This is a genomic window from Roseburia sp. 1XD42-34 (genome assembly GCF_009917385.1).
GTDB lineage: Bacteria > Bacillota > Bacilli > Bacillales > Amphibacillaceae > Virgibacillus.
On sequence record NZ_QWLJ01000043.1, the window covers coordinates 1 to 41,524 of the forward strand.

35 protein-coding genes, 14 tRNA genes and 1 rRNA gene are annotated in these 41,524 nt (G+C 37.0%); 41 read left to right on the forward strand and 9 right to left on the reverse strand.

Features of this window, described 5'->3' with window-relative positions:
• Window positions 1–94: 94 nt before the first annotated feature.
• The 19 genes from rrf (at window position 95) to plsY (ending at window position 5,502) form a co-directional block, all read left to right on the forward strand.
• Window positions 95–210, forward strand: a 5S ribosomal RNA gene (gene rrf / locus D1839_RS17105).
• A gap of 23 nt (window positions 211–233) precedes the next feature.
• Window positions 234–308, forward strand: a tRNA-Asn gene (locus D1839_RS17110).
• 2 nt (window positions 309–310) lie between these two features.
• A tRNA-Ser gene (locus tag D1839_RS17115) sits at window positions 311–402 on the forward strand.
• Between the two features lie 21 nt (window positions 403–423).
• Window positions 424–498 (forward strand) — tRNA-Glu (locus D1839_RS17120).
• 5 nt (window positions 499–503) lie between these two features.
• Window positions 504–579: transfer RNA gene (locus D1839_RS17125), tRNA-Val, on the forward strand.
• A gap of 83 nt (window positions 580–662) precedes the next feature.
• Window positions 663–739: transfer RNA gene (locus D1839_RS17130), tRNA-Met, on the forward strand.
• Window positions 740–763: 24 nt separating this feature from the next.
• Window positions 764–840: transfer RNA gene (locus tag D1839_RS17135), tRNA-Asp, on the forward strand.
• A gap of 37 nt (window positions 841–877) precedes the next feature.
• A tRNA-Phe gene (locus D1839_RS17140) sits at window positions 878–953 on the forward strand.
• Window positions 954–971: 18 nt separating this feature from the next.
• Window positions 972–1,056, forward strand: a tRNA-Tyr gene (locus tag D1839_RS17145).
• A gap of 12 nt (window positions 1,057–1,068) precedes the next feature.
• A tRNA-Trp gene (locus D1839_RS17150) sits at window positions 1,069–1,142 on the forward strand.
• 10 nt (window positions 1,143–1,152) lie between these two features.
• A tRNA-His gene (locus D1839_RS17155) sits at window positions 1,153–1,225 on the forward strand.
• A gap of 12 nt (window positions 1,226–1,237) precedes the next feature.
• Window positions 1,238–1,312 (forward strand) — tRNA-Gln (locus D1839_RS17160).
• Between the two features lie 4 nt (window positions 1,313–1,316).
• Window positions 1,317–1,391: transfer RNA gene (locus D1839_RS17165), tRNA-Gly, on the forward strand.
• 14 nt (window positions 1,392–1,405) lie between these two features.
• Window positions 1,406–1,479: transfer RNA gene (locus tag D1839_RS17170), tRNA-Cys, on the forward strand.
• Between the two features lie 9 nt (window positions 1,480–1,488).
• Window positions 1,489–1,573 (forward strand) — tRNA-Leu (locus tag D1839_RS17175).
• 296 nt (window positions 1,574–1,869) lie between these two features.
• The gene (locus tag D1839_RS21140) at window positions 1,870–2,076 is read left to right on the forward strand and encodes a beta-eliminating lyase-related protein (protein ID WP_199690359.1); all 207 of its coding nucleotides are present in this window, start codon (window positions 1,870–1,872) and stop codon (window positions 2,074–2,076) included.
• The gene (locus D1839_RS20520; RefSeq protein WP_330585578.1) at window positions 2,031–2,522 is read left to right on the forward strand and encodes a beta-eliminating lyase-related protein; all 492 of its coding nucleotides are present in this window, start codon (window positions 2,031–2,033) and stop codon (window positions 2,520–2,522) included. Before D1839_RS21140 ends, D1839_RS20520 begins: the two co-directional genes overlap by 46 nt.
• A 378-nt stretch (window positions 2,523–2,900) precedes the next feature.
• Entirely contained in the window at window positions 2,901–4,184 is a 1,284-nt protein-coding gene (locus tag D1839_RS17185; RefSeq protein WP_120381045.1) for an MFS transporter, read from the forward strand.
• A gap of 691 nt (window positions 4,185–4,875) precedes the next feature.
• Entirely contained in the window at window positions 4,876–5,502 is a 627-nt protein-coding gene (gene plsY / locus D1839_RS17190) for a glycerol-3-phosphate 1-O-acyltransferase PlsY (RefSeq protein WP_120381046.1), read from the forward strand.
• A 103-nt stretch (window positions 5,503–5,605) separates the two neighbouring features.
• Here plsY and D1839_RS17195 read toward each other — a convergent pair whose 3' ends face one another.
• Window positions 5,606–6,373, reverse strand: a complete 768-nt coding sequence (locus tag D1839_RS17195; RefSeq protein WP_199690363.1) for an AraC family transcriptional regulator — start codon at window positions 6,371–6,373, stop codon at window positions 5,606–5,608.
• A gap of 171 nt (window positions 6,374–6,544) precedes the next feature.
• On the opposite strand from D1839_RS17195, the gene D1839_RS17200 reads away from it, so the two are divergent.
• The 9 genes from D1839_RS17200 (at window position 6,545) to D1839_RS17240 (ending at window position 18,521) form a co-directional block, all read left to right on the forward strand.
• Complete coding sequence (locus tag D1839_RS17200) at window positions 6,545–7,573, forward strand: Gfo/Idh/MocA family protein (protein ID WP_120381048.1); 1,029 nt, start codon at window positions 6,545–6,547, stop codon at window positions 7,571–7,573.
• Window positions 7,574–7,603: 30 nt separating this feature from the next.
• Window positions 7,604–8,323 (forward strand): ThuA domain-containing protein, encoded by a 720-nt coding sequence (locus tag D1839_RS17205; protein WP_120381049.1) that lies wholly within the window; start codon window positions 7,604–7,606, stop codon window positions 8,321–8,323.
• A 32-nt stretch (window positions 8,324–8,355) separates the two neighbouring features.
• Window positions 8,356–9,390: a Gfo/Idh/MocA family protein gene (locus D1839_RS17210; protein WP_120381050.1), complete on the forward strand. Its 1,035-nt coding sequence runs from the start codon at window positions 8,356–8,358 to the stop codon at window positions 9,388–9,390.
• A gap of 297 nt (window positions 9,391–9,687) precedes the next feature.
• Window positions 9,688–10,656 (forward strand): sugar phosphate isomerase/epimerase family protein, encoded by a 969-nt coding sequence (locus tag D1839_RS17215; protein ID WP_120381051.1) that lies wholly within the window; start codon window positions 9,688–9,690, stop codon window positions 10,654–10,656.
• A 404-nt stretch (window positions 10,657–11,060) separates the two neighbouring features.
• Window positions 11,061–12,275 (forward strand): YecA family protein, encoded by a 1,215-nt coding sequence (locus D1839_RS17220; protein WP_120381052.1) that lies wholly within the window; start codon window positions 11,061–11,063, stop codon window positions 12,273–12,275.
• Window positions 12,276–12,546: 271 nt separating this feature from the next.
• On the forward strand, window positions 12,547–13,740 hold the full coding sequence (locus D1839_RS17225; RefSeq protein ID WP_120381053.1) for a DUF4317 domain-containing protein: 1,194 nt from the start codon (window positions 12,547–12,549) through the stop codon (window positions 13,738–13,740).
• A 629-nt stretch (window positions 13,741–14,369) separates the two neighbouring features.
• Window positions 14,370–14,918 carry a GNAT family N-acetyltransferase gene (locus D1839_RS17230; protein WP_120381054.1) on the forward strand — a complete coding sequence of 183 codons (549 nt, stop codon included), beginning with the start codon at window positions 14,370–14,372 and terminating at the stop codon, window positions 14,916–14,918.
• Window positions 14,919–16,050: 1,132 nt separating this feature from the next.
• The gene (locus D1839_RS17235) at window positions 16,051–17,466 is read left to right on the forward strand and encodes a polysaccharide deacetylase family protein (protein ID WP_120381055.1); all 1,416 of its coding nucleotides are present in this window, start codon (window positions 16,051–16,053) and stop codon (window positions 17,464–17,466) included.
• Between the two features lie 182 nt (window positions 17,467–17,648).
• Complete coding sequence (locus D1839_RS17240) at window positions 17,649–18,521, forward strand: metallophosphoesterase (protein ID WP_199690364.1); 873 nt, start codon at window positions 17,649–17,651, stop codon at window positions 18,519–18,521.
• A gap of 209 nt (window positions 18,522–18,730) precedes the next feature.
• On the opposite strand, the gene D1839_RS17245 is transcribed toward D1839_RS17240, so the two are convergent.
• The 6 genes from D1839_RS17245 to D1839_RS17270 all read right to left on the reverse strand — a co-directional run bounded on the left by D1839_RS17245 (window position 18,731) and on the right by D1839_RS17270 (window position 26,515).
• A complete protein-coding gene (locus tag D1839_RS17245; RefSeq protein WP_120381056.1) occupies window positions 18,731–19,225 on the reverse strand; it encodes a DUF7878 domain-containing protein in 495 nt (164 codons plus the stop codon).
• 208 nt (window positions 19,226–19,433) lie between these two features.
• Window positions 19,434–19,949: an isochorismatase family protein gene (locus D1839_RS17250; protein WP_199690378.1), complete on the reverse strand. Its 516-nt coding sequence runs from the start codon at window positions 19,947–19,949 to the stop codon at window positions 19,434–19,436.
• Window positions 19,950–20,627: 678 nt separating this feature from the next.
• Entirely contained in the window at window positions 20,628–22,379 is a 1,752-nt protein-coding gene (cydC, locus tag D1839_RS17255; protein ID WP_120381057.1) for a thiol reductant ABC exporter subunit CydC, read from the reverse strand.
• Entirely contained in the window at window positions 22,376–24,112 is a 1,737-nt protein-coding gene (gene cydD / locus D1839_RS17260; protein WP_199690371.1) for a thiol reductant ABC exporter subunit CydD, read from the reverse strand. Before cydD ends, cydC begins: the two co-directional genes overlap by 4 nt.
• Window positions 24,112–25,131, reverse strand: coding sequence for a cytochrome d ubiquinol oxidase subunit II (gene cydB / locus D1839_RS17265; protein ID WP_120381058.1), 1,020 nt, complete (start codon window positions 25,129–25,131; stop codon window positions 24,112–24,114). Before cydB ends, cydD begins: the two co-directional genes overlap by 1 nt.
• Window positions 25,112–26,515, reverse strand: coding sequence for a cytochrome ubiquinol oxidase subunit I (locus tag D1839_RS17270; RefSeq protein WP_120381059.1), 1,404 nt, complete (start codon window positions 26,513–26,515; stop codon window positions 25,112–25,114). The genes cydB and D1839_RS17270 overlap by 20 nt, the downstream gene beginning before the upstream one ends.
• Window positions 26,516–27,898: 1,383 nt before the next feature.
• On the opposite strand from D1839_RS17270, the gene D1839_RS17275 reads away from it, so the two are divergent.
• The 3 genes from D1839_RS17275 (at window position 27,899) to D1839_RS17285 (ending at window position 31,612) form a co-directional block, all read left to right on the forward strand.
• Window positions 27,899–29,962 carry a peptidoglycan D,D-transpeptidase FtsI family protein gene (locus D1839_RS17275; protein WP_120381060.1) on the forward strand — a complete coding sequence of 688 codons (2,064 nt, stop codon included), beginning with the start codon at window positions 27,899–27,901 and terminating at the stop codon, window positions 29,960–29,962.
• A gap of 152 nt (window positions 29,963–30,114) precedes the next feature.
• The gene (locus D1839_RS17280) at window positions 30,115–30,639 is read left to right on the forward strand and encodes a GrpB family protein (protein WP_120381061.1); all 525 of its coding nucleotides are present in this window, start codon (window positions 30,115–30,117) and stop codon (window positions 30,637–30,639) included.
• A gap of 346 nt (window positions 30,640–30,985) precedes the next feature.
• A complete protein-coding gene (locus D1839_RS17285; RefSeq protein WP_120381062.1) occupies window positions 30,986–31,612 on the forward strand; it encodes a YczE/YyaS/YitT family protein in 627 nt (208 codons plus the stop codon).
• Window positions 31,613–31,979: 367 nt separating this feature from the next.
• On the opposite strand, the gene D1839_RS17290 is transcribed toward D1839_RS17285, so the two are convergent.
• Window positions 31,980–32,159 (reverse strand): hypothetical protein, encoded by a 180-nt coding sequence (locus tag D1839_RS17290; RefSeq protein ID WP_120381063.1) that lies wholly within the window; start codon window positions 32,157–32,159, stop codon window positions 31,980–31,982.
• A gap of 376 nt (window positions 32,160–32,535) precedes the next feature.
• Between D1839_RS17290 and D1839_RS21430 the strand changes: the two genes are divergently transcribed.
• Both D1839_RS21430 and D1839_RS21435 read left to right on the forward strand, forming a co-directional pair.
• A complete protein-coding gene (locus D1839_RS21430; RefSeq protein WP_353616264.1) occupies window positions 32,536–32,682 on the forward strand; it encodes a universal stress protein in 147 nt (48 codons plus the stop codon).
• A gap of 53 nt (window positions 32,683–32,735) precedes the next feature.
• Window positions 32,736–32,960, forward strand: a complete 225-nt coding sequence (locus D1839_RS21435; RefSeq protein ID WP_199690380.1) for a universal stress protein — start codon at window positions 32,736–32,738, stop codon at window positions 32,958–32,960.
• 702 nt (window positions 32,961–33,662) lie between these two features.
• Here the strand turns inward: D1839_RS21435 and D1839_RS17300 are convergent.
• Window positions 33,663–34,796: an NAD(P)/FAD-dependent oxidoreductase gene (locus D1839_RS17300; protein ID WP_120381073.1), complete on the reverse strand. Its 1,134-nt coding sequence runs from the start codon at window positions 34,794–34,796 to the stop codon at window positions 33,663–33,665.
• 461 nt (window positions 34,797–35,257) lie between these two features.
• On the opposite strand from D1839_RS17300, the gene D1839_RS17305 reads away from it, so the two are divergent.
• The 8 genes from D1839_RS17305 (at window position 35,258) to D1839_RS17340 (ending at window position 41,404) form a co-directional block, all read left to right on the forward strand.
• The gene (locus D1839_RS17305; RefSeq protein WP_120381064.1) at window positions 35,258–36,187 is read left to right on the forward strand and encodes a manganese-dependent inorganic pyrophosphatase; all 930 of its coding nucleotides are present in this window, start codon (window positions 35,258–35,260) and stop codon (window positions 36,185–36,187) included.
• 612 nt (window positions 36,188–36,799) lie between these two features.
• Entirely contained in the window at window positions 36,800–37,324 is a 525-nt protein-coding gene (locus D1839_RS17310; protein WP_120381065.1) for a GNAT family N-acetyltransferase, read from the forward strand.
• A gap of 632 nt (window positions 37,325–37,956) precedes the next feature.
• Window positions 37,957–38,433, forward strand: a complete 477-nt coding sequence (locus tag D1839_RS17315) for a DinB family protein (protein WP_120381066.1) — start codon at window positions 37,957–37,959, stop codon at window positions 38,431–38,433.
• A gap of 212 nt (window positions 38,434–38,645) precedes the next feature.
• Window positions 38,646–38,798 (forward strand): small acid-soluble spore protein P, encoded by a 153-nt coding sequence (locus tag D1839_RS17320; RefSeq protein WP_120381067.1) that lies wholly within the window; start codon window positions 38,646–38,648, stop codon window positions 38,796–38,798.
• 491 nt (window positions 38,799–39,289) lie between these two features.
• Window positions 39,290–39,688 (forward strand): large conductance mechanosensitive channel protein MscL, encoded by a 399-nt coding sequence (mscL, locus tag D1839_RS17325; RefSeq protein WP_120381068.1) that lies wholly within the window; start codon window positions 39,290–39,292, stop codon window positions 39,686–39,688.
• 93 nt (window positions 39,689–39,781) lie between these two features.
• The gene (locus D1839_RS20535) at window positions 39,782–40,060 is read left to right on the forward strand and encodes a GNAT family N-acetyltransferase (RefSeq protein ID WP_199690376.1); all 279 of its coding nucleotides are present in this window, start codon (window positions 39,782–39,784) and stop codon (window positions 40,058–40,060) included.
• Window positions 40,061–40,289: 229 nt separating this feature from the next.
• Window positions 40,290–40,823 (forward strand): DUF4269 domain-containing protein, encoded by a 534-nt coding sequence (locus D1839_RS17335; RefSeq protein ID WP_120381069.1) that lies wholly within the window; start codon window positions 40,290–40,292, stop codon window positions 40,821–40,823.
• Between the two features lie 194 nt (window positions 40,824–41,017).
• A complete protein-coding gene (locus D1839_RS17340) occupies window positions 41,018–41,404 on the forward strand; it encodes a spore coat protein (protein WP_120381070.1) in 387 nt (128 codons plus the stop codon).
• Window positions 41,405–41,524: the final 120 nt, after the last annotated feature.

A 41,524-nucleotide genomic window follows, 5' to 3' on the forward strand; every position in this document is an offset into this window, starting at 1 on the left:
ATTGATTTTTTTCAACAAAAATCTTGATTTTTTCTCAAAAACGCTTATAATAAGGTTTGTGCCTATTTTTTAGCACACAACGACAGAAACTTTGTCTGGTAGTAATGGCGGAGAGGTCACACCTGTTCCCATGCCGAACACAGAAGTTAAGCTCTCCAGCGCCGATGGTAGTTGGGGCTTTGCCCCTGCAAGAGTAGGACGCCGCCAGGCATTGTAATTCTAATTGGTATCATTCCACAGTAGCTCAGTGGTAGAGCAATCGGCTGTTAACCGATCGGTCGTAGGTTCGAATCCTACCTGTGGAGCCAATGGAGAGCTGTCCGAGTGGCCGAAGGAGCACGATTGGAAATCGTGTAGGCCGTTACCGCGGCCTCGAGGGTTCGAATCCCTCGCTCTCCGCCACTATTATGTAAATTTCATATTGGCCCGTTGGTCAAGCGGTTAAGACACCGCCCTTTCACGGCGGTAACACGGGTTCGAATCCCGTACGGGTCACCATTTCAGGAGGATTAGCTCAGCTGGGAGAGCACTTGCCTTACAAGCAAGGGGTCGCAGGTTCGAGCCCTGCATCCTCCACCAGTAGGGAATAGTCTAAAACGCTTGAAACTTCATTTTGTATCTTATATACTGTCTTATAGGCGGTTTAGTGGATATAATTATATCGCGGGGTGGAGCAGTCTGGTAGCTCGTTGGGCTCATAACCCAAAGGTCGTAGGTTCAAATCCTGCCCCCGCAACCAATCTTATTATAAGATAGATGTTTTGGTCCGGTAGTTCAGTTGGTTAGAATGCCTGCCTGTCACGCAGGAGGTCGCGGGTTCGAGTCCCGTCCGGACCGCCACTTTAAAATGAGTTTGACTTTTATACATAAAACAAATGGCTCGATAGCTCAGTCGGTAGAGCAAGGGACTGAAAATCCCTGTGTCGGCGGTTCGATTCCGTCTCGAGCCACCATTTTTGTTTCAACATAGTGGAGGGGTAGCGAAGTGGCTAAACGCGGCGGACTGTAAATCCGCTCCCTCAGGGTTCGGGAGTTCGAATCTCTCCCCCTCCACCATTTTTTGCATATAGGGGTATAGTTTAATGGTAAAACGAAGGTCTCCAAAACCTTTGATGTGGGTTCGATTCCTACTACCCCTGCCAACTAAATATGGCGGCCGTGGCGAAGTGGTTAACGCACCGGATTGTGGCTCCGGCATACGTGGGTTCGATCCCCACCGGTCGCCCTTTTTGTATATTGGGCCATAGCCAAGCGGTAAGGCATCGGGTTTTGATCCCGTGTACCCTAGGTTCGAATCCTAGTGGCCCAGCCATTAAGCGGAAGTAGTTCAGTGGTAGAACACCACCTTGCCAAGGTGGGGGTCGCGGGTTCGAATCCCGTCTTCCGCTCCAATTCTATATTTAATGGCGGTATAGCCAAGTGGTAAGGCAGAGGTCTGCAAAACCTTTATCACCGGTTCAAATCCGGTTACCGCCTCCAATATACTATGCCGGTGTGGCGGAATTGGCAGACGCGCGGGATTCAAAATCCCGTTCCCTCTTTGGGAGTGTCGGTTCGACCCCGACCACCGGTATTTTTAATGTTGATATGACGATGTTCTAACTGAGTTTATTCGTTAGGATTTCGTTTTTTTTGCGTTGTATATAACATAGTACGTGCAAAATATTCAGTAAATTATTACAATTCCTTGAGTGGCAATCCATTAGTAAAAAGTATTGAGATGTATAATTATAAAACAAGTAACAAGCCTAAAAATGCTTATGATCGATTGGTTTACATAATAACTGCAGATCAAGACAGAAATGCAATTATTAGGTTTTTGGATAATGTGAAAAAGACTAAAATAACTATTAGTGAGGAGGCAGGCCATTGATAGAACTAAGAAGTGATACTTTTACATTACCTTCAAGAGAAATGCTCGAATCTATATTAGAAACAAAGTTGGGTGATAATGTTTACAATGAAGATACAGCGAAGAAAGTGATATTTTCATATATGAAGCTGGCGGGGCGTCTGGAAGTGGTGGTGTTATTTATGAACCAATTACAACAAATGAAAAAGGTGAAATGGATTTAGCAAAAATAGAAGCAAAATTAAACCTTGATTTTTCCGATCCACAATATGCTAAAGAAACCCCTCACAATAGAATGGGAGGGATACACTTTTTTTTAGAATATCTAAAGGAATTGTATAGTATCTCAAGGAGATTTGGTGTACTTATACATATGGATGGGGCTAGAATTTTTAATGCAGCAATTTCTTTAGATATTGAAGCTTCAGAAATAAGTCAGTATGCTGATTCAATACAATTTTGTTTGTCAAAAGGGCTTGGTGCACCTATAGGGTCTCTTGTAGTGGGAAAAAAGAAGTTCATTAATAAAATATATTATCATAGAAAAATGTTGGCAGGGGGAATGAGGCAATCTGGTATTATTGCTGCTCCAGGAATCTATGCATTAAATAATAGAATTGATAGACTGAAAGAAGATCATGAGAATGCATTTTATTTTGCAAAAAAATAAGTAATATAAAAGGCATAAGATGTGATATTAAAAAAGTAAAGACAAATACTGTTATATTTAATCTGAAAAATGAATATATTAATGTTAACGATTTTATCAAAAAAGCATAGGAAAAGGGCTTAAATATCAGTGAGATTGGAAATCATAATCTAAGAGTTGTAACCTATTATAGTATTACTAAAAAGATACTTGAAGATGCGGTTGAAAAAATTAAAGAAGTACTTAAAGAATATGAATAAAATCTTTGGTTGAATTTACAAAAGCCACCTACTGATAATGGTATCTATACATATTTGTAGGTTTTATTTTTTAAATTTTTTTTATCTTATAAATATGGTAGTATTATTATACATTTAATCTTAGGAACGGAGGGGGTTTATGGGTAATTCAAGCATTCTTACGCCACTAAAGGACAAAAGATTTAGACGATTTTATTCAATGCAATTGCTTTCAGACTTGGGAAATTGGTTGGATTTTACTCTTTTGATTCTTCTAATCAGCTATCAATGGGGACTAGGTGAAATTGCGGTTGCATCATATATTATTGTATATGGTCTTCCTTGGATTATTATTGGTCCATTTGCAAGTGTTTTTGTTGATAGATGGTCAAAAAAGAAGGTCTTTATAGTAACATTATCTTTGAGAATATTAGTTGTATTATCATATATAATTGCCCCCAATATTTACATTTTATTAACATTAGTTTTTATTAAGGGTATTTTAGCCTCACTCTTTGATCCAGCTAGACAAGTGACCATAAAAATCCTTATTGAAGCTATACATCTTTCTAAAGCTGTAGCATTAACTCAGCTTTCACTAAATTCAATGAAAGTTATTGGGCCATCTTTAAGTGGGCTTCTTGTTGCCATTATTGGCTTTAAAACTACACTAATAATAGAAGCATTACTATTTTTATTTGCTTTACTTTTTGCCTTGGCAATAAAAATCCCTAGCCAGAATAATGAAAATGAATCTTCACCTATGCAAAAGGCAAAAAAATCTAAATTTATAGATGAACTAAAAGAAGGATTTAGTTACATAATCAAAAATAAAAAGTTATTATTAACTATAATTACAACTGCTTTATCGTTTTTTATTATTTTTCTTTATGATGGACTAATTGTTTTCCTCTCTCAAGATATAGGATTAAGTGAAGCCCATTTTGGTTTTTTAATTTCTTTTGTAGGATTTGGGGCTATAACTGGTTCTTTGTTATTAGGACAGTTTTCTTTCTGGAAACCTAAACCCCTTACAACAGTTTTATTAAGTTTTCTAGGTTCTGGGATTGTAATCTTCCTAATGGGCGTGGGGGCATATTTTCCAAAATATTTTCCCGTCTTTGTTTTCTTTATTTTTGCTATAATAATTGGTGCATTAAATGGAACCCAAAATGTTGGATATGGTTTTATTTTACAAAAGGAAACGCCTAGTTATATGCTTGGTAGAGTAAGTTCTGTTGCACAAGGCTTGCAAAACTTTACGATGCTAAGTGCTCCTTTAATAGGAGCTTTTATTTCTAGATTGTCAAATGTGAATGCAGTCTTTATTTTAGCAGGTACATTAGCAATTGTTATATCCACAATAGTATTATTTATTACAAAAATTAGAGATTATGATTCCAATAGTAAAGAAGAACTTTATCAACATCAAAGCAATATATAGTACCAGGGATTATAACATTTTAACAATTTTAATAATATATAGAATTGTGGTATAATAAAATCTCTAAATAAGTAACCAATAATAAATAAAATTAAATACAAAATGTGAGGACTTGCAATACACAAATTTTGCTTAAAAATGAATATAAGTGTAACAAAAGGTAACAAGAATAAATAATAAAATAAACCACGAGAAATCAATGTTCTTAAAAAGTGAGCTTAACAATTGAAATACGGATTAACCTCCTAAATTTGGACAAAACTACTCTTAACTAACTTACAATTAGAAATTCGCTATTTTCATGAATTACCTACACTTTGTCCTTCTAGGATTATAGCCAATACTACCACTCCACCAAGGGGGAAGGCTTTGCCCTTCACTACGCTTCGCCCTTGATTCCATGCCAACATTGACATGTTTTAAGGCAGTACAGAAGCAAGAAAAATTGAGCGGGGGAATAAACCCGTATTTTATATATATCTTCTTCTCTTTATTTAACTCATAAAATCATTTGGTGCTAAGTCATCAATGCTTGAATGAATGCATGATGATTGTAAATAGTTCATGAAGTTTGTAATCGCTTTATATACTTCTCCATAGGTTGCAAACTCGAATCGGGACATTTTACATCTTGAGTGAATATTTGCATAGGTCATAAACTGAAATTTTAAAAAACAAAAAGGAGAGAGAAATGACTAATATCATACTGCTATTTTCGTCCTTAGCTTCCGGCTATCTTTTAGGTAGCCTTAACTCTGCTGTGATGGTTGGCAAAATATATGGAAAGGACATAAGGAGCTGTGGAAGTAGAAACGCCGGGCTTACCAATACTCTGAGGGTATTAGGTAAAACTGCTGCAGTATTTGTTCTTGTCGGAGATATATTAAAGGGAGTAATAGCCTGCTTTATAGGTCTGATTTTCTTTGAAGTTTACTTTTATACGGGAGAGGCTCAAGATAATGTAAGCCTTTTAATCGCGGGATTAGGAGCAGCTATTGGGCATAACTGGCCTTTATTTTTTAAATTTAAAGGAGGTAAGGGAGCATTAACATCAGTGTCTGTAATGTTTGTGGTTGATTGGGTTATGGCTCTTTTATGTCTTGTTTTTTTTATATTAATAGTAGCTTTCACACGGTATGTATCTTTAGGAACAATTAGTGCTACTGGGTTTATTGCGGTTGTTTCATTTATTCCGGTTTTTGGACATACTTTTTATTTTAATATATTTGTCTGTTTAATGGCTGCCATGATTATTATGAAACACAGGGAAAATATACAAAGGTTACTTTCAGGAAGAGAAAATAAACTCATATTTTGATTTTAATGGTAGTGGAATTATCATTCTTGGTTGTTTAACATTTACCAAAAATTAAAAATATGAGCCTTTGGATTATGTTAAGTGAATTTAATTAACAAGCAATTCAACTCGTCTTCCGATAAACCCCAGGAGATACGCCGTACACTTTTTTAAAAACACGGTGGAAATACGGATATGCTCCGAATCCACAGTTTTCAGCGATATGTTCCAATGTCATGTTCGTGTACTTCATTTGATCAATAGCAGCACCTAGACGAATTTCCTGTGCATATTCGATCATCGTTTTATTAGTGTATTGCTTAAATAAATGCACAGAGCGAGAGACGCTTAATTCGGCATGGTTAGCGACGTCATCAACAGTAAAGCCAGTTGTAGCATTTTCTTCAATATAGCGCATCATTTTTGTTACAACAAAGGGCCTTGAATGGGCAGCTTGATCTTTTATTGCTCGTTCAATTAAAAGACAAAGGCTGCGCAATAAATAATCCATTAGTTCATCATTTTTATCAGAAATAGGTCTGCGTTTTTCTGCAACTAAATACCTCCACAAAGAAACAATTTTATCTGTTAAGTCAATTTTTATGTTAGCTGGTTTGTTAAAGCAATCCCACCACTCATTTACCCATTCACCAGAAAAAAGAATGTGATAGTCGCCACTTGTTTGACCGCCTTCAATCGATAATTGATAGTATTCTCCAGGAGCAACAAGGATAAGGTCTCCTTTCTCTAAATGTATTTTTTTGTTTTTTACTACTGCTTGGCTAACACCTTCTGTCTGAAGGCGAAATAAATACGACTCGGGTCCGTTTTCATGTGTCGAAAAGTAGCCATTTGTATGATAGGCGTAACCACAATACCTGATTTTTATCATCATATCACTCATTTCGTAGCAAAATAGTCCATGTTTCTATTATATCGTTGATACCCAATTTAGAACAGGTAAGATAAGATGAATATAGATATAATATTTATCCATATCTACTATATTTATAATTAGATAGGCAATTTGGTTATTTTAATGGTCTATGAAGGAGTGGTTTAATTGAAACTATTACGTGTAGGCATCATTGGGTGCGGAAATATTTTTCCCATGCATGCCCAATCTGTTTTGGAAAGAGATGATGCAGAAATAGTTGCTGTTTGTGATAGTAAAGAAGACAGAGTGAATGCGAAGGCTGAGAAACATCAGTGTGCAGCTTATACCAATTATTTGGAAATGCTTAAAGTAGAAGACTTGGATGTCGTTCATATTTGCTTACCCCATCATTTGCATGCACCTGTGGCAATCGAGGCTGCCAAGCGGAAAATTCACATCCTTACCGAAAAGCCGATGTCAATTAGCTATGCAGATGCTGTTGCCATGGTTGAGGCTGCAGAAGAAAACAATGTGACTCTAGGTGTTATTTTTCAAAACCGTTATAACCCAGGTTCGCGTTTAATTAAAGAAATGTTAATGAATGGAGAATTAGGAGCTATTAAGTCTGGCAAACTATCTGTTACTTGGGATCGTTCGGATGCTTACTATCAAAATAGTGATTGGAAAGGAACTTGGGAAATGGAAGGTGGAGGCGTTATTATCGATCAAGCCATCCATACGATGGACCTTATGCGTTGGTTTGTAGATAGTGAAATAAAGTACGTAGATGCCAATATTAGTAATCGAGCACATGAGATAATAGAAGTGGAAGATGCGGCCGAAGGGGTTATTGCTTATCAAAATGGAGTTGTGACTGCTTTTCATGCTATCAACTATTATTCATACGATGCTCCGGTTGAGATCGAGCTTCACTGTGAACATGGAATTGCGAAAATGATTGCCGATAAAGCGCATATTAAGCTTTATGATGGTAGAGAATTTATTGCGGATAACAATCCCCAAGAGACATTTCACTATGATTCTGGGGCAAAGGGTTATTGGGGTGTTAGCCATGTGAAGCAAATAAATAATTTCTATAATTCTATTCGTGATCACACAGCCCCTGAAATCACTGGTGAAGAGGCATTAAAAACGCAAAAAATGATTGCTGCGGTTTACGAATCCGGAAGAAAAAAAGCACGCGTGACTTTTTAAAGCAATTTTAAAAACCAAGGAGGAAATGATATGCAAGTTGTTGTTTGGAATGAAAATCGTCATGAAAAAACAAATCCAGTCGTAGCGAATATTTATCCTGAAGGTATCCACGGAGCAATTGCTGCGTTTTTAAAAGAAGATGAAATCGAAGTGAAAACAGCAACCTTAGATGAAGCAGAGCACGGGCTGACAGAAGAAGTTTTACAGCAAACAGATGTCCTTGTCTGGTGGGGGCATCAGGCGCATGATGAAGTGGAAGATCGAATTGTTGAAAAAGTTTATCAACGAGTGTTGGAAGGTATGGGGCTAGTTGTCTTGCATTCAGCTCATTTTTCTAAGATTTTTAAGAAATTAATGGGTACAACTTGTGATCTGAAATGGCGTGAAGCAGATGACAAAGAGCGCTTATGGGTAGTAGACCCAAGTCATCCAATTACAGAAGGTTTAGGGGAATACATTGAATTAGAGAAGGAAGAAATGTACGGGGAGCATTTTGATATTCCTGCACCGGATCAATTAATTTTTCTAAGCTGGTTTGAAGGTGGCGAAGTTTTCCGTAGTGGTGCAACGTATCAACGTGGGAAGGGGAGGATCTTTTATTTCCGACCTGGTCATGAAACATATCCTACTTACTATAACAAAGAAATTCAGACGGTAATTAAAAATGGTGTGAAGTGGGTCAGCCCTGCTAGTACACCAACACCCACGTATGGAAATGTGAAAGCGCTTGAAGATATTACGAAAAAATAACTTGGTGAGAATGAAAACAAGGAGTGGAAACGATGGAAAAGTTACGTGTAGCCGTTATTGGATGTGGTAGCATTGCTAAGCACAGACATTTGGTAGAATATAAACAGCACAACCAAGCTAATATTGTCGCAGTTTGCGACATTGTCGAAGCAAGAGCAAAAGAAATGGCAGCAAAATATGGTGGTACAGCCTATACCGATTACCGCACATTATTAAATAGTGAGCGAGTAGATGCTGTTAGTGTTTGCCTGCCAAACTATTTACATGCGCCAGTCAGTATTGACGCATTAAATGCTGGCTGTCATGTTCTTTGTGAAAAACCAATGGCAACGTCCCAACAAGAAGCAGAAGATATGATTCGTGCTGCTAAAGCCAACCGTAAAAAATTAATGATAGGCCATAATCAACGTTTTGTTGCTTCGCATATAAAAGCAAAAGAACTAATTGCCAAAGGAGAACTAGGCAAAATTTATAGTTTTCGCACAACGTTTGGACATGGAGGGCCTGAAGCATGGAGCGCTGATGGCGCAGAAAGCTGGTTCTTTAAAAAAGAGCAAGCTTTTATCGGGGCAATGGGAGATTTGGGTGTTCATAAAGCGGACTTACTTCGCTATCTATTAGGCGAAGAGTTTACAGAAGTGTCAGCGATTGTTGAAACGAACGCGAAAGCAAACGCCACTGTAGATGATAATGCTGTTTGTATATTAAAATCAGTAAGTGGTGCCATTGGTACATTAACTGCAAGCTGGGCGTATAACACAACAGAAGATAATTCCACCATCATCTATGGAGAAAAAGCCGTATTGCGTATAGAAGATGATCCAAATTATGGTTTGATTGTCCAATACCCTAATGGAGATGCGGTTAATTATCAGCTTGGTAAGATTCAGTCAAATGATGCTGGTGGACAAACAACGACACATGTTATTGATCATTTCATCACTTCGATCATAGAGGATAAAGAACCGCTCATAAATGGAGAAGAAGGTATGAAATCACTAAATATCATTCTCGCTGCCCTTGAATCAAGCAAAACAAAGCAATTAATTCAGATTGCAACGAAGTAGCTTTATCCCGTTTATATGGTGCTGTACGTCTTCCACTTTAGGAGTAGGATAATTCTGCACTCACACAAGTCTACGTGGTAAATAACAGCACCTAAATGCTTATTTCGTAAGAGAAACTTAGCTCAATACCATTACAGTGTTAGCAAGACGTGAGGATGTTTGAAAAGTGGGAACTTTTTATGGTGATATGCTTCCTTGAGGTGTATGAGTAAGCGGGGGGAGGAGAATGAAAAGGCTCACGATGGAAGATTTGCTTAATTGTACTGTGAGATATTATTAAAAACGGAGGATAATTTTATGAAACTAGGTGTGTTTACTGTACTATTATCGGATAAATCATTTGAAGAGATGTTACGTTACGTGCAAAAAGCTGGGTTAAAAGCTGTTGAAATTGGAACAGGTGGTTACCCTGGCAATGCGCATTGTAATTTAGATAAGCTGTTGGAAAGTGAGACAAAGCGCAAGGAATATTTGGAAAAAGTACATGAACACGGTCTTACGATTAGTGCTTTTAGTTGCCATGGTAATCCGCTATCTCCGGATGCGGCCTTTGCTCAAGAGTCCCATGACACTTTTGTTAAAACGGTTAAATTAGCGAGTTTAATGGGTGTACCGGTTGTCAATACATTTTCCGGCACACCAGGTGATTCAGATGGAGCAAAATACCCAAATTGGCCAGTTACACCTTGGCCAAATGAATATAGCGATGTCCTTAAATGGCAATGGGATGAAAAGTTAATTCCTTATTGGAAAGCACAAGGGGAGTTTGCTAAACAACACGATGTGAAAATTGGTTTAGAGCTTCATGCAGGTTTTTTAGTGCATACACCATATACGATGTTGAAACTCCGCGAAGCAACGAACGATGCTATTGGTGCTAACTTAGATCCAAGTCATTTGTGGTGGCAAGGAATTGACCCAGTAGCTGCTATAAAAATTCTAGGTAAAGCGAATGCAATTCACCATTTTCACGCCAAAGATACGTATATTGATCAGGAAAATGTGAATATGTATGGTTTAACGGATATGCAGCCGTATTCAAATGTGAAAACAAGAGCATGGACGTTCCGTTCCGTTGGATATGGACACAGCGTTCAGGAGTGGTCCAATATTATTAGTGCCCTTAGAACATACGACTACGATTATGTTGTTAGTATTGAGCATGAAGATCCTATTATGTCCATGGAAGAAGGTTTGCAAAAAGCGATTCGAAATTTAAATGGCGTGATGATTGAAGAAGCACCAGTTGATATGTGGTGGATATAAATAGTTTACGTGAGCAAAACTGTGTAAGGGAGAGCATTTAGACGCTCTTATTACGCAGTTTCTTTTGTACGGAGTAAAAGTGGCAATCCATCTAATCTACTGTAAAAGGTTGGCTATATTGGCTGTCGAGGTCTGAATTAGTTTACAATTTATCCCGTACATTAGGTTGTAAAACCCCAACTTTAAGAGTTGGATAATCTATACAGCAACAAGTCTAAGGTAGATAACAGCACGTAAATGACCCTAGTTCGTAAGCGTCCTTTAAGTTATACCATTACGTTACTAACAAGCCGTGGGGGATGAAGGAGCCCTCCTACTGATTAAAGGTTCACTTTATCTCTTAGTTATTTTTATTGGATACTTGTACCTCATCATTTATAATGAAAAATGAAGAGGTGTATGTAATGAATAAAGAAGATATAAATATAGAGCATGTATTTGAGGAATTTGAAAGAATAGAAATAGAAAGATTAAAAAAGCAATCTAAAAAACAATGGCAGGAAATTCTTTTTCCATTGACATTGCATGATGCGCTGAACAGATATACAAAGGCTGAGTTAGACACGATTAGAAAAAAGCTAGATATAAAAAATGCAAGCAGCTTGAAGAAAGCTGAGCTCACTCAAGTTTTAGAACAAAATATTCCTGAACATCTAAAGAGGTTAATATTTTTATGGGATATCGACCGGTTTAAAGTACTGCTGAATATCGCGGAAAATGGTGGGAAAATAATTGCGCCAGATTTAGATTCTGATCAAATGGAATATCTGCGTCGTTCAGGTTTGGTATACACGGGAACTTGGGAAGGAAATAGAGTTTTAACTGTGCCCGAAGAAATACTTGCTCCTATTACTGCTTTGAAACATGATATCAACGTGAGAGCGACCATAAAGCGAAATACAAAGTGGATTAAGCTTACACGTGGCTTATTATATTATTATGGAGTATTAAACGTACATCAGATGATTCATATGGTCGAAAAATATATGAAGGAAGACATTGATTTTAAAGCCTTTGTAGATGTTATTGCAGACTCGATACATTTTTGTCCTGAGATTGTTATGGATATGGATGGTTTCTCACATATTGACGTCTTGGAACCGAAAGAAGTAAAGCAAGAACAGAAAATGAGAGAAAGTGTGCCTTTCTATCCGTTTACAGAACAACAACTTCTTGAAGCCGGTGAACCAGAATTTGTGGATAGAAATGCTAGTTATCAGCAGCTCGTTCATTTTCTGACACGAAATTATGAAATGGATAAAGCAGATGCGGATGCTATTGTGGAAGAGTGTGTACATGCAATTAAATCGGGCGAGGGTCCAGGCGATGTTTTGACATACTTATCTGTTGTTTTAGAGTTGGATAGTGAACAAGCGGTGAGAGCATTAATGGATAGAGTTATTCATCTGATGAATAACACGAGGGAATGGTTCCTTAAAGGACATGCATCCCATGAATTATTGGAAATAGAAAAAAGTCCATTGCCAACTTCTAAGCTCCATTCAAGTGCTGATCAAAAGTCTCATTCCAGTTCTAGTCAAAAGGTTGTGAAGATCGGTAGAAACCAACCATGCCCTTGTGGAAGCGGGAAAAAGTATAAAAAATGCTGCGGGAGATAAAGTGTAAAAGTCCAATATAAGCTAGCATAAACAAATAATCTGCTAAATAAAGTTTTGAGTAATAGGTAGATGGACTATTCATAATAAAAAACAAAAACTCTCACAAATGTTGTGCTAATACATGTTTGTGAGAGTTTTTTGCTTGTAAAGAAGGTAACGAGTTAGAACCAAATTTTTCAGTATATGCAAACATACGAAATAGCATCTATGGTAAGATGGAAAGTGCATATCTGAATATATATCTGATTACCAACATAGGAGTGGAACGAGATTGAATAAGAAAGACATCGCAAATATTCGCAAGCAATTCAAATTGAATAATGATCTATTAAAAATCAATGAAATTTTTAATGTATATATTATGAAAGAATCGAGTGAGGTTTATCACCACCAAAGTACGCCATTTGAATTATTAGAAGATGAACAGAAAGAACTCTTCATGGCTAATTTTAAAAAAGTATTAACTGGGCAACTTGACCAGAAATTATTTGAGTTAAAGTTTCAGCGAGAGGCAGAGGATAATAGTCAGCTCATTTTGCATCAAGCACTATTAAGCAATGATATGGAAGAATGGAAGGGACATATGCTACAACTGGTAGAAAAAATGCTAAAGGATAAGCAATATGAAATGGATATTGTTGTAACGTTTATTCGTGGCGAATATATGAAACCGATGAAACGACAGAGTGAAGAAGCAGAAGAAAGTGAACGAGATACGGTATACTCGCACTCATTTATTTTATGCAGTATGAACAAAACGCAAGATCCGAAGAAAGAACTGTTATTTGATTATGTGGAAAAAGAGTTTAAATATAATATTGTCGTCGATCCGATTATTAACTTGAAAGCACCGATATCGGGATTTTTATTCCCTTGCTTTACGGATAACGCTGCAGATGTGAACCGTGTTCTTTATTCAGCAGGGAAAGCGAATGAATTAAATTATCACTTCATTGAAGAAGTGCTTAATGCTGAGGAAATAATGACTGCAGAAGAAGATAAAATTGTTTTTGAGGAGATCGTGAAAAAAGTAGCAGGAGAGCGCATTAATACGTCAACTCTTTCCAATGTTTACGATGAGATCTACCATGTTATCGAAGAAAGTGAAGAGGAGGAGGAAGTACCGAAACTAGACTATAAAGATGTAGAAAGAGTGCTAAAAAGCAGTGGTGTAAAAGATGTCGATACGGAAAAGGTAGAAGAGGCATTTAAGACAGTCATTGATGATGAAAAATACGAGTTAAAAGCAAATAATATCGTGCCAAAACCTACTACTAAATCGATTAAAATAAAGACAAAAATAGCGGATATTTCTATTAGTCCACAAGACCTAAGATATGTGCGTCAAATTCATTTCGGAGGAAAATTAAGCCTTATGATTGAAGTTGAAGAAAATACGATGATTGAAGGATTTGAATTGATTCCAGAAGTGTTATTTGAAAAAGTGGAGAATGAAGAGGATTAATTACAAAAACGGTAGGAAGTGTAATTTGTTACAGTAACCAAATATGTTTCATAGCCTGAGAAAGTCTTCCATTATCACGCTGATATTTTTAACCAATGCAGAGCATGTTTTATTACATGCGAGATAACTAGTGTTTTTTTGCTAAATAGACTTAGATTAGAGCGGAGGAGTGTCAAGACCAAAGTTGATACAAAAGGTCTAAGTGAGAGAAAACGGCAACTAAATGCTGATTCGTTTTAGGACCTTTAGGTCATACCCTTCTATGTACTAATATTCAGTAGGGGAGGGAAGAAAACTCCTACTGAATGAAGTTTCACTTTATTAGGGATAAAAGATAAACAAGTAGAAGTATGGGATATAAAAGAAGAACTCACGAAATTATTGGCAGAGCTTAATATAAAAGTTGAAAAGCAAACATGTTCATCCTGTAAAGGGAAAAAAAGCGTGAGTGCAGCTACCGAAAGCAGTTGATCCAAGGGTCAAAACTATTCAATACATCCGTGAAGGTTTACTTAGGCTGATTGCATATTCAATAGTTTGTAATATAATGTTAATTAAGCAATTCTAGACAGATGGAGGAAAGCAAAATGGGCGATGTTTAATAAACGAACAGACAAGGGGAGGTTTTTTTGAATTACAACCAACAAATAAAAATATTGACGACAAATCGGCTAAATTTAAGATTGTTTCAAAAAGCAGATGCGCCAGAGGTCACCAAGCTTTGCAATAACTACAATATCTATAAGCATACATTGAATTTACCTTATCCTTACTCTATCGAGGATGCTATAACTTGGATAGAACATCAATATGAAAGATTTCAAAATAATAAATTATATGAATTTGCAATAACGGATAAAACTACAGGTAGATTATACGGTTCCATAGCATTATCGAACAATCAAAGATTTCTTCATGGAGAATTAGCCTATTGGATTGGTGAAGAGTATTGGGGGAATGGGTTTGCTTCAGAAGCAGCAAAAGCCGTATTAAAATTAGCTTTTACCGAAAAGCAATATCATAAAGTATTTGCTCGTTGCTTTCCGACAAATCCAGCTTCGGAGAAAGTTTTGCAAAAAATTGGCATGGAAAAAGAAGGAGTGTTAAAGGAACACGTGAAGAAAGAAGATCGCTTTGAAGATCTCGTATATTATGGAGTGATTAATAGAAATGGATAACTGTTCTAACAGGTTGCTCCCTGTTCTAGAAATGTTAAGTGGGGGATTGGAACCACATTGAAGATTCACTTATGTACGAACCAATTATAAAGCTTTAGTAACTATTGGCTTGGTACGTTTTTCAATTCCATTTGGTGATGTATAAAGTACATGTTTATTTATACAAAATTTTTCAAACTCTTGAATTATAGTTGGGTTTAGTATGCAGCTTTGGAAAGGTTAATATAGAACTAGCAGAAAATGCGTTTTTTACTATAAACATTATTTCGTAAAAAATCTTCTTGCATTTATCATCATAAGATGATAAAGTATTAAACCTTTTAAAATGGAATAAGCACTTGCGATGATGAGAAGAGTAAACAAATATATTTGCAGAGTTTATATGGCGACATCTAAATAACTGGTCGGGGCATCGCAAATAGAGAATTTCTGAATCTTGACCTCAAGGTTATAGTCTTTGAGGGCGGGATTTTTTTTGCGCTTTAAAACGCGAGATGGTGTCTGGTTTTCCAAGCTGTAAGAAGGTAATTAAGTTGTAACCACTGGTGGAAGAAGCCTTTATACATATATAAGGTGTTGTATGGTCCCTCTGCTTGAGCCAATGTTGATTATTTTAACAACAACTACAATAGGTGTTTGGTGCACCATTTTTTTAATCATTGTTCGAATTATTATTTGACCAAATTGCTTTTGACACAGTTTCTAATAAGGTTTGTAGATTTGGATATTGTTTGTTCTATTCTGATAAGCTAGTTAATGAAAAGAACACTACAGCTTGCGAAGGTATGATTACCCTGCTTTTATAGTATCAATACATATCAACATGATAAAAGGCTTTTTCTGGGAACTTGATTCATAGGGGAAAGGGAAGCCACTGTAATATTAAGGTTTCTATCTACTATTGTTAGTATTGCTATCAGCTTTAAGGATGTTCATTTATGTGGCGGAAAAGCCAGCTCGAGTAACCACTCTTTGTAACATATTCGTATTTTTTTGAAACATAAACGAAATAAATGTAATACACTTGTAATAAAAAAGGTGGTTATGTATAATAAAAAAATGTTCAACTACTTTTTTAGATGAGAAAGGAAGAATTGAAGTGATTAAGCGCATTAAATTACCTTGATGGATTTTGCTGTTTGTATTAATTCTATTAATTAGTACAGGAATTAATAGATTAATACAAATTCCTAATAAACTAGTAAATCATCAAGCTAATATAAAAGCTGAGCGGGTTAAAGAGAACGAAAGCAATAGTAAATACCCAGATATTCAGCTGAAAACTTTTTCACAAGAAACAGATGCATATACTTATTCAATTAGTAAGCCGGAAACCAGAAGTGAAAAAATTAATTCTACGATTGCCAAATGGATTAAAGGTCAAAAAGAGGCATTTTTAAAAACTGTTAGCTTAAGTAAAAGAATAAAAGAAGTGGCTCATCTAAATATTCAATTAGAAACCAATCGTATTACAGAGGATTATTATAGTTTAGTTTTCCGTACTTACGTCATTCATGGAGCTGCAAATGAACGGGAAATGGTAAAAGTTTTTAATTTTGATGTAAAAAAAGCACCATTTTTAACCATTAATGATATATTACACCTTGATGAGAAACACCTTGATGAAATAAAAGAAATGATCTGGGAAGAATTACAGGAGAATAAGGAATTATTGCCATATTTAAATAAAAGGCAAACAAATGAAGTGCTGCAAGAACTGGAGGAGTGGCAATGGTCGATTGATCGAAAGGGTTTAACACTATACTGGGATGAGTATGAATTAGCAGAAGGATATGCTGGGACGGTTGAAATCAGTGTTCCAATTAAAAAGATATATGTTTTTTTACAAGATCATATGGATTCATATTTACAAATGTCGAAAGAGCAACAAGTAGAAAAGAAAAAAATCATTCAAGAAGAACACAGAAAAAAACTTACGAATGGAAAATATGTGGCATTGACATTCGATGATGGACCAAGTCCACAAGGCACTCCAAAAATATTGAAAACCCTGGAAAAATTCGATGCAAAGGCAACCTTTTTCATGTTAGGAAGTCAAGTAGATTATTATCCGGACCTTGCAAGAAAGGTGGTAGAAGAAGGACATGAAATTGCAAATCACACCAACAGTCACCCGAATTTATCCAAAATGAGTGATGCTATCATAAAAAAAGAGCTGGATTATACGAATGAAAAGATAAAAGAGGTGACTGGTATTAGCCCGAGTCTTATCCGCCCACCTTATGGAATTTATAATGATAATGTGATAAAGTATGCAAAAGAAAACAATCAATCTACTATACTTTGGTCTGTTGATTCACTAGATTGGAAGAATAGGAATGGATCGGCTATCCAAAAAATTGTACAAAATGAAATAACTCCTGGAGCAATTGTACTTTTGCATGATATCCACTCCACAACAGCAGATGCATTACCAAAACTGTTAAAAACATTAAAACAAGCAGGTTATCAATTTATCACCGTTTCACAGTTGCTTGATTGGAAAGGAAAAAATGGTATATCTCTGTATTATGGAAGCACGAAATAAAAATAACAGATAGTTAATTCCAGTATAGGGTGGATGGTAGAAGCTGTGATTTTAACACGTTTTTAGAAGTTAAAGAACATGATTGAGTGAAATAAATTCCTTTCTGTTTTAATAGAACGAAACAGCAGGTGGATAGCTCAAAATAATGATAAATTTAGCTCCTGAAGGGGGATGGAACAATCTTGTCAAACCAACCAATGAAAGAAAATCAACTACCTAATAGACACAATATAAGGAAAAAAAAGCTGATCATTTCTTTTGCTATTCTATTCATCCTTTCTCTTTGTATTAAAGCATATATGGATACAAATACGTTTAAAGTGAATAAGCTTCCATTTTACAGTGATAAAATCCCTGATGATAAAGCAGTAAACATTTTACAGATCACGGATGTGCATAATAAAGTGTTTGGAAAAAGTAATGAAGAATTGATTCAAACGATCAAAGATTTAAATGCGGATATAATTGTTATTACAGGAGACTTAATAGATAGAAAGACTACGGAGTTTAACGATATGTTTGCGTTCGTTGAAGAGCTTACGTCGGTACAGAAGCATGTTTACTTTGTTACTGGAAACCATGAATGGGAGAATCCAAGAAAGGAGGAATTTTTAAATGGACTTGAGGAACGACGGGTAACGATTTTAAACAATAAAAATAAACAATTAACGGTAAATCAGGTTCGTTTCAATCTTGTTGGGATTGACGATAGCGCTACGAATCATGATAATGTTAAGCAGGCTTTTGCTGGCGTGAATGACGAGTATTATACTGTATTACTTTCTCATTCACCTAATATCATAGAAAAAGAGAGCAGTCTAACTGCTGACTTGATAGTAAGTGGTCATACGCATGGTGGGCAGGTAAGACTTCCTTTTATTGGTGCACTTGTTTCACCTGATGAAGGTTTGTTTCCAACGTATGATAAAGGAACCTATTCTATTCAGCCAAAACAGTTCCTCTATATAGATAGTGGTCTAGGAACAAGCGTCGCACCAATACGATTCTTAAATCAGAGCCAAATTAGTATGATTAGGGTTTCTAAAAAATATTAATACAAAGGCAGTTATTATACCCATTCGATGTTGAAAAAAATATTAATCCATTCCTGCATGTAAGGCGCTTAAGTGTAAACGAGTTAAAAAGGAAAACAACCTTAAAATTAAACTCACTACCATACTTTACTTGTAATACTGATCGTCACGGGGGATAGAGCTAAAGCAGGTTCAAACGATGATATTAATCTTTTGAACCTGCTTATTATCTATGTTGCATCCGATTGTGTTTTCCATTCTACTATTCTGGCAGGAATATGTTTCATAAAATCTTTTAAGCGTATTTGAAAGTATGTCTCAATATCTACTTTAAGACGCTCTTCTAAGTCCATCCACTCTTTAGCTATATAATCTAACTCGAAATAATTTTCTAAGTCCTGCTGTTTCCAAATAGAATTTAGCTTAGCTTTATTTTCAAATGGGATTAAAGATAGAATTGCGCCGTCATCATATTCATCAAATTCAATAGTATAATAATGGAATTCCTGAATCATACGATACTTTTTAGTAGCATGTACCCAATCGGATAAATGCTTATAAAATTCTAGAATAGGAAGCTCTTCTTCATTAAAATATATTTCATTATTGATGTAGATGGTAACCGTTGCAGAAACATCTAGAATAGTCGAAACATCTTTCCGCTGTTTAAAAGAAATACAATCTTTATCACTAGTAAATGTATAGGTGAATGTAATTTTATCCATAGGAATCAACTTTCCTTGCTTATATATTTATCCTGCATGTAAGGTGTCGTAAGACTCCTACTTCAAAATCTTGTGTTGATACAAAAGGTCTAAGTGGGAGAAAATAACATAACTGCCCGATTCGTTTACGGACCTTTAGGTCATGCCCTTCTAGGTACTGGCATTCAGTAGGAGATGGAAGAAAACTCCTACTGAATGCATTTTCACTTTAGCGGTATAGGTCATGTGTAGGTTGAAACAAGTCTTCTTCTGCGTTTCGCACAATGGAAAAATGTTCTACATTGTAGTGTCCATGTAATGTTTTATTATGGTGGTCGATAATTTGTTTGGCGCTTAAAACCTCATTATCTGTTGTAGAATGACCATCGCCAACTAAAGTAACATCTAGTCCGTTTATCGTAGCTGTTCGGACAGTACTATCTATACAATGCTGTGTTTGGCACCCCATAATAACTACGTGTTCTGTTTTTTGATTTTTTAAATATTGGAGCAAATTCGTCCCGTGAAAGGCATTCGTTGCTCGCTTATCAAAAAAGTGGCTGCCCTTAGGCACATGAATCTGGTCATGGACATCAAATCCTTGTCCACTGCCTTTAGCAACATCCAAATCTCTTGCAAAAACAACCGGAACTCTTACTTGGATAGATTTGTCAATGACGAGGTTGATATTTTTAATCCGTTCATATTGATTGTATACAGCGCTTTCCTGCTCACTTCCATCAATTAGTTCTTTTGGGCATCAATGATTAATAATATTTGCTGCAAATAAATGGCTCCTTTTCGATGTAGGGCACATGGCGATTCAGAAGTGTTTACCCTCAAAGTTTCGTAGCAAGTTTGTTTTTCATAGTATCTTCTAAATAAAGGTTGTTCGTAAATTCGATTTGAATTTTCTTACAAAAATATTTTATCATACTTTTCATTATTATCAAATATAAATACGGGCAAAGGTTGATGTAATAAATATGTTCATAGCGTTCGTAGCAAAGGAAAACATGGAGACTCTAACACATTTTCTTCGTGCGATGTTTCACTGTTTCAGCTTTCCCTTTCCTGTGGGAATACGATAGTAGAAAAACTCAACACTTTTTTCAAAGAGTTGAGCACGTACCACACAGAAAGCGTTGTGTTTTTTCAGTAGCGGTCAACAAGAAACATTTTCGTCCTAGTTTACTTTCATAAATGCTGGAGAAAAATCATCATTTCTTAGCCAGATAACAAATGGTACAAGAAAGCACAGCATTCTTAACATGTCCTAAAAAAACGCCGTGGAAAACATAGTTCCCACGGCGTTTTTGGGTCAGTTATTTTTTAATGATGCTTTCCACGGCTTAAGTGCAACAGGCTTTGGTTACCTATAAAAAAACGGTGAAAAGTTAGGTTAAGAAGAACATAGCTGAACTTATATTTGCACCATTTTTCGAATCGATGGAGGTACGTCCAAATAATATAAATTCTGGTACCGTTGAAAAGTAGCTAACAATTCTTGATGCGAGCCTTGCATCTCAATATAGCCATCCTCCAAGAAAATAATTTCATCCATATGTTTCATTCCAGCTAAATGATGAGTGATCCAAATTACTGTTTTATTTTCTAGTGTCGAGAAAATAGTTGTTAACAAATCTGCTTCGGTTTTAGGATCTAAGCCTACCGTTGGTTCATCAAGTATAACAACAGGGGAACCTTTTAATAGAATTCTTGCTAAAGCTACGCGTTGTTGTTGACCGCCACTGAAGATTTGCCCCGATTCTTCCATCATGGTGTGATATCCTTTTGGTAAGCTTTTAATATAATCATGAAGCTGAACTTTTTTAGCCGCTTCGACAATGTCTTGGTCAGTAGCCTGTTGATTGCCAAGGCGGAGGTTATTAGCAATGGTCGTGTTAAATAAGTGTGGTCGCTGGTTTAATATCGACACCATGTCAAATAGTGAATCTCCATATGCGGTTGCATCAGTGCCGTTAAGAGTTACGGTTCCTTTTGTTGGGGCGTAGGACCCACAAATAAGCTGGACGATACTTGATTTTCCAACCCCGCTTTTTCCTAATAAAGCAATTCTTTTTCCTTGTGGTATGGAAATTGATACATCTTTTAAAACTTGCTTATCAAAAGCCGGATATTGAAAAGCCACCTGATCAAGCAGAATATTTACAGAACGAGGCACTGCTGATAACGAAGCGTTTGGCTTGGGAGTAACTTTTCCAGCCTCTGTTTCTTCAAGTGCTTCCAATCTGGAAATGGATTCGGTATATTCTGGAACTTGTTCTAATGCCTCAGAAACTGGTAAAAAAGCTTCAGCAATCGCTAGTGTAACCAGAACAAAAGCGGCAATTAATGTAACATGCATATTTCCTTCAGCAACCATCGTACTTGACCAGTAAACCATGGAAATCACCATCGCACCGATGATAAGCTGATTAAAGAGATCACGGATCTGTTGCTGGTTTTTAGTGCGCTTTTCCACCATAGCTACAGATTGGTCTTTCATTGTGTCCTGTTTCATAAAATCATTTGGTTTTCCAGCGATCATCCAATCTTTAATTCCAAGTAATCCATCTGTCAGGATATGATATTGATCATAGCGACCGTTCTTTATTAAAGCGGTTCGTTTTCGGCTGGACCATAGTGAAAGAATAGGAATGAATACAACGATAAAAAAGAGGTACACTGCCATCAGTAAAGCAAAAATAATATCAAACCATCCTAGACAAGCAACAACGATACCATACATGCCTAAAGCAGTAGTACTTGGTAAGATGGTTCGTATGAATAAGTCTTGTAAATGGTCGATGTCATCTGATAACACCCCTAGGATTCTGCCAGTTTGAAAGCGTGACTCAATAAAAGCTGCTTGCGGCTCGAGGGTTTTATAAAGGCGACTACGCATATTCGCTAATACTCGAAGGATCGTATTATGACTCGTTAAACGAGAAAGATAGTGAAATACGGCTCGGAAAATACCAAAAGCTCGAACGGACACAACGGGAATATAGACCATTAAAATATTTTCAGGTCTTAATGCGGATTTGGAAATTAAGTATCCAGATGTAAACATAAGCGCTGCACCACAGGCTAGAGCCAATAAACCTATAAGAATGCTGGCTAATAACCCTTTATAATGCATTTTTACATATGGGATGATCCAAGTTCTCATTGTACTCCCTCCAATTGTGACAGAACGAGCTGATAATACTCTCCTCTACGGAGCATTAATTCATGCGGTGTTCCTATTTCTACGACGATGCCATCTTTTAATACGATAATTCGGTCCATTTGTTCCATCCAATGGAGGCGATGGGTTGCAAAGAAGACTAATTTTCCTTTAAACAATGCAGTCATTGTCTGTTTCAATTCGTACTCTGTTTCAATATCTAAATGTGCAGTTGGCTCATCTAATAATAGGATGGGGCGATTGCCTAGAAAGGCTCGTGCTAAAGCTACACGTTGTTCTTGACCGCCACTTAGTGAACGGGATCCAGTGCCAATTTCTTGCTCTATTCCTTCAGGAAAAGAATGGATTAAATCGTCTAGTTCCGCAGCTTTTGCCGCTTGCCATACCTCTTCATCAGAAGCAGTTGGTTCGTAAAACCGAATATTATCAGCGATCGACTGACTAAAAATATACGGATGCTGTGGAATATACGTGATTTGGCGTTGCCATGCTTCACTGTTTAAGGTGTTTAAAATTTGCTGATTGACTCGGAAGCTCCCTTGACTTGGTGTTAAAAATCCGCCTAATATATCAATTAGAGTAGATTTTCCTGCACCGCTAGCGCCTACAATACCAATTTTTTCAAAGCCGTTTACTTGCAAGGAAACATTGCTTAAAGCCTGTAGTCCGTTATCATCATGGGAATGACTAACAGAGGATAGCTTTAGCTTACTATTGTTTGCCCAGTTAAGCGTATTTGCAAGAATGGGATTACATGCCGGAGAGGGCTCAGCTAAAATCGTATGAATTGCTTTCGCCGCTTCCTGACCATTTAACGTCGCGTGATAATCTGCTCCAACCTCTTTCAGCGGCAGGAAAAACTCAGGGGCTAAAATTAAGACGACTAACGCAACGTCTAATAATAGGTTTCCCTCAATAAGTCGTAGCCCTAAACCTACGGCAACAGAGGCTACCGATAACATCGTAAAAAAGTCAAGCGCAAAAGAAGAGAGAAATGCGATCCGTAATGTTCCAATGGTTGATTTTCGGTATTCATCACTTACTTTTTTAATGGTGTTTCCATGTGATTTGCTTTTGCCTAGATATTTCAAGGTTTCCAAACCACGTAAAGAATCAATAAAATGATTGGATAGTAGGTGATACGAATGCCATTGTCGTTCCATTTTCTTTTTTGCAGCTAATCCTAAGAGAATCATAAATACGATAATAATAGGGACCGTAAAAAATAAAATGACGCTTGATAGTTTATCTTGAAAAAAAACATAGATGAGTACCATTGGTGGAATGACGCAGGCTGCCACCATTTTAGGAATAATCAATTCTAAATACGTACGTAACTGCGTTGCACCTTCCATCGCCAAATTTACTAATTTGGCAGTTCCTTGTTTATTGGTGTAGCTTGGACCAAGCTCGAATAGCTTGGTCATTAGTTGTTTTCTTGTTTCAACGCGGGTTTTTTCTGCAAACTGAAAGGTTATTTTTTTCTTCAGTGTACTCATCAGATATCTCATGGCAAATGCTAACAGAAAAAGAGCGCCTAATGTCCACGTTGTTTGAAATATTTCCCCACTAAATAAGCGAAATAACCATTCTGCTAACCATGTTGCTTGTAAAATAATCGCGACTGCTTCAACGATTGTAATGGCTACGACGATTCCCAGCGTGAGCTTTACACCTTTGTACGTCCATAAATGATTTTGTATCATCTTTTTCATTAGTATTCTAAATGCTCCTCTTCTTTAACACGTTTTCGGAACACATAATAACTCCATATTTGATAACCAAGTACAAAAGGTATTAATGTTACTGCTACGATGGTCATAACTTTTAAAGAATATGGCCCTGAAGCAGCATTATGAATCGTTAAATCGAACGCATGATTAATACTGCTTACCATTACTCGTGGGAATAAACCGACGAATACGGATGTTACTGTTAGCGCAATCGTTAATCCAGTCATCGTAAATGCCCAGCCATCACGGCTTTTGAGTGCAAAACTTCTAGCAAAAATAACCGCAACCACGATCAGTGCGAAAATCGGGATTAATACAGCACCTCTTACTTCGAAAATATCTGTGTAAAAATAGGATGCCACTACAAACGCGACTAAAGCAATACCAACAGCATAGACCACTTTTTTTGCAGTTTCACGAGCTCTATGTTGCAAGTCCCCGGTTGTCTTCAAGGTGATAAAGAAGAGACCATGCAAGAAACAAAGCAACGTAATTGCTATGGCGCCAATCAATGTATATGGTGTAATATAGTCAAATAAAGAAGCATAAATATTCATCTCACTATCAATTGGTAAGCCTGCCATCAATGCAGCGAACACGACTCCCCATAGAAATGGATTTAGCAAACTGCTAATAAAGATCGTCCAATCCCAAGTGTCGCGCCACTTGGGGTGTTCTAGTTTACTTCTAAATTCAAATGCTACACCTCGACCGATGAGCAGTAGCAGCATAATTACGAGCGGCATGTACAAGCCACTGAATAAAGTGGCATACCAATGTGGGAATGCTGCAAACATAGCCCCACCTGCTGTGATGAGCCAAACTTCATTTCCATCCCAAACAGGTCCAATCGTATTGATTAATACACGGCGCTCACCAGGTGTTTTGGCAACAAATCGCATCGCCATGCCAACACCAAAATCAAAGCCTTCTAAGAATAAAAACCCGACGAATAGGACAGCGATTAAAATAAACCATACCTCATTTAGCATAAGAACCATACCCTTCCTCTCCAAAAGGATCTGTTGTTAGTTTGACATCTTTTTCTTCTTCAACAGGACCTTTTTTGATTACTCGAACGAATAAGTAAGCCATCACAATAGCAAGGATTAAATAGATCGCACTAAATGAGATTAGTGAGAAAAGCACTTGCCCAGCCGTTACGTTTGGTGACACAGCATCTTGTGTTTGCATATGCCCAAAAACAACCCAAGGTTGCCTACCAATTTCCGTCATAATCCAGCCGGCGGTACCGCCAATGAATGGTAGTGAAATAGCCCAAATCATGATTTTTAAATATTTGCTGCTTTGTTCCAGTTTTTTCCGTTTAGATAGGTATGCCCCATAAAGTCCTAATAAAATCATCAGTCCACCAGTGAAAACCATAATCCGGAAACTCCAAAATGTTGTTTTTACCGGAGGAATATAATCTCCTTCTCCATACAGTTCTTCATATTTAGCTTGAATGGATTTCATTCCTTCTACACTTCCGCTAAATTCACTATAGGAAAGGTAACTGAGGATATATGGAATATTAACCTCAAATGAATTTTCCTGATTATCGGAATCAATATTTGCAAACATAGTCCACGCGGCTGGATCACCACTATCTTCCCATAATCCCTCTGCAGCAGCCATTTTCATAGGCTGTGTTTCCACTAGGAATTGAGATTGTGCGTGCCCAGTGAAAGCAATACCAAAACCAGAAATAATGGCGACAATTAATGCAATATTAAATGATTTTTTAAAGAAGGCAGTGTCTTGTTTTTTTAACAATTTCCATGCGCTTACACCAGTGATTAAAAACGCACCTGTGGCTAATGAGCCAAATACGGTATGTGGGAATTCGACCCATACTTGCCCGCTCGTGATTAATGCAAGGAAATCATTCATCTCAGCCCGTCCATTATTAACTTCAAACCCTACTGGGTACTGCATAAACGAGTTAGCAACCAATATCCAAAAAGCAGAAATAATTGTTCCAATAGATACGAGCCAAATACACATTAAATGCACTTTCTTAGATAGACGCTTCCAACCAAAGATCCACAACCCAATAAAGGTGGATTCCATAAAGAAAGCGAGCAGCGCTTCCACAGCAAGTGGGGCCCCAAAAACGTCCCCAACAAAGCGAGAGTAGTTCGACCAATTCATCCCGAATTGGAATTCTTGTAAAATACCAGTAACGACTCCAACAGCAAAGTTAATAAGAAATAAATGTCCCCAAAACTTCGCCATTTTTTTGTATTGCTCTTTACCTTTTACAACATATAATGTCTCCATAAGTGCAATTAAAAAGACGAGGCCAATGGATAAAGGCACAAAAATAAAGTGAAAAATGGTGGTTGATGCGAATTGAATTCGCGATAACGTAATAACGTCCATAAGTTTCTCCTTCCTCCCATTCTATGTGGGGTATAGCTTTTTCAACGAGTTTCATACAAGATAGATGAGTAGTCAGATATGTTTATTGTTGGCATGTTCAAATGACTGAAGTCAGTAAGTTTAGGTGCTTTTACTGCCTACAGAAAAGCTTGTTCGGTACTGAACAAATTACCCTAAGTAATATTCATAGGTTCTGCCTATGTATAATCTTTTGTCTGCTAAAGATTGAAATTTTGGAGCGATGAGGTGCAGCAGGTCAACTATATTTATTTACGCTACACTGTCACAAAACTCCAGCCGGTAAAATTAGGACCATCTTTTATATAGAAATAAAAGTAGAAGCATCAGCTATTTATTGAGAAAAGTTTAAATGGATAAATGAATGATGATTTCGTCCTCCCCATGCTCTCACATCGATGCTTTTAGTAAGAAAAAAGAACAACTCTCTGACAGATTTAGCTCCTTTCTACTATGACATTTGAACCTCCTGCTTATACTATACAATTAAATACAAGTCTGTAGCGGTTTAAATCTTGAAATTTTTGTAACGTACTTTCGACAAATTTGTTAATAATTGTATTGTGTATTGCAATCGTTATGTTTTGAATAGCTTAGTTATTAGGAGTGAAATGAAGAAATAGCGTTATTATGTATAGGGGATGCGTTTCGAAAGTGAATTTTATCACAAATAGCTTGTGGATAGGCCCAAGGAAGGGAGGAGAGGTAACAAGCGATGGGAATTTAGGCAAAGTTATGCACATTAACAATCGTTCTTAAATGCTGTACATGTTGATGAAAGAGATTTAGTTTATCGCGTATATAAGGTGCTGTAAGAATCTCACTTCAGAGTTGAATAAGTTTGTATAGCAACAAGTTTAAGAAGGAGATAAACAGCACCGAGATGTCCTCTTTTGTAAGCTGCTTTTAGGTCATACCATACTAACAAGCCGTGGGGGATGAATGAAAAATTCCAACTGACATAAACTTCACTTTATTAGTGAATTATGAGGAAGAACTGTGTACTTTTCCTCTGAATTTCACTTTTAGAGATATAAGTAAGAAGTACAACTTGAAAATTGAATCCTTTTGGTGAGCATTCTTTTGCCGATCCAATAGTCGGTAAAACCGACTATTGTTAACAGAATTGCAGACTTTTAATCAATCATTGTACATTTCATTTTCACACCGTTCTTAGATAGAGCTTTCCTAATCGTTTAAAGCAGGAAAGAATTGGTTGCTGGTGAATTCGGAACATGGTATGATCAATTGAAAAGTAGTATGAAATGGGAAAAGTTGAGCAAGTTAAATTATTTCACTTTTTTGTATACTTGTGTGGATATTACAATTTAGCGGGGAGATTATTTTTAGAAAAAGGGGGATGACATGAGCAAGAGAAGGAAAGAAAAGAAACGGAAGGATAAGCTGCCATTTCGATTGAATTTGCTCTTTTTTGTAATGTTTATTATGTTTGCAGCTTTAATTCTCCAGCTCGGTGCAGTTCAAATTCTTAGAGGGGAGTCTTTTCAGGAAGAAATTGATAGAACGGTTAATGAGACAACGAAAGTACCAGTTCCACGTGGTAAAATATATGATAGCAATCAGCAGCTTGTTGTCGGTAACGAGCCATTATATGCGATTACCTATACCCCTGCTAAAGGAACGCAAGCTGCAGATAGATTAGAAGTAGCTGAGAAATTAGCCAAGCTGATTACGATTGAGGTAAAAGGAATTAAAGAAAGGGATAAAAAAGAGTATTATTACTTAAACAATAAAGATAAAGTAATAGAAAGGCTGTCTCAAGAAGAAAGAAAGCAGCTTGATGATGTTGAAGAATACGATCTTGCTTTAGAACGAATAACCGAAACAGAGATGAATGATATATCGGAACACGATAAATTAATTATCGTAATTAAAAAAGAACTGGATAAAGCTTATGCGCTAACGCCACAAATTATTAAAAATGAAGGTGTAACAGCTGAAGAGTATGCGAAAGTCTCAGAAAATTTAAGTGAATTACCAGGAATCAATGCGATTGCAGACTGGGAGCGTAATTATCCCTTTGGAGATACATTAAAGGGCTTAGTTGGCAGTATTACGACTCAAGAGCGAGGTCTTCCGAAAGAAAAATTGGAACATTTTTTAACAAGAGGATACAGCCGTAACGATCGTGTCGGAATTAGTGGATTAGAAGAATATTATGAGGATGCTTTACGGGGGAGAAAAGAGCAAATTGAGTATATCACAACAAAAGATGGAACTACAGTAGATTCTCGAGTAGCAGTGGAAGGGCAAGCAGGTAAAGATCTTGTTTTAACCATTGATATGGAATTCCAAAAAAAGGTCGATAAAGTGTTACAAGAAGAATTACAAAAGACGATTCAAAAACACCCTTACCAACATCAATATATGTCAGAGGCAGTCGCTGTAGTTATGAACCCCAAAACGGGAGCATTGCTTGCAGTAAGCGGTGTAACATACGATAGAAAAACAAATGAATATAAGAATTCTCCATATAAAGCATTTAATGATGCTCATTTACCAGGATCCGCTATCAAAGGAGCTACTGTTTTAGCAGGGTACGAATCAGGAGTTATTTCTCCAGGGCAAGTATTTAATGACAGAAAAATACAAATTGCTAGTGGCGCACCGAAGGGTTCCTACTCGGAACTAGGTCCCGTGGATGACTACGCTGCGTTACGCCGTTCATCTAACGTATATATGTTTTATATTGCATTGAAAATGGGAGGAGAGCATCGCTATCCGTTTCCAAATGGAGAGAGTGCGGCATTTGATGTAGCTGCATGGGATCAGATGCGAAGCTATTTTCAACAATTTGGCTTAGGAAATCGAACAGGTATTGATTACCCTTATGAATCAACTGGTGTTATTGGTGACAAACAATTTCAACCAGGTTTGTTGATGGACTATGCAATTGGTCAATATGATAACTATACGGCTCTACAGCTAGTGCAATATGTATCAACGATAGCGAATGATGGTAACCGTATACGCCCGCAATTAGTAAAAGAGATACGCAATCCATCGCAAGTAGAAGAGCGATTAGGCTCTGTATATCAAAGCAAGCGAACAGAAGTACTAAATCGAATTGATATGGATAAATCGAATATTGAACGAATTCAGGAAGGGTTTAGGCAAGTATTTAATGAGCCACGAGGAACGGCTGTACGATATTTCGGAACATCGAAATACCGTCATTATAAAGCAGCTGGCAAAACAGGAACTGCTCAAAACGCATATTATAAAGATGGAGAAAAGAAGGCCGATACAGAAAATCTTTCACTTGTGGGCTATGCACCTTACGATGATCCTGAAATGGCGTTTGCTATTATTGTACCTCATACGGGGATTGTTGATGGTAAACATCCGATAAATCAAACCATCGGTCAAGGTATTTTAGATGCTTATTTTTCCAGTAAAGAAGATTAGAGGTTGTACTTGATAGTGGTGAACTTAGCCGATATGATAGTTTTTGAAAGCTCGTGCTTATGAAGTGATGATTACGCATATGATATGTGGGATGAGGCTTCTAATAAATAGGAGTCTCATTGTCATTTACATGAAAGAGAGGAGGTATATTCTTGCGGAAAGTAATCGTTACTCCATACCAAAGTAAATGGCAGAATCTGTTTATGCAAGAAGCAAAATATATAGCAGCCATTTTTAAAACAGAACTAGTTTCGACGCATCATATTGGAAGCACGGCTGTTCCAGGCTTAGCTGCTAAACCGGTTATCGACATCATGCCGGTGGTTTCTTCGATTGAAAAAGTGGGTCAATATATAGAAGAAATGGAAAATCTGGGCTATGTTGCTTTAGGTGAGAATGGTATAGAAGGGAGAAGGTATTTCAACAAAGGTGGAAATGAACGGACACATCATGTGCACGTATTTGAAGAAGGGAACGACCATATCAAACGGCATCTCGCGTTTAGAGATTATTTAATTGCCCACCCATCCATAGCTAAGCAATACGGAGATTTAAAAACAGCTTTAGCGATCAAGTATCCGACTCAGATAGAAGCATATATTAATGGGAAAAATGAATTTGTGAAAGAAGTGGAACAAGAAGCCTTAACTTGGTATAGATTAAAAGAAGCACGATAATTTATAGGGCGATCCTATTATAAAATGACTTTCACAGGAGAGGTTTTACTTTTATGTATTAGTTAGTGATTATAGTGCGTGCTCAAAAAAGCCGGTAATAAGGACCCGAGGTCGCCTATGGTCTCAGGCGTTATTGAAAACAGAAAACACTTTTTCTACATGTAATATATTGCTGTCGTAGCCTTTCTTGTCCCGTTGCAACGCAACGCCGACAATAGTGCGTCCTAGCGTGAGTTTGAGGCGGTGAAGTTTAGTTCAAAGGCAGAGAAACCAAGCCAACGAAGAAATTTATTTTTTAGTGCATTTTCTAAACAACCTCTTAATAGAGAAAGAAGGCGTGACAATAATGTTAGCAGTACGCTGGGGATTATTTTTAATCGGTATCACTGTATTTAGTCTTGGTGTAAGTATATCTATTAATATGCAACATCTTGGTATTCACCCATGGGACGTACTGAATGTTGCTTTATTTGAAAAGTTGGGGTTATCCATCGGTTCGTGGGCAATAATTATTTCTATTTTATTAATTGGTGTATCTTGGGTTTTAGATAAGAGCTATATTAAATTGGGGACATTTTTTAATGCAGTATTAGTTGGCTTGCTGGTAGATATGTTTCTATGGATTGATTTTTTACCAGTTGCATCGAGGTCGTGGACAGATTACATGCTTATTATCGTTGGAATTGTAATTATGGGTTTGGGTGGTGGTATTTATAATGCTGCAAATGTAGGCTCAGGGCCGCGAGATGGCTTTATGCTGTCTATTTCCGATAAACTTCAAGCATCTGTAGGAAAAGTTCGTATTATTACCGAAACCTCCGTACTGTTCGTCGGTTTATTATTAGGTGGTCCGGTCTTTTTATTTACATTTGTTTTTACCTTTATTCAAAGTCCAATATTTCAATTTACATATGGGAAAATCCGCTCGAAATTACAATATTTAGAGACGAGACACCAGCATAGTGCTTCATAAACTATTTGCTCCAGCGTTTAGTTTTCTATACGGTAAGGTCGGTGGCAAATAGATACGATAACAATTTGTACTGTAAGACTCCCACTTCAAGAATTGGAGAATCCATACTGCAAATAAGTCTAAGTTGGAGATAGCTGCACCTGAATGCTCTATTTTGTAAGAGGTCTTTAGGTCATACCATTACGGCACTAACAATCAGTGGGGAAAGAAAACCCGACTGGCTGATGGGGTCCCTACCAAGTAGACCGTATTAAAAGAGAAATTTTGCAGCTTGTACCCTGAATAGATAGGGGCTCAGGTTGTTTCATTTCTTTTGGGAACATAGAAGGTTCGCCTTTATCTATATGGCATCTAAATGTGGGAATTATTAAATTGAACCTTCACTAATATGCTCTCTATTTACATAGTCAGAAGCTTGTATTTGATGAGAAGGTAAAGCGCGTTCTAAGTCATAATCAGTTATTACTTTCTGTAACCAAATCCAGCATATTATAAGTGCAAGGATAGTGAAAACAATCACCGCGAAAACAGCGAATTTTCCTTTCATAACTAATTCTCCCTTCGTGTTATCAAATGATTTATTAAAAAACAGATTAAAAATTAAAATAGTTCATTTTTATTTAGTAGAGAGCTGTAATTATGACATAGTAAAAAAGTATATATGTATGCTAACCTAACCTCTTTAATTAGTTTTGAAATATAACTTAGCGTACCAAACCCTACTTGTTCTGTAAATGTAAACGTTTCTCTTTAGGAGATTAATAATGTTTTTTAAAATTTGTTAGAAGTGTCGCCTGTTTTTTTAAGGGAATTATTTTATGGAAACATGATGGTAAATTAAAACAGAAATAAGTAAAATAAGAATAAAAAGAGTCCTAAGTCTCAGATTTTTTATCTGACTTTCAGTATATTTTTTTCGCGAGGTGATCGGTTTGTTTCAAAATATTTTATTGGCAGCAGATGGCTCTTCTCATTCTGTTCGTTCTACTGAGTACACAGTAGAGTTGGCCGAAAAGTTTTCGTCTCAGGTAGAAGTGGTATATGTTGTTGATGGTGAAACGGCAAAGTAGGACGTGTTACATACTGTCGACCATACACAAGTGAAAAAAACAGACAAGAAAGACTGCGGCCAATCACAGATGTATTACAAGCAGCGAATATAGATTACACAGTTACCGTTTTACATGGTGATCCGGGGCCTAAAATTGTTGCATATGCAAATAAGCATGATATTGATTGTGTCATTGTAGGAAGCCGCGGTAGGAACAACCTCCAAACGTTTCTGTTAGGCAGTGTCAGTCACAAGGTTGCTAAGCAAGTGGAATGCCCAGTATTAATCGTAAAATAAATCTAATGCATGGTGTGAGTTCAATCAGCAAAGAAAAGCCATATGATTTCAAATTTGAATCCATATGGCTTTTCTATAAGATTAAGAAAGTATAAAAATGGTTGCTTTGCGATACGGTCTTAACTAGCTACTCCCAGCGCAGGCGTCCAGTAACCAGGCAACTTCCACGAAGATGCCTTGCGATAAGTCGTCATTGGTGCGTGGTTAGAGGAAGGCTGAGTAAAAATGGGCTTGTCGCTCAGGCATTGGCATACACCAATTGCAGGAGCAAGGTTCCTAAAACTTTAGTTGTTTTGTTCCAGTCGCTACGTTGCTAAACGGGCGCCCACACCTCTGATGTAGCTTGTGGATACAACGAGATTCTTCGCCTATAGCCACATGCGACTTCACGAAATCCTCATACAATAGGTCATCAGCGTTTCTTTCCTTACCATCCCGATACTAGAAGGCGATCACTTCAAAAATGGGAGATATGAGCTGAACAAGTCGAAGAAGGCGATATGAGCCAAATACCTAGTTCGGCCAATTAACACTCAGCCTGGGTGGATGAAAAAAATCTCCCTCTGTGATAGTTCCATTTATCTTCGTTGATCTGCTCCATACACTATGTTGCCAAACAGGGGCTTATACCTTTGTTTTTAGCAGTTTGCTCCAGCGCCATTAGTTTATAATTTTTAGGAAGGGTATTCACGTACAGTGTTGTCAAGCATTTGTAATTGCAGTCCGTACATCGTAAGCATGTAAGTCAATATCTGGCGGCTCGCTCAAGGCTAATTTTGCTAACTGCGAACCAATAAATGGACCCATTGTTAATCCTGTCGCTCCAAGCCCGTTTGCTAACAGCAACCCTTGGAAGTCTGGAAGCGTACCAATGACTGGGAGGAATTCTGGAGTCACAGGGCGAAAACCAACACGAGCTTCTACAATCGTTGCCTCTGCTAACGGTGGCGCAAATTCCAGCGCTTTCGTGATAATTTCGTGTATTCCACCAACTGTAACACGACAATCATAGCCAACTTTATTTTCATATGTTGCACCGAGCACGACTCGATTGTTCGGAAAGGTGAGCATATATTGATTATTTGGTGGCTTCACAACTGGTATAGTGGATAAATCTTCAGCTATATTTTCTAGTTTCACATGCAAAATTTGTGCGCGTTGTGCGTCGACTTGAAAAGTAATTCCTAATGGCTTTAGTAACTCACTCATCCAAGCACCTGTTGCTGCAATAACTGTATTTGCTTTTACTTCACGACCATCATTTAAAGTGACGCCAGTAATGGTTTGTCCTGTGTTTTGTAATACAGCGGACCCTTTTATTAGTTTCGTACCGTGTTTTTGCGCAGCTTGAAGAAGTGCATCCCGAAGCTTTCTACCGTTTACACGCGCTGCACCACTAACATAAACAGAGCCATACGTGCCGTCTAATAATGGAAATCTAGTTTGTGTTTGCTTGGGAGATAATAATTCCACCACGCCAATTTCTGGAGCATCTACCTTTCGTTTTTCCGCTCGTTCCTTCATGGCGATTAATTTTTTCTCATCTTGATGCAAATGTAATGCACCAACTTGGTGATAGCCGGTGTCCGGCAAGCCATCAGCTGCGAGTGATTTTACTAAATGCGGATACATGCGAGCTCCAGCTTTTACAAGTTCATACCACGCTTTATTTCGTCGTTGTGACAACCATGGACAGACGATTCCAGCAGCAGCATCTGTTGCTTGCCCTTTATCTTTGCGATCTATCATCGTTACGTCACAGTTATTCTTCGCAAGATAATAGGCGGTTGATGCTCCAACAATGCCACTACCAACAATAATTACTTTTCTTTTCATTGGAAGATCCCTTTCGTTCAGCAGAATAATCGTTACTATCATAAAAAATTTCCTCTATGTACTTTACTATACTATGATAAAAACAAACGGATAAAAAGTAAATGCATACTAGAGCTTATTTTTAAAAGATAACAAAGTATAAAATTAGTTGCCTGGGATAAGGAAATAACTGAATGGCCACGTCCGGCGCAAAGCGCCCAGCAACAAGGTAACTTCACTCCATCCTTACGAAGTCATCATTGGTTTGTAATTAAGAGGCAAGCCGATTAACAAGGGCTTGCCATCGATGTCGACATATCTCTTTTTAGTGCCATGTTTCCTTTATCTCCGTTGCTACGTTGCAAACGTGCGCCTCGCGCATTCGTTCAGTGATTTAGTGAATTTTTTTAAATTGCTATTCAAGCGGAATGAATTTTGATAAGCTAATAGTGGTAAAAGCTTAATAGAAGGAGAAATGATCAATGGCAAAGACAATAATTTTTGGACATAAAAATCCTGACACAGATGCAATTTGTTCCGCTATCGGATATGCAGATTTAAAGCAGAAATTGGAAATAGATGCAGAACCTGTTCGACTAGGTGCAGTTAGCAAAGAAACGCAATATGCACTTGATTATTTCAAAGTAAAGGCACCTGCATTAATAGAAAAAGTAGAGCCAGGTACAGAAGTGATTCTTGTTGACCATAATGAATTTCAACAAAGTGTAGCGAATATTAAAGATGCTCATATTAAGGAGGTAATTGATCACCATCGTATTTCCAACTTTGAAACAAGTGAACCGTTATATTTCCGAGCTGAGCCTGTTGGTTGTACAGCTACCATCTTAAATAAACTGTATAAGGAAAATGGAGTAGCTGTTCCAAAGCAAATTGCTGGACTGCTATTATCAGCGATTATTTCCGATTCTTTATTACTAAAATCGCCAACGTGTACTCAGGAAGATGTAGAAACGGCTTATGAATTAGCTGAGATTGCAGGGGTCGATTTGCATACGTACGGTCTGGAAATGTTAAAAGCAGGAGCAGATTTAGGCGATAAATCTATTTCCGAATTATTAACGATGGATGCCAAGGAGTTTTCTATGGGCGGTGCGAAAATTGAGATTGCCCAAGTAAATGCCATCGACACAGAACAAATTTATGCACTGCAAACAGAAATTGAAGCAGAAATTGCCAAACTGATTAAAACAAAAGAGCTTGACCTATTTTTATTCGTTGTCACGGATATTTTAAATAATGATTCGGAAGTGCTTGCAGTTGGAAATGGAAAGTCAAAAGTGGAAGCTGCATTTAACGTTGACCTTGATCAACGCAGTCGGGCGCTATTAAAAGGCGTTGTTTCGCGTAAAAAGCAAATTGTAACAGCACTAACAGACGCATATGAAAAATAAATATATGGTAAAGACACATACCCATATTCAAATAAATTAATTGAATAAAAGGATGTTATGTTCCATATATGAACATAACATCCTTTTTTCTTGAGGTCTAGGAAATTATAAAATTTTGCAGCTATGGATAAACTTACGAAGTTATTTAGCTACGTCCGGCGCAAGCGCCCACCAACTAGGCGACTTTACGAATCGCCCTACGATAAGTCAACATTGGTTCATGCAACACCGTATCCCCATGATTCCTAAAACGTTAGTTGCTTTTCCACTCGCTATGTTGCTAACCGGGCGCTTGCACCTTTGTTCTGCAAGTTTGTTATCTTCTAGATAATGGAATATAGTTTTTATATGAAAATGATACTTATCCTACACTTATATTCAAAATAATTTTTACTAGATATAATTTTATCCCGTATGTAAGGTGTTGTAAAACCCCCAAATTTAAAATTTTGAAGTGGATACAAAAGGTATAAGTGGAAAAACAGCACCTAAATGCCCGATTTCTTTAAAAGCGTTTAGGTGTTTAAGCCATACCCTACTAGGTATTTAACGTTCAGTAGGAGATGGAAGAAAACTCCTACTAAATAATTATTAACTTTAAGGAGGCGTTACATGAACATAACAACAAAAAGACTATTTATACGTCATTTCGAATTAAGAGATTGGGAAGCAGTATATTCATATGCATCTCAAAAATCAGTTATGAAATATATGCCTGAAGGAGTATTAACAAAAGAGGAAACACAGAAAATGATTAAAAATAACTTGGGTAAATCAGCTGAGAAATTTCCAGTAGTGTTAGCTAACGAGAATACTCTCATTGGACATATGGAGTTTTTTAATTATTTTGGTGGTCACACCTATGAAATAGGTTGGGTATTTCATCCTACGTATTATAATCAAGGTTACGCTTCGGAAGCTGCACTTGCATTATTAAAATATGGATTTGAAGAACTAGGACTACATAGGATTGTAGCAACTTGCCAACCTGAAAATATTCCTTCCTTTCGTGTTATGGAAAAGATTGGCATGAGAAGAGAAGGGCATTTCAAGAAATGTATTCCTTATGGAGATGAATGGTGGGATGAATACGCTTATGCAGTACTAAATGAAGAATGGAATAACCGTTCTTTTTAGTTGTTATCATGGCAATTCAATTTTTATAGGCGATTGGATGTATAATTATTGTGTATATCTATGGTGCTGTAAAAATTTCACTTTAGGAGTTGGATAATTTGTACAGTAACAAGTATAAGGGTATGATAACAGCCCCTAAATGCTATTTCGTTTAGGGACCTTAAAGTAATAATAACAGCCAGTAGGAGTGTATGAAATATGCGACTGACTATGACTATAGGTTCACTTTATATCAATTGTTTAGTTTTCAACCTACGGATTGGCTACTGAACAAGGAACAAGAGAAAGTTGAATCTTTATAAGGATGGACTTTTTTCTTAAAAATAGTGTATAATGTTCTATAAAGAACGTACGTTTCCTTTACTGCCTATTGGATAACTTTTTATAATAATGGAATGTTCGGGCTTCATGTTGGATTCAAGGAGGTTAGAGAGCGGGAGAGACGGTGGTTATTGGAAACGATTTCCTTATAGGAAAAGCAATCAGGATAAGTAGTATGGATGAGAAGCCAAAATGGATATTAAGGTTAAGTACTATCTTACTGAATGAAAATTTGGATGGTTAATTTTGAGGCAGTAGAATCTCACTGAAAATTGTCCCGTTAATAATTTTGCAAAGGAGTGTATCATTTATTGTTGAAATTTTTCGAGTATAACTGGCAGGTAAGAGATGAGTGGTTTGAATGGTGTAGTCCATTAACATTAGAAGAGCTGTTAAAAGATCGGACAGGTGGAAAAGGCAGTATTTTGCATACTATCTTTCACATTATTGACGTAGAATATAGTTGGCTTAGGGGGATTCAAGGTAAAGAAGATGTCGTAATGCAGTTTGGGGATTATAATACTGCTGAAAAATTAAAGTCGCTTTCAGATACTTTGCGAACAGAAATAGTTGCATTTTTAAAAACGAATCTAGATGAAATTAAAGAAGAATTAATAAGCGTCCCTTGGGATGAAGATAAATATACGGTAGATGCCATATTGCATCATATCATTGCTCACGAAATTCACCATATTGGTCAACTTTCCATTTGGGCAAGAGAAATGGAGCTAAATCCTGTAAGTGTTAACTTTATCGGTAGAAAATTCGGAATTTTTCATTCCGGTTAAAAGCAGTACCATTTTATTTCCTCTTATCTAAGAGGACTTATAACGGCAATGGAACGAAAAAAGTATCGTAATTGTATTTTGGCAGCTTGTTAGCTATTAATTTTGGATTCAAGATGGAACGATGCGTGAATCATGTATAAATTACTTGAAATTGCTGTATAAACGGAACCATTGCTACAAAAGCTAATGGTATATTAACTAGGAGGGATTTCATGGGAGGTAAACCAAAGGGGCCGAAACAGCAACCGCATCCAGACTTACCTGAAAGTCCAAAGCAACCATATAAAGAACCATTAGATGGCTCTAAAAAGGTAAAACAGGCAAATCACACAAGGCAAAAACACAATCCTCATCACGGATTATAAAACAGGTATCCCAGTCTGGGTACCTGTTTTTTTGAAGAGATAAGAAAGTATAAATTTAGCGGTTTGTGTATAACTACATAATCGAATAAGCCACGTCGGGCGCATGTGCCAAGCAACTAGGAAACTTCACTCCATTGCTTTACGATAATTCATTATTGGTTTGTATTATCACTATGATTCCTAAAACTTTAGATAATTCGTTCCATTCGCTACGTTGCTAACGGGACGCCCTGCGACTTTGTTCGAAGAAGATTGTTTCCAATACAGCGCTTTTTATATTTGGCACATCTATTTATCGGTATTTAGTCACGTTATTAAACAAGTACTTTTAATTTTAACTCGCTTTCCGTCACAGTTTTTGCCGCGCTAGCATCTTCTTAGATTATCCATGCTTGTCAAGGATGGTTACAGTGCTTTATGCTGTTTATAAACTATTGTTTAATTAAGGCTATGATTAAACGGAGAAAAAGCGAAGGGAAAGATGATCGACTATGTGGAAAGATTTCAAGGAATTTGCATTTAAGGGGAATGTCGTTGATTTAGCTGTAGCCGTGGTAATTGGTGCAGCATTTAGCGCAATTGTAACATCATTAGTAGAAAATATTATCACACCACTTATTGGAATTATTATGAATGGCATTGATTTTAGCAACTTAACGATTACTTATAAAAGTGCAACCATAAATTATGGGTTATTTATTCAATCGATAGTAGATTTCTTTATTGTGGCAGGTTCTATTTTCTTATTCATCCGTTTGTTAATGAAGTTTAAACGTCAAAAGCAAGAAGAGCCTATAGAAGAAACACCAGAAGTTAACGCCCAAGAAGAATTGTTAAAGGAAATTAGAGATTTATTGAAAGCGCAAGCGAACGACAATAAATTTTTATAGGAGAGTATCGTTTGGAAATTAGACCATACCATTCTAGCTATGAAAAGGGTTGGTTACAATGTCGAGTGTTAGCTTTTTTAGAAACAGCTTATTATGACAATGTTTTTACGGGAAAAAGAAACATATGACCACCAAGCAATTGAATTAGTAGCTATCGAACAAGATAAGATAGTCGGATTAATCGATGTGGAATATGAATTGGAAAAGAATACCGTTTGCACTGGTGAGCATGGACTTGGAGGAATGATTTGTCATCTTGCTGTCCACCGTGATTACCAACGGCTTGGCATTGGCCAGCAATTATTACATCATGCTGAGAAAATGGCATTGGAAAAGAATAAATTATTTAGAAGCATGGACAAGAGACGATGAATGGGTATGAAACTGGTACTGGTATAAGAAAAACGGCTTTCATCCTGTCTATTCCTATTTACATGTTTTTCTTGAAAGAAAAAGTGAAATGCGTTATTTGAAAAGTGAAGTCCAAAATTTTTACCCAGTTCAAGCATGGGCACATTATACAGGGAAAGATGAACAGGCTATTCAACAAGCATTCAAACGTGTATATACATGTACAGGTTTGAGGAAGGGGTTGTGAATCATGCTGGAAACATACAGACTGCTTCAAGCTGGGGATGAAAAGCAAATGCAAGCATATGAAGCAATCATGGGTTTAAATGTACTACATGACTTGAAACTGTATAAGCCGGTTTTATGTGGAACGTTCCCCTTAGGAATTCATGTGGCGGGATCAGATTTAGACATTATTTTGCAAGCTAGTGATTTAGAACGTTTGGAACATGATTTGAGACGATTATATTCTCATCAGGAATCGTTTGCACTCAAACGAAAAATCATCCGAGGTCGAAAAGTGGTTAAAGTAAAATTTTATTATCAGTCATTTGCTTTTGAACTTTTTGCTCAAGATCAGCCTGTTTATGAGCAATATGCCTATTTACACATGGTTATTGAAGATGGTGTATTAAAAAAGTTTCCCGAATGGAAAGGGGAAGTAATTCGGTTAAAGCAATTAGGAATGAACACGGAGGAAGCTTTTTGCAAATTACTGGGTCTTTCTGGTGATCCCTTTGAACAATTAATTTTATATGGAAAACGAAAAAACATCATCTCATGAGCAAGGGAGCCTCTGTTGCTTTTTTTGTTAAGCTGTTTTCATAGGCTGGTATTTGGAAGTGATTTTTATTAGAGCTAAACACAAATAGTCGTTTTCAACAGCCTATTTTAGCTTTTTAGGTGATTGCCTTATACAAATGGGAGATATTTGCCATAGGTTATTAGTGAACCTATTACAGGAAAGGAGAATTTTTCATGAGACATCATCATGGGAATTGCTGTCCCCCACAGCAGGTTGTTCATCCAACCAAATATAATTGCGTAAAACAATGCAGTGAAGATGTTGTAGAGCATATTCATCCCTCACATACGACTGTACAAAATCATCATACAACGATTAATAAACATGTATTTCCACATTCTACTTCTGTACAAAATACAAATAGCAGTGTAGACGTATACGGCGGATCTTTTAATGTACCATCTCAAGTAGGTGGAGCGATGGCACCGGGATACGGTCAGGTAGCAGGTGCAATGGCACCGGGTTATGGAAGCGGTCCAGTAGCAGGAGCGATGGCACCAGGAATGGGGTATGGATGTCATAAGCCGAAACATTGGCAACATCCACATAAATGGTGTTAACTTAAAAGAAAAGCTGGCATAGTTTATGCCAGCTTTTCGAGTTGTCTAGGAAATTACACTAGCGTTGCATAAAAAGTAATGCTTCAAGTCAAGCGCTAATTATCCATTTGAGGCATAGAT

Bases quoted from the DNA above. Each gene is read 5' to 3' on its own strand.
- D1839_RS17185 (WP_120381045.1), top strand. From the start codon at position 2,901: ATGGGTAATTCAAGCATTCTTACGCCACTAAAGGACAAAAGATTTAGA.
- plsY (WP_120381046.1), top strand. From the start codon at position 4,876: ATGACTAATATCATACTGCTATTTTCGTCCTTAGCTTCCGGCTATCTT.
- D1839_RS17195 (WP_199690363.1), bottom strand. From the start codon at position 6,373: ATGATAAAAATCAGGTATTGTGGTTACGCCTATCATACAAATGGCTAC.
- D1839_RS17205 (WP_120381049.1), top strand. From the start codon at position 7,604: ATGCAAGTTGTTGTTTGGAATGAAAATCGTCATGAAAAAACAAATCCA.
- D1839_RS17210 (WP_120381050.1), top strand. From the start codon at position 8,356: ATGGAAAAGTTACGTGTAGCCGTTATTGGATGTGGTAGCATTGCTAAG.
- D1839_RS17215 (WP_120381051.1), top strand. From the start codon at position 9,688: ATGAAACTAGGTGTGTTTACTGTACTATTATCGGATAAATCATTTGAA.
- D1839_RS17220 (WP_120381052.1), top strand. From the start codon at position 11,061: ATGAATAAAGAAGATATAAATATAGAGCATGTATTTGAGGAATTTGAA.
- D1839_RS17245 (WP_120381056.1), bottom strand. From the start codon at position 19,225: ATGGATAAAATTACATTCACCTATACATTTACTAGTGATAAAGATTGT.
- cydC (WP_120381057.1), bottom strand. From the start codon at position 22,379: ATGAGAACTTGGATCATCCCATATGTAAAAATGCATTATAAAGGGTTA.
- cydD (WP_199690371.1), bottom strand. From the start codon at position 24,112: ATGAAAAAGATGATACAAAATCATTTATGGACGTACAAAGGTGTAAAG.
- cydB (WP_120381058.1), bottom strand. From the start codon at position 25,131: ATGGTTCTTATGCTAAATGAGGTATGGTTTATTTTAATCGCTGTCCTA.
- D1839_RS17270 (WP_120381059.1), bottom strand. From the start codon at position 26,515: ATGGACGTTATTACGTTATCGCGAATTCAATTCGCATCAACCACCATT.
- D1839_RS17275 (WP_120381060.1), top strand. From the start codon at position 27,899: ATGAGCAAGAGAAGGAAAGAAAAGAAACGGAAGGATAAGCTGCCATTT.
- D1839_RS17285 (WP_120381062.1), top strand. From the start codon at position 30,986: ATGTTAGCAGTACGCTGGGGATTATTTTTAATCGGTATCACTGTATTT.
- D1839_RS17290 (WP_120381063.1), bottom strand. From the start codon at position 32,159: ATGAAAGGAAAATTCGCTGTTTTCGCGGTGATTGTTTTCACTATCCTT.
- D1839_RS17300 (WP_120381073.1), bottom strand. From the start codon at position 34,796: ATGAAAAGAAAAGTAATTATTGTTGGTAGTGGCATTGTTGGAGCATCA.
- D1839_RS17305 (WP_120381064.1), top strand. From the start codon at position 35,258: ATGGCAAAGACAATAATTTTTGGACATAAAAATCCTGACACAGATGCA.
- D1839_RS17310 (WP_120381065.1), top strand. From the start codon at position 36,800: ATGAACATAACAACAAAAAGACTATTTATACGTCATTTCGAATTAAGA.
- D1839_RS17320 (WP_120381067.1), top strand. From the start codon at position 38,646: ATGGGAGGTAAACCAAAGGGGCCGAAACAGCAACCGCATCCAGACTTA.
- mscL (WP_120381068.1), top strand. From the start codon at position 39,290: ATGTGGAAAGATTTCAAGGAATTTGCATTTAAGGGGAATGTCGTTGAT.
- D1839_RS20535 (WP_199690376.1), top strand. From the start codon at position 39,782: ATGACAATGTTTTTACGGGAAAAAGAAACATATGACCACCAAGCAATT.
- D1839_RS17335 (WP_120381069.1), top strand. From the start codon at position 40,290: ATGCTGGAAACATACAGACTGCTTCAAGCTGGGGATGAAAAGCAAATG.
- D1839_RS17340 (WP_120381070.1), top strand. From the start codon at position 41,018: ATGAGACATCATCATGGGAATTGCTGTCCCCCACAGCAGGTTGTTCAT.